This window comes from Erysipelatoclostridium sp. MSK.7.34 (assembly GCF_019041935.1).
GTDB lineage: Bacteria > Bacillota_I > Bacilli_A > Erysipelotrichales > Coprobacillaceae > Thomasclavelia > Thomasclavelia ramosa.
This window is the reverse complement of sequence record NZ_JAHPYJ010000011.1, coordinates 57,672-101,638: the sequence shown is the minus strand read 5'-3', so window position 1 is coordinate 101,638 and position 43,967 is coordinate 57,672. Positions and strand designations below refer to the sequence as shown.

Sequence of the window (43,967 nt, the reverse complement as noted above, 5' to 3'; positions counted from 1 at the left end):
ATATTGTAGTTCTTAGAGTTCTATATTTTTATCCACTATTTTATTTGGCGCTTACGATAAATCCGCAAGATATAATTTTTCTATTCTGGATAGTTCAATATTATCTTTAGCTGGCAATAGTTTACGGACTTTACTCAATATTAATTGGGAGGAAGATATTCCATATGGACAAACAACTAATATATTATTAGCTTTTGAGATATTAACTAATGCTATTTGGAAATGAACAAGTATTAATGAAACTTCCTCATCATTTAAAATAACATTATATCTTGATTCTATTAATGATAATGCATACCAGACAATTGTAAATAATTCTGTATACTGCTCCTTTATATTCTCTAATAAAGGATTTTTTATTTTAATTCCCTTTTTCAGTCTTAGAATCATTGCAGGAACATGATAAATCAGCGACTTATATAAGTGCTTATCTTGTCTTAAGTCAATCTTTTCTATTTTAGACATAACTTCAATAATTTCGTTTACTAAGTCTGCATATTCATTTTGTCCTGTTTTTAAACTATTTGTTATTCGATGTGCAAATAATTGCCTACATAAATACTCAATATCCGCATTTTTAAAATATAGATTTAAATTTTGTTGCAACATTTCAACAATGCTATTCGCCACAACATACGTTTCCATATAGCGTATATTATTAAACAAGAACGTTTCTTCAGTTTTAACATGATAACCATATTTCAACCTAACAATTTGTATAAGAAGTATAACAATAATTGATTTCAGATAATAAATAGATACATCATTTGTTAATTCGTTATAGTCTTCTAATAATAAATGGAAAACGTAATCAATATGCTGTCTATCAAACAGGAGTTCTAATTTACTTTTCAAATCCAATAATGAATCATCTTTATCATCTTCAAAAACATAATCTTTTATAGATTTTTGCAAATCTATTTCTGTACCTATTGATACAATTCCAATATTAGTTACCTTTAGTTTTGTATTCTGTCTTTCAAATACTTCATTAATGACTCCTAAATCCTGATATAAAGATGTCTTACTTACTAAAAAATCATTTGATAGATTTTCTAAAGTAGTATTTTTGTTTTCTAAAAGAATCTTTCTTATAATAGAAAAACGTCGATTCACTGGAGAATACTCATCTCTTTTATTTTCATCACTAATTTCATCTATGAGCTTATTAAGATTGTTTTTTGCGTCCAATAATTTAATGCCATTTCTTGGCGAAGAATCAAGATCTAGACCATTTTCTTGTAAAAAACTGTAGAGAGCATTTATATCACTATATATGGTTTTCGTTGATACTGATAACCATTTAGCAAAGAAAGATGCGGGCTTATACTCACTTTGTTCTTTTAAAAGTTTTAAAAATTTTATTTGTCGACTATTCATTTTCTCACCCCATAAGTTAACTCTGTTTCTCTTTCCGAATATATGATAACATCGTAACAACAGTGAGGGCAATTACATATACTTCCTTATTAATGTGGAAAATCTACATAATAAATCATCGTACAATTTGATGATTATATTTTTATTACCGTTTTAAAACGAAATAAAAGGCATAACTTCCACTTATGTTGGAAATATATGCCTTTATGCATAGTAACGATTTATCATTAGTATAAACAATATCGCCTTTAACAACTGAATCGTCAACAAACATAAATCCAGCTACTTATACTTTATCTGCCGAGAACCCTTTCGTACCTCCATAATATATATGAGGACTTTGAATGCTTGAACCTATCATTATCACCCTAACCTTTATACTATTAAAAAAATCATTATAGTTCTCTAATAACAGTTTTTATTTCTATCATAGTAAGCGATTTAACCATCTTTCTTGTATAATAAAAATGTACCTTGTTGTAACATTTATATCACTTTTTCTTTCCAACCTTTGTACAATGTAGATAGAACCTTAATACTCTTATATTTCTATGTGGTTTATCCACTTATCAGGAGAGTGAATCTATAGGATCTTATTACATCTGTTTATAGCTCGATAGATTTTGATATCTTCATGTCACGCAAGGTTACACTAGTAAGATTGCTATAGAAATGACAAGGTTTCTAGAAAGGCGGTCTTTTTATGACAAAACTATTTTGCGGTATTGACGTAGCCAAATATAAACACGTCGCAAGTATCTACAATCTATCTACAGGTGAAATAATACTTGATTCAATACATTTTGATAATAATGACCAAGGTTTTAATACATTATTATCAAGCTTATCTAAATTGAATAAGAGAAATGAAATATTATGGCTTTGAATCAACTAGCCACTATCACCAAACATTATTCAATTTTCTAACTTCTAAGAAATATAAGTGTTATCTGATCACCCCTTATAAGACAAGTAAGTTTAGATCCATTTCTCGCCTATTGACATATATGTATAAAATTTCAAATTACTTCATTAAAATTATGACATAAAAAAATTACGTCATTTTTTTCAAAGAATAAGTTGTCAACTAATAATTATAGTTTATTTTTCTTTATTCCTGTCAAATCTAATATTAATGAAAGAAGGAATGATATTATGGCAGTTGCACACAAAAGCGCTATAAGCGTTGGACTTATTTATGTACCAGTTTCACTTTATAAAACAACCCGAAATACAGCTATCAGTTTCAATCAACTATGTAAAGACGAGAACGGAAAATACCAGCGTATTAAATATCAAAAGTTATGTCCCTCTTGCAATTCTGAAGTTAAAAGTAGTGATATTATAAAAGGGTACGAATATGAAAAGGGTAAATATGTTACAATATCTAACGATGAACTTGAAAGAATCAAATCAAAAACTGATAAAACTATTCATGTATTACATTTTGCTAAAATGACCGACATTGATCAATTATATTATGATAAAAATTATTACATTGTTCCAGAGCCTGGTGGTGAAAAGGCATTTGAACTACTCAGACAAGCACTATTATCTCAAAAGAAAGTTGCCATTGCTAAAACCGTTATGGGGACAAAAGAGGAACTTATAGTGCTATATCCCACTAAAACAGATATCATTGCTAAAATACTATTTTTTCAGGAAGAAATTCAACCAGCTCCAACTATTAACAAGGTTTCTGTTGATAAAAATGAACTTGAAATGGCTAAAACCTTAATCAACTCTATGACAGATAAATTTACACCAGAAGTGTATCACGATGAATACCAAGCTAAATTGCATGATGCTATACAGACTAAAATAAACGGTCAGGAAGTAGTAGTTGCTGATGACAGTCAGCCTAACAGTGTAATTGATTTGATGTCTGCACTGCAGCAGTCTATTGATCTAGCTAACACACAAGCATCAAATAACATGGCAGCGTAACTATGAATGATATTTTTGATAAACGTTTAGCAAGACCAATGCTAATTGCTAATCAATCTGAGCCGTTCAACTCATCAGAGTATTTATTTGAATTAAAGTTTGATGGAATCAGATGTCTTGCATATATTGATAGAAAAAGTGTTGATTTAAGAAATAAGCGTAACAAAGAACTGATTAATCAGTTTCCTGAACTTTCTAATATTTTTTCCAATGTTAATGGACAATGCATTCTTGATGGAGAGATCATTGTCCTTAAAAACGGTAACCCTGACTTTTACGAAGTTCAAAAGCGTACAGTTATAACTGACTTTTTTAAAATAAAACTCTTATCTGAAAAGTATCCTGCTACCTTTGTTGTCTATGATTTAATATATCTTGACAATGACTTACTTATCGATATACCAATAGAAGAAAGAATAAACAAATTGCCACGATTAATTAATGAAAATAATCGTATATCTATATCAAAAGTTATAGAAAATACTGGTATAGAGTTATTTAATATTGTCAAATCAAAAGAACTGGAAGGAGTAGTTGCTAAACGAAAAGGTAGCAAATATTTCTTTGAAAAGCGTTCAACTGACTGGATTAAATTTAAATATCTGGTTGATGATGATTTCGTTCTCTGCGGATATATTCAAAAAGACAACAATATGACAAGTTTTATATTAGGTAAATATGATTCAAGTAATAATTTAAAATACTATGGGCATGTCACCTTAGGTGCAAGTATAAGAACATTAGATCAATACAATTACACTATCATAAAGCACCATCCATTTAATTGTAATCTACCCAAAGGAAATGATAATGCAGTTTGGATAGAACCTAATTTAGTATGTATAGTACAATACATGCCTTCTAACAAAGAAGGTATGCGTCAACCTGTTTGCAAAGGTATTAGAGAAGACAAAGAAACAAAAGAGTGCAGAGAATAATGGTTCCTACTTGGTTTTAGACAATCATAAAATTAGAGGATTCAAACTATTGAATTTATCAACAGCATTTAAATCCTCCTTTTTATTTATACTCTAAAGTAAGAAATAACCAAAATAATCTATACTTTTTTATTCAAATGTTTTAATAACGTTACCTGATATTCTGGTTTTTTTTATATTTTTTTGTAATACTTCTTCAAAACATTTTTCTAATTCACTTATATTAAAATCTAAAATCATAGTCATTTCATTTTTCTGAAAGAATAATCGGTTTGCACTCTTACATCATTTTATTTATATAATCAAAAATCACTTGATTTATATAGTTATCTCCTATGACATTTTTATTTGAACCACACTACCAAATCATTAGTATATATTCTATGTGAAATCTTTTATAATGTAGGCAACAAGCATTAAAACTATATAGCTAAGTCCAGCTATAAAAAACTGATGACTTAATGTATCACTAAAGTATGATAATATAGCGCCAAAATATGGAGCAATGAAAGAGCCTAAACTTTGGAAAACTAATAATGTTGTTGTGCCTTTATTACCATAAATTCCTACCTTTTCTTGAAGAAATGGTACAAATGCCATATATCCATACCCTAATATAAAAGCTGATAATAATGTTAATAACAGACTTCTAGATGCTGAGGCTATTACAAACGAAATTGCACATATCAAATAAAATAATATAAGTGATTTATTCTTCAGCTTATTATAAATATTGCCATACATTGCTCCTGATACTAAAGATCCTGCAGATATAAACATGACAAGTAAAGAGCCATCTTGTACAGACCCATATTCGTTTAATATTAACAATGTAGAACACTTAATAACAAAAAATGTTGCTAGAGTTACTGAAATAAAAGAAAGTACTGCATATAGAAAAATTTTACTCCAACATATTTTTGACCCACTATGTTCATTAGAACTTTGAACATCTGTAACATTTGGAACATATAAAAAAACTATTAAAAAAACAATAAATGATACTAAATATGTTAAAAAAGAAACATTCCAGCCAAACATTAGAAGTTGACCAGCAATATAAGTACAAATCAGACTACCTAATCCTCCAACACTCCCTTGAAGTCCTATCATTTGACTTCTTGTTTTCCCATCAAAGAAATAAATAATCATTATTAATAACGTTGAGGAGATAAGTCCAACTCCAAATCCAAAAAGTAGTCTTGTAACCATCATAATAATTATATCTTGAAAGATATATGGTGCTACACCGCCTAATCCACACAATAGCAGTCCTATTAGAACTGTTCTTTTATTTCCTATAACACCAGAGATTAAACTACTACACAGGATTGCTATCATCATTGACAATGACGGTATGGTTGTTATTAGTTCAATAATATGTACTGGAACATCGGAAAACGATTCTGCAATAGCAGGTATATTCCCGGCTATTGCATTTATGGATGCTGTAACAACAGCACAGCTTAATAAAGCAATTTTCAATAATATATTTTTATTTTGATTCATCTTTCCCTTTCTCCTTTCATTTCATGTTTATCATAACATATAAAAACTGTATTTATAATGATTTAAAATAATCAATATTATTGATTATTTTTAATTTTATAATATAATTTATATAGGTGATTGTGATGAATATTATAGAGGAATTATATTTTTTTAATAAAGATGAATTGTTTTTTAAAAAATATTATTTTTTGGATAAGACTAAACAAAATATTGAATATTTTTATAAAGAAAATCAAAATGATGCTACAAATCTTAATATTGCACTACATCCCGAATCTCTACCAATCTATCATTATGAAGATGATTTTATAAAAAAAAATCATAATATTTCTATTATAAAACACCCTCGTTATATTCCTTACTTTGAGCATAAACATGCTTATTTCGAAATTTTATATGTTCTAGATGGACAATGTGATAATACTATTTTTGATACTGAACTATTATTAAAAAAGGGTGATTTTTGCCTTATAGCCCCTCATATTTCACACGGTGTTAAAAATTTTGATGATAATTCTATAGTTATCAATATTTTAGTTAGAGAAAGTACTTTCCTAGATACATTTATGAACTACATCAAGGATAAAGATTTATTAAGTATATTTTTTATAAATCATCTTTTTTCTAAAACTAAAACGAAATATCTTATTTTTCATACTCATGGTGACTCTCAAATATTAAATTATGTATTACAAATGTATGAAGAACATAAACAGATGGATATCTATTCTGATCGTATTATTTGCAGTATGTTTTCTATATTAATGTCATTACTTAATAGGAACTATAATAAAGACATTACAATTTCTCAAAATAATATAATCAAAAATCTTCCTGATTTTCAGATTATTGATTACCTACTTAAAAATTATAAACATGCTTCTTTAGAAAATATTAGCAAAGAATTCCATTATACCGTTCCTTATTGTTCTAAACTTATCAAAGAGACGACAGGATATTCATTTTCAGAGTTACTAACAAAAATTCGTATGCAAAATGGTAAAAATCTTTTACTTAACACAAGACTTTCTATTGAAGCTATCAGTCTTAATCTAGGATATAAGAATCCAGAAACTTTTATTCGTGTTTTCAAAAAAAATTATCTTATAACACCACATCAATTTAGAAAACAAGCTAACTTATAAAATACTTTCACTTGATTCATGGTGTATTTTACGGCACGACCAATTGTTATTTTTGTATCATTTATTTTTACTCTTCGATTTATTACAGTTTCAAATAATTTATCAATATAATAATGATATTTTTTCATTTTCAAACCTGGTATATTGTAAATGACTCATCTATATCGTCATTTACAATATACATATCCTCTCTATCAACCTTATATAACCGTGGTTGATTACGGTTTTATTCATTTGTAAAATTGAATTTGTGAATATGGATTTGTATTTCATTCCTGTGACTTTGACTACTTAGAGGAGGTTCTTACCACACCTTATTCCAAAAACAATGATTAGTAAGATGAGTCTTTGAATTCGTATTTTGAACCAGGTTTTGTGGTCTAAGTGTTGTGGATAACCATTTTCACATATTTCAACAAAGAAAATTATATCTTTAATCTAAATCTTCTCCATTTGATGCTATAACTTTTTTATACCAATAAAAAGAATCCTTTTTATATCTTTTAAAAGTTCCTTCTCCTTGGTCATTTGCATCAACATAAATAAAGCCATATCTCTTTTTCATTTGACCTGTTGATGCAGATACTAAATCTATACACCCCCAAGAAGTATATCCCATAACCTCTACACCATCTAAAACTATAGCATCTTTAAGATTGTGCAAATGTTCTTTAATATATCTGATATGATATTCATCATGAATCTCACCATTTTCTAATTCATCTATACCACCAACACCATTTTCAGCGATAAACAACGGCTTTTGATAACGATCATAAAAAGCGTTCAAAGTCGCTCTTAATCCTAACCCATCGGTTTGCCATTTCCACGCACTTTCCTTTTCTTTAAGATAAGGATTCCTTAAGGTTGGAAACATATTTCCCTCACCCTTTTCTGCATATGCATTAGGATCAGCACAAGTTAAATGTGAAGAATAGTATGAAAATGAAATAAAATCTACTGTATTTTCACGTAATATTTTTTTATCATCATTTTTAAATGGAATGATTATCTTCTTATGTTCTAACTCCTTTAATTTATATACTGGATAATATCCACGAGCTAAAACATCAGCAAAAAAATAATTATTTCTATCCACTTCATATGCTTGCCAAATATCTTGAGGCGCACATGTATATGGATAAGTTATTCCTCCCGCAAGCATACAACCTATTTTATTTTTTGGATTAATCTCATGAGCTATTTTAGTTGCCCATGCACTTGCTATCATTTCATGATGTGCAGCTATATAAATTTGTTGTAATTTTTCTTCTTCACTTCTAACAACTACTCCAGCTGCAAAATAAGGTAGAGCTGTTATACAATTAATTTCATTAAAGGTTAACCAATATTTAACAAGATCTTTATATCTCATTAAAATTGTTCTTACATATTTTTTAAAAAATTCAATTGTTTTTCTGCTTTCCCATCCTTGATATTCCTTAACCAAGTGTAATGGGATATCATAATGAGTCATTGTAACTAGTGGTTCGATTCCATACTTATGACATTCTTTAAAAACATCTTCATAGAATTGTAACCCTTCTTCATTAGGTTCTTCTTCATCACCATTTGGAAAAATACGCGACCAAGAAATAGACATTCTTAATACTTTAAAACCCATTTCTCCAAATAATGCTATATCTTCTTTATAATGATGATAAAAATCAATACCTGTTCTTGAAGGATAATATGTATCATTTTTATCATTAAAATTATCTAAATTTCCCATCATTACAGAAAAACGATTACACCCTTGAGGAACAAGGTCAACATGTCCCATTCCTCTTCCGCCAATATTCCAAGCTCCTTCACATTGATTGGCAGCAATTGCTCCCCCCCATAGGAAATCTTTCGGAAAGTTATCTCCATTTGATTTTTTGTTTATCATTTTATTCACCTACCGGTTCCATATTTTGAGCATTTTCTTTTTCTTGAGTTAACAACTGATTATCATATACTTTAAAGAAAGGATACCAAATAAAAATAGTTACTATTAATGCTACGATTTCAAACACAATCATACGCCAGTCTAGACATTTAATAAAACTATTAATAATGATTGGGAATGTTCCAGTAACCAAAATGTAAAATGGAGTTATTAATCCAAAAGCACATGCTAACCAATAAAAAATTGCAATTACAGTTCCACTCAATACAAATGGTATCATTAAAATTGGATTAAACATAATAGGTGCACCAAATATAACTGGTTCAGAGATTCTAAAAATTGCTGGTACGATTGATGCTTTACCAAAAACACTTAATTGTTTGGATTTTGCTTTTTTAAGGCATAGGATAACAAGAGCTAAAGTATTTCCTGTTCCACCTAATAATGCAATTGCTTGTGTCATAAAAATTGGATGGAAGATAGGTGCTTGTCCAGCAGCAAATAATTCTGCATTAGCAGCGAACGCTGCCATTGTAATTGGCGTTGTTAATGGCATAAATACCATCATCCCATGAACACCACAGCACCACATTACAAGGATAAGTACAGATACAAGAATTGCTCCTGGTATAGAGTTTACAGCTGATACTGGTTTTGCTAAAATTGTTTCAATTAAAGATGGTAAAGAACTACCTGGAATAAAATTACTAATTAATAAATTTACTGAAAAGAATAAAGTCACATTAATTACCAAAGGTACAATTGAAGAAAACATGTCTGACAAAAATGGTGGAACACCTTCTGGCATTTTAATTGTTATTTTCTTTTGCATACAAATTCTTGTAATTTCAACAGTAAGTAAACTTACAATAATTGAAGTAAATAACCCTTGTGAACCAAGATAAGTAGTATTAATCATTGAAGCCACATTTCCATCAGCCAAAGCTACATAATTTGCTGGTGCAGCAACAATCATAAAGATAATCATTGATGTAAATCCTGCATTCATTTGAGATAATTTATAACTTCCAGCTAAATAATAAGCAATAGCAAATGCCGAAATTAATGAAAGCATTCCCATTGTCATGTTAAATGGTATTAAAATTGTTGCTTTATATGTTTGTGAAAAATTGTACCAACCTTCAAAAATTGACCAGAAACCACCTTGAGCAATTAAGTCAGCTGTCACAGGTGGATTAGCAATAATCATAAAAATTGCTGATACTAAAATAAAGCTGACTGTTGCCATAAACCCTTTTTGCATCGCTGAAAAGTGCCTTTGAGCACCAAAGAAATTAGCAATAGGTGTAAGCTTTTCTTGAATAAATGTCATAAAACTATTCATGAGTTATTCCTCCTTTCCCAAACAAGCCTTAACCTGTTTCATAATATTTTCCACATTACTCATCCCATAATCCATTGGGGAAATTTTTTCTACAGGCACATCAATTGCATTAGCTTTAATTTCGTTATATTGATAAGAAATTTGTGGACCAATAAGAATACAGTCAAAATTTTTATATACATTTAAATATTCACTCATTGGAACAGCTCTAACTTCTAATTCAATATTTTTTTCTTTGCCCCATTTTTGCATTTTGTTCATTAGAATACTTGTAGATAGACCATTTGCACATATTAATAGTATTTTCATAACTATTCTCCCTCATATTTTTCTTTACGCATTTCAATCATTTCTTTAATTAAATCAATTGCTAACATGCAAGTCATTAAGTGATCTTGTGAATGAATCAATAACACACTAATATCTGTTTTTTCACCATTAGCTTCAGCAACCAATAAATCCATCTGACCTTTATGAGCCAAGTTCACTTCCTTTTGGCTTTGTTCAATTAAATCGTCAGCTTTATTAAAGCAACCTTGTTTAGCTTTACTTAATGCTTCGAAAGCTAATGATTTCGCTTCCCCTGCATGAGCAATAATTGTAAAAGCGATTTGTTCTACATCCATTGTTTCACCTCATTTTTTTAAAATCATTAAACAAACTCTTATAATTGATCGATCTTTATATTTTCCTTGTTCAACGATATCAATATACAATGAATTATAAGCTTCTTCAAATCCTTTAAAATGTGGATATTTCTTTCTTTTTATACACTAATTTTTTAATTTATACACTTTTATTCTTTTTTGATTTATTTATGTAGTATATTGAAAAAATATGAAACAATACGCAATTTTTATCTTCACGTTTTTTACAATAATATGATGAAAAAATATACACTTTATACACTAAAAAAATAAAATCTAACTTTTAAAGCTAGATTTCTTTAATCAGTTTAATAAGAATTGCTATATCTGAGTCAGATAATGTAATTTCATAAACATTCTCAATATTCGAAAATATATCACAAAGATAATTATATATTCTCTTATTTGCTAGTATTATTTTGTTATAATCATCAATTTGTTTAATTTTTTGTTGATGTACTAGTTGATATATAAGATTACTTATATGCATAATTAATCCTATCTTTTGATTCTGATTCAAAGGATATTTTATATCAATTTTGTTAATTGTATTAAGTAATATGTCCTTTAATAAGTCGATATCAAAATCTGGCATTTGTTCTTCAATATTTTTAAAAATCAATGAATATTTTACCCTTTTTTTTGTTTGGAGGTATTTGCCATTCACACTAAATAATTCCGATAACTTCTCAACAGGTACATTAAATAATTTAGAAACTGAAACAAATGAAATTCCGTGTAAATGAGGGTCAAACGTTCCTACAACATACAGTATATTATATTTGTCTTTTAAATGATTGATTTGTATAATAAGCTGATTTTTGCTCCCCATAGATAAAGGAACAATATCAATATTTTGGAATTCAATATTCTTTTCTAAATATTTTTTTATTTGCAAAGCTCCCCCTTCACCACTCATGCATAATGTGATAATAATATTTTTTTTAAGTTCTCTTTTATAATTATTTACAATAGATGGGAAATATTTTTCATAACAATCATTCATATTTGTCATAATTAAATCCAAATCATAAATTGTTTCTATTTTTCTAGCACATTCTAATGCAACTAAGGTCGTTGGAGATATTATAAAGTGAATGTTAATACCGGTTTCATCTGCAATTTCTTCAGCCATGGTCTTTAATGAACCCATATCATACATCATTAGTATACCTTTTCCCATATCAATTTCTTTTATCAGGGATTTTAATTCATTATATGCATCCATTGCTTCTTTATCTAATGGTAAATTATAAGCATAGACTTTATTTGTCCTTACTAAGGATTTTACAACCTCTACAAGAGAAGAAGCCGTTTGATTACCGTGCATAGCAATTAAAAAAACTGGAAATCCATCATCTTGCATAATTGGATTTTTTTGACAAATAAACATAGTTATTAAAGAAGCTTCTTCTAACTCAATATGTATATTTAATTGTTCTTCTATCGTATCTAAGAGTTGTAAACTCAATACATATTCTTTATGATTTTCATTTATCATTTTTTTAATATTATTATCATTATAATTTCTTACTTTTGGATGATCTATAAGAGATTGTATATGCAAACACAAACCATAAAAAATTGAATCAGAAAAAACACGATTCAATTTATAGGAAGCATTATTTAAAAATTTTTTTACAATCTGAATAATTTGATAATTTACTATTTTACTTAGTGACGTTTCATCTATATTTTGATCCTCTATTTGTTTTGTATATTTCTTTAATGTTATATTTATATTTGAATCTTGGAACAAGCTTTCATTATAAGTGTTATCTTTCAAATAACTGTATGTAGCCAAATGTTTTTCTAATAAAGAATCATCTTTTATTTTTTCAACAAATTCTTTTGAAAACCTATATAAACAATTATGAGAAATAAATTTTAATTCCGGTACATGATTTTTATAAAAAATTAATCCTTTTTTCACATATTTAGGCAAATCATCTAAATATATATGAATGTCTAAATTATTGTATTTCATTTCTCTTAAATGGGCACTCGCACATCCGCTTTTTATATCAGTTATTAATTGTTTAATATTTTTTTCACAATGATATAATAATAAACATTGTAATACTTCAAAATCAACAATAAAATTTTTGTCTATTTTTTTTGCTTCATTTTTTAAAGTATCTTTTATAATTTCAAATCTTTCATCTAAACTTCTTTCCTCTAAATCCGGAAAATCAATAATTACAGGCATACTATCAAAATAGTTCTTTTCAAATTCTGCATCTACATTTTTTCCCGAAGAAAAAATTAAAATAAAATTTTCTTTTGATTGTAAAGTTATAAAATCATATATAATTGAACGTTTATCTTGTGATATTAAATGTATATTATCGACAAATAACATCCCATTCTTAAGTTGTTTTAAAAATTCATTATCTTTTAAAATATTTATCAAATCATTTTCGTGATTCATAAAATATTTACAATTAATTTTAGATAATTTGATATCGCTAGAAATTCTTTTAGTTTCTTTAAGATGATGAAATAATGTTTGAACAAAAAAACTTTTTCCAACACCACTATTCCCAATGAGAAGGAACGTATAATTTTTATTAGGGTACATTAATTCTGAATGAACTATTTTAATAGCATTTTTTAAACTACCATTATACCCTATCATTCTTTGAAATATCATATTATATTCTTCTTCTATTTGATTAAGAGTGATAAACCTATATAAAACTGGTCTACCATCTATTTTTTCTAATTTATTATCTTTAACTAATTGATTAAGTATTGATGATAAATTTGTTCTTTGCATATGAAAATGTTCAACCAATTCTTGAGTTGTAAATAGCTTATCTTCATTATCCATACTTACCATTCTTTGTATATATGATAAAACCAAATCCTTTTTTTTCATATGTATTCGCCCTTCATTCATCAAAATTTAAAAACAATATGTTTTTTTTATTAAACTTTGGCATTGTCATATAAAAATTAATCTTATTATAAATTAATTTTTATATACTCCATCATTCCTACGCCTATAATCATTATAATTAATCAATATAAATTATTCAATATAATAGAAAACAAGTAAAAAAAACAGTTGCCTAAACAGACTTCTTATAAATCTATTTAGACAACCACATTTTAAAAGTTATTAAATTTTCTAAATATTAACATATCCTTTTTTATATAACTATTTACCAGAAACACATCCACTATCCACAGGTATAACAACACCATTTATAAATGATGTTGCATCTTCACACAAGAACATAACTTTTATCAAGAACTCTCATACATTCATCAAAACCTTTTTTATATCTATTGTCCATGAATCATTTAAATTTATCCTGGGGATCAATAATAATTTTCCCATTTTCCTTAGCACACTTTTCAAAATCAGCTCTAACAATTATTATTTTTTTCACCATATCCTTCAGAAACAGGCGCTATATTTTTTTTGTTATCTAAATCATCATGAATCTTATCATTATTCTCACTCATGGTTCTCATCTCCTTTTTGTACCATTAACTGATACAGCCGTAATTGTACAAATGACACTTTACAATTGTATCATTATAGACGTTTCTTAACGAAGGAGTATTTATATATTCTTCATAACTTATTGCCTTTATTGTATTGCTCATTTTTACTGTATCCCTTAACTAATTTTAAGACTAATTCTTCCCATACAAGTGCTTCTGTATTGTTTAAGCACGATAGAACTTCTAACCCAGCTACTAAGCCTCTATTAGCTAATTCATTTATAATTTCACTTATAAGCAATTAGCTGTTTCTTGCGCTTCTGTATGCTTTTTTAAGAGTGATGCTAATTCTTTATTTTCTATCTACATCACTCAACTTCATTTTTAATAAACTCAACACCTAAATTATTCAATACTTGTTTTATGCCATTTAAAACATGTAACAAACGCTCTTCTATTGTTAATTTACTCATCTTTCTTTTTTATCCTCTATTAAAATAGATTTCTTATATTGCTGCACTCTTTAATCATAACAATCATTTCATTTGCTTTTTCTTCTATTGTGTTACAAAATCCATCAACTGCTTTTTCTTTATCTATGTCAGCTTGGAATATATATTCTTCGCTACCTGTACAATAAGGCATCAAATAATTAATTGTACATACATTATGAGATACTGTGATATTTGTAATTTCTATTTCTTCATTTTTCAATGGTTTGAATACTTTTTTCCAATACTTCTCTAACTTTTTATCTGGTGAAATAGTATTACTGTTTTGTGGATAATCACTTTTACCAGGTTTAACTCCAATAAACTTCAAATGTGATTCTAAATCATTTTCAGACCATTCAATAATCTTAAAAATATATACATCATCATTTTTTCCAAAAACAACTTTATTTTTTAAATTACTAAGATGCTTTTCTGCACCTTTTAGAGTTTTAAAAACTTTTGGTTTTTGCATATTAAAATAGCTACTTGGATAAAGATATGTGCCGTCCATATCACTATATGTTCCTGCATAAATTCCATCGTTATATTTGATTACATACATTTTTCATTACCTCCTTTTAATCCAAGCTATCTTCTAAAATACTTTTTAAGATTGAACGTACATAATCATATGAACGCTCTCGTTCTTTCTGCTCTTCTTTTGTATATCTATCATAAGAATATCCACGGGTATTAGTTTTTCCATACCCTCGGAAAAACAATTTCTCATTATTTTTGCATTTAAAATACACATATCTAAATTCAAAATTGAAATTCTTATATATAACATAAATACTATTTACATCATTGCTGCGTATACTTATTTCAATTTCTGGATTAATTTTATTAATTTCTTCTTGAATACATTCTTTTATTAACAAAGCATATTTCTTTTCATAATTTTCCAGTTCTTCTTTAAATTTCTTAATTTTATTCATTTCAATTTCTCTTTTTATTCAGCCTCATCATAGAGTTCACTAACATGATAAACAACTATAGCATCATTAAATGCTTTATTTATTTTATCGCTGTTTTTTTCCAGCCAGTCTTGTCGTTTTTCTTCATTCTATTTAATCCACGATTTTGGTACTTCATACAGTATTGAAAGTTGTATTCATCTTTCAATTTAGCAAACTTTAAATATTCATACTCAAATCGGGTAAGTTTAATTGTTTCTATTTTTAACATTTTTTACCACTCCTTATAAATGCCAGGATTCCTGCAAATGCTTCATTTCTCCATTTTTCTATTCTTTCATTTACAGTTTTTTCAAAATAATTAATATTCCCCTCATAATCATCATAATTTTTATTTAACGGTGATAATTTTAATCTGAATTTATTTTTAAAATTGATATCACCATTATCAAGAATATTCGAAATACTATATATCAGTGAATTTAGTTTTTTATTGTATAAATCATAATCATCACTCCAGAAAACTGCATCCTGCAGTAAGATAATTCTTAAATTTATTCGGTTGATCACTGCGTTATATAGATTTATTTGCTGTAACCGTTCATCGCTATATCCAAATTTGCGCCTACAGTATTTAAATTTTTTATATGTCTTGCCTAGTGAGATAATAATTTTAGATAATGCAACGATGTAAAATTTTTCAAGTTTTGCAATAAAGTTATTAAAATTTCTTTTCTTAATACTTTTGTCTCTATGATCCTTGTACCAAAGATGCCTAATTTTTGTTGGAGTCACATCGTACTTTTCTACTATGACATTCCCGTCTTTATCTTTCATAATTTCATTTTTTTTGCATATCATTACCATATTAGGATCATCTTTTTTGCATGTCCTTCCTGTAAATTTATTTATGTACATATTTCTTTTGTATTTTTTTGGATTAGATATAGGTTTTGTAAATACTTTTCTTTCAAACACAAGAAAATCTATGTATGTCCCGTTTCCAACATTTGTAAATTTATAAACAAAGGGAATAGATTTATAATCTAGACTTATATTAAACATAAACTGTTTCGCAAGTTCATGTTTTTGCTGTTTAGATAATGATCTGGAAATCATCACTCTTAACTTAATACAGTAATTCTTTTTAGTTGCATTTCTTTTTTTCTCATATGCAATCAGCTTGTCAATTTTAGATTCTATATTTGCTTGATTTGAATAAGCCTTAGTTTTGATAAAAGATTTAATAATGGCTGTATCTTTTATTGTTTTATACTCAATGTAGTTTCCAGAACTGAGCATGCGTCTCATATCTCCTCTCTAAATCAACATCAAAGGGACTTTGATGTTTTTATTTTTTTGTCAAATCTAAAAAATTATCATTTATTCAGTTAAATTTTAATTTTTTCATAATACTCAATTTAATGTTATTTTTTTATTTTTCTTATTACTTTTGTGATCTGCTCTTTATGATTAATGCCTAATTTTTTCGCCTTGCCTTTCAATGCACTTATGTACAAAAACACCAGCCAACACAATATTATAAAAATTAATATTCCAATCAGTATGATTAAGATAACAGTGAGTTTATCGTCTTTTGATAAACTCTCAAACTTATACACTTCAAACATATTAATCATTTGTAATCACACCCATCATTTGCAACACTCTGTTTAAATCTTTTATATCCACGCAATTAATAGTAATCTTATTATTTTTTGTTACCGTACACTTCGCATCAAAATAATTTGTTAATTTCATACGGACTTCTTCGTAATGAATACTTAGATCATCTTTCACAAAATCATCGATAGATGTCTGTCCTGTCAGTACTTCATCATCATTTTTCACCTTAGGATCTTCCTCGATTTTTTTCTTTATTTTTGTCAACACTAACTGCAGCGTCTCAATAGGTAATCCTGATTTGTGGATAAGATAATCATTTCTCTCTTCTATATTTACAAGATTTCTGTTCACATCATCCTTAAATTCGTTTAAATACATTAGTACAGTATTTTCAAGTTCATCAATAAAATCTCCTACCTTTTTTAATCCTAATCCACTCTGTTTTGAAATGAATTCTCTAATTCTTCCTTTAAATTCTCCGTTTTTATTGAGTACTGCAACATACTGGTAATATGCCTTAAACAAAGTATATTTCTTTTCTTCAGTATCAAATCTACGATAATCATTGTAAGTAAGAATAGTATCCATCTCTTCAATTTCATTATCTGGTTTCTTAACAATCGTTGCGACTATTGTCTTTTGAACTTTTCCAGTACCATCTAATTCACTCTCATGTTCAATATTATATTTGCAGGCTTTAATTCTTTTATGACCGCTTACCAACATATACTTACCATCACTATCACGATAAACTGTAATAACTTCTAAGACTCCATTTGGATTGTGATAAATTTTATCAGCAAACTCTACTATATCCTCCAGTGTATCGAAATCTGGATTTAATGGATTATATTTAATATCCTCTATTGCAATCGGTTCTACCTTTTTTCTTTTATCAAATTCCCTCATCAAATCCTCACTGTTAGATTTATCATATTGTTTTAAATTAAATTCTAATCCGCTCATAATATCTCCTCGCCCTCTTTTAATTTTATATACAACGGTTTCATTAAATGAATACATCAGTTTTCTTATAATGTTCTGTAAAATATAATAACCATTGGCAATAACAATACACTCATCGCAGAACACTACTCCGTTTCTAAGATTTTTAATACACATTCCATTTAGAAAATAATAATAGAAAAATCTTTTTTCACTTTGTGTTAAGATTCTTGATGCACTTAATAATAATTTCATTATTATTTCATTTGCCCTATTTGCTACTCTTGTTTCAACAAGAGTAGTCAAATCACAAATTTTTTCTACTTCAGCAATATTTAATTTCTTTACCTCATAAAAGCCAGATTTAATAACTGATCTTAAATCTTCAATAAGAGTTTTTGTATTCTGCTGTGTTTTTTCTTTATCGATGTACGGACAAATCATTAAAATACACCTCTACTTCATCAACCAATTTCTTTAAATCATTACCAATATTAAGATCACTGTCGATTAAAAATTCATTTTGGATCGTAGCACTGTTCGCAGGTTTTGCACGATACCGAATAGTTGTGTCTAATGTTTTTCCTCTAAAATATTTGTGGAACAGATTGACAATTCCTTTTTCATTGTTATTATCATTAATCATCGTCAACAATACTTTTAAGTCAAAATCAACATCCTTCATTTTTAAAAGCTTGCTTACAGAAACAATTAATCCTTTTAAAGAACCTCTATCTGGTTTAACAGGGATAATCACTAAGTCAGCAACTCTTAGTGCATTGCTCAAAATAACACTATCATCTGGTGCCTCATCTACTATTACAAAGTCATAATCATCTTCAATATATTTAAACGCAGACTTTAGATATCCAGTTATGTCCTGATTAAAATTATGAAGTAAGCTTATTTTCGCATCACCAAGTGATAATGCAGAAGGTATTAAATCTAAGTTTTTTACTCTTGTTTTCATAATTACTTCTTTAATGTAACTAGGTTCTTCAAAAATATCTTTTAGATTAAAATTAATGGTGTAATCACTGTATAAACAGTCATTCAATTTATTTAAGAAATCTTCCTCATTCTTAATATCATCATTAAATTCATTGATAAATTTCTCATCAAGTTCGTTTCCAATATTGCCTGCAACATCTGTTGCATTTGCTTGTGGATCGCTGTCAATAAGCAGTGTTTTATATCCTTTATCAGCCATGCCTTTTGCTAAAGATAGTGCGGTAGTAGTTTTACTAACTCCACCTTTCATATTTGTAATTACAATTGTTCTCATATTTTTTTCCTCTTTTCCTTTTTTTTAAATTTCTTTGATCATAATTGCATCTGGGATCAGTAAAGCTAAACGATACTTAGCCTCCCTCAACCGTTTATAATAACTATTTGTCGATATGTTCATCTCATTCTTCACTTCCTCTCTTGTGTAATTTAATATTTCTCTTTTTATCAAAATACATCTGTCTTCCTTATCCAATTTATTTATACAGTCAAACATTTCTATAAGAAACATTGTTTCTTCATTAGATTTGTCCAACAGATCTATCATTCTGCTTTCATATTTCTTAGAATCAACACTTGATTTCGAATCATCCATTTTTAATATCGAAGTTGTTGTAATAAAATTTGCATCAAAATCTCTTTCGAGATTGTCTATTAAATAAATTCTTATATCATTTTCCTTATCTTCCTCACATGCTATTTCAATGTTGTATCTTGCCCCGTTGACGATTCCTGAAAGATATTCCAATAATTCCTGAATATTCTCCATTGTTTTTTTGTTATCCAAAATTATACTCATCAGTCTCCCTCCCAAGCCTACATAGAATTTTTTTGCATATTTAAATTTATATTGATAAAAACGACAAAAAAAGCACTTTGCAAATTAGTTGCTAAGTGCTTCTATAAGTTAATTGCTAAGTGCTTCTGTAAGTTAATATTTTCGAATAAAAACAGGTATTTCGCCCCATTTTTATTAAATAATCTAAAAAAATAAAATAAGAAGATAAATCATACAAAATAAAGTTATATACTTTATACTTGATTTCACAGTCATTTAAGCATATAACTACTAGATTTTATCTTTCCAATATGGTAAATTTCTATATAAACAAACCATATTTATATATTATATGATTTATTATCATATGTGTCATGGTTAAGTGCTAAATGACTATGCTCAATCCTGTTTCATTGGTAGTGAAACAGGATTTTTTATTTAGTTGTTTCGACTGTTTAAGTATATCACCTGAAAACATAAAAATAAATAAAAAATTGAAAAAATAACGATATTAATTATACCACTGCTTGATAATTTAAACATTTTTTAAATACTCATATATCAGTTTATAGAGTACAACTCTATTTTTAATCAAAATATTTCTCAATAATAAATTGTTAGACAAAATTTTATTTGATATAATACGTTTGTTATCGTCCCTCCTGTTTGGAGAGGAGGTGGTATAATAATGTCCGATTTGATTATTTCTGTCATGGCAGGTGTAATAGTTTATTACATATGCAAATAGTTAGACAAATATTTATAACGATAACTAGCCTAGTGTTAAGTTCACTGTAAAAACCAGAAAAGGTAAGGAGTGCATTCCTTACCTTTTTGTTTGCATTGTGATATAACAATGCCCGATTTACAGATAGATTATAACATTTAATCTATTCAATATCAAGTATATCTATTTTTTTACTGTTTATACCATTTTTTATCATATATTTTATTACCGCCAATTCTTTCCATAATATCCTTGCAAAGTAATTGAGATATGTAATTTTATTCTATTTCATTTTGATCCCATTTCCTTCATTTCTCCCATAGCAATCAGTTCCCTGTTTAATTTAAATATTGCGAAATCAATATTCAAAACAATTCTACTGCAACAATTGAAAAAATATAATTATCACAATCAAGAATTCTACAGTACTTACCATTTCACTAGATCTATTATCTGTAATCATCAATCTGTTTAAAGAATTATCTAATACCTATACCATCTTTGGGATTTAATCTATTATTTGTATTTATTTCCATTCCCCAATTTTTATTTCTATATGAATCTTTGGATATCATTCTTTTAGTCGTACTTTCTGCAATATACTTCACATTATCCCACTTTCTAAATTGCTTTCTAGCTTCTCCTTCCAAAATTTAACTTTTAATATTACATCTCTTTGAATTTTAAATAGTTTCCCACATAATATTAGAAATTATACATAATTTACAGTTCTGCAATATAATCATATATTTTTTTCAATTTTCTAATATCTTTTTTACTGTAACTGCCTTTAGTCATCTGCATTTTTAAACTCACCTTTAGATCATATAAATAGTCCTCAATTTTATTTTTTTCTTCACTTTTAATAACATCTTCAATTTTTTGAGCCATTTCTCTCTGAATTTTATTATTCACATGTAAATACGTATCCGTAATTTCTATATTTTCATGCCCAAGACGTTTTGAAACGTTGTAGACATCATTGGTTATTTCCAACATCATGGTAGCATGAGAGTGTCTAAAACCGTGCAGATTCATATTAGAAACATTGGATAACTCTTTATATTTAATAAAAAAAACGATCAAGAGTAGAATACGACAGCATTTTTGTATCACCAAAGACAAAATGATGATTAATGTTACAACTATATTCAGTCTTCTTATTAAGGTAATAATTAAGCAGCATTTCATTCAGGCTGTCATTAATATAAATAATACGATGTGAACTGAAAGATTTTGGTTCTTTAACAACCTGACCTCTACCTCTTACGCGACAGGCAGTAGAATTAATTGTTATTGTCTATTCTATCAGTTCTACATCTTTCCACATCAGAGACAGTGCTTCGCCTTTGCGCAGTCCAGTATAGAAAAAAACATTAAACAGTACATAGAATTTTTCTTCATCAACATGACTTATAAACCTGTTGAAATCTCCGATACTCCATATAATTTAACATTTTTTATGTTTTTCCTTGTCAACAAGAGTATGGATACGTTTTATCCTCGTGACTGCTCAACTGTCGGTGTAAAGCAATTCATTAAAACACTATATTTAATCAATCGTTTAAGCAGTTCTACAATTAAATTAATATATGACACCGAAATACATCACCACTTCTACTTCCATAGACACCTTCAACCATATCCTTTTGAAACTTCTTAATGGACTTTGGATCAATTGCTTCTAATTCTATGTTTCCAAATACAGGTTTCAAATGAGATTTATAACGATATTTAATAGAATCTGTAGTCGTAACCTGATTGATCATATCGACATCTTCGATATATATGTCAAATAATTCATTTAAAGTCATAATACATTCCTCCCATAAAAAAATCAGCTTTAATAATACATTAAACTGATTTATTATACTACCAGAATATTATTCAAGCTGGCGTTTTTTCTTTATCTTCTTTTTTTCTGAAGTCATTTTATGGGAGTATTTATTAAGCTTGTAAAATGAAGTTTTCCAGTATTATCAAGCAAGTTATCAAATATATTCATAGGAACCCCTTCTACCTTTTTATCTGGATTTATCTTACAATCAACAGCATTATACCTAGCCCACAAAGATTTTTTCTTATTGTTAATGTTTATACATCTTTTTTCAAATTTATCTGATTCTTCTAATTTGCATACCACAAATGAATTGGGCCTGAATGTCAATATTTCTTTATCCGTCCATGTCATGATCTCATCAACACGGCCTACCCTGAAATCATGCTCAATATTTTTATTATGAGTCTTCCTTTTTACTTCAACAACAACCCAATCACCTATACTGATTTTCTCGTATTCCGGACAAATAAAATGATAAGGCTTGCTGTTGATATTGATTTTTCTAGAAACACCTCTAGCGAGCCTTACAACAGCTATCTGAAGCTCAGTTGTTTCAATATTTAAACTCTCTAATTCTAATACCATTTCTTTCACCTCGTTATAAGTATATCATCTTATAAAATCAGAAAACACGACAAAAAAAATACTATATCCATTTCATTAAGTGCAATTACCTCAAAAATAACATCACCTAAAACTACTAGCTCAAATAGAACTATTCAATTACCTAGTAAAATAGTTGAGAAATTAAAGCAAAGATATATCATTGTATCATAACTAGATAGTTTTAATGAAGATTACTATTTATATAAAGACGAAAACTACATCTCTATTGCGACATTTAGAAGATGATTTAATGAAGATGTTAAAAAATCTTGTGTTAAAAGAATTACTGTACATGGTTTAAGACATTCACATGCGTCCTATTTATTATCAAATCCAACGATTTCTGAATTATTAATTGCTGATAGATTAGGACATAGTGTTGAAATGTTACGAAGTACTTATGCACATATTTATGAAAAAGCAGAAAAAATCTCATAGATTTTATTGATGAATTATAATGGTCTTGATTACATATTCAAGACCTTTTACTTTGCATAGCAAAAGAGCCTCATAATGAAGCTCTCTCATATATAATCGACAATTTATACCTTATTCCTTTAAATTAGTTCCAAAAGAGTTAAACCACGCCCTTTGATGAAAGGGTATTTTCTTTACAGGTTTCATATCCTCTAATGCTATTCCTACAGGTAAAAAAGCAACAAGATCATATTCATCTGGTACATTTAATATTTTTGCCATTTTATGACCTATTTGATCTAGATCTGTAATATGTCCTTCAATCCAACAACTTTGATAACCTAACTCTACAATAGCAAGTAACATGTTTTCAATAGCTGCTGAATAATCCTGGACAGAAAAACATTTATCTCTATAAGCATATATTCTTCTTGTCAAAACACATATCATTGCAGGAGCTGTCTCTCCAATAGGAGGTTTAATAACACTATGTAGTTTTTTTAATACATCCTGATCATCTACAACAATTAAACTTGTCGTTTGTTTATTACATCCTGATGGAGCAGATAATCCAGCTTCTACTATTTTCATAAGATCTTTTCTTGGCATTTTTTCTTGCTTATAACCCCCTCTATAACTATGTCTATTTATGATTGTATCAATTGTATTCACTTAAAAACTCCTTTCATTTATTTATTATTAATGAAAGAATCATCCATATGGAGCCAAAGGTCCATCATTCATCAATTTGAAGTTTATCATCATATTATATTTTTCCTTTTCAACATTTATATTTTCTTTAAAAAACTATAGCCTTTTTTATAAAATTCCTGCTTTTCATAAAAAGCATGTGCACCTAAACGTGTTATACCACTATTTAAAGTTATTACAGACACATTATGATTTTTTGCATATTTTTCATTATACTTGATCAAATTCTTGCCCACACCCATTTTTTGATATTTATAAGAAACTGCTAAGGCAATTATTCTCATAAGTTTCCCAGATATTTCAAAAGCCAATCCAAAATGTAAACCAATAAATACAACAACTTGTTTATCTTCAACAGCTACATAAATACAATAATTCTCATCTTTACACATATTTTCAATCCTATTTGCAAGTTCTTCACAGGAAACATCATATCCTAATTCGCACTTTAATAAGCTGTGTATATCATTTAAATCATCTGTATCATATAATCTATATTACATTTTTATCACCTCGTTTTTATAATTATCTAAGAACTTAACCTATATATTTACATACATCTAATAAGCTATTACATTTCCTTACATCATTTTCCTTTCCTGAATAATTAATTCCATAGAATGTTAATCCAAAATGTTTAGCTAATAAATAATCGGCTTGACTATCTCCACAATATATAGATGATTGCATATCTATATCATATTCTTTTAATGCCTTCTCTATCATCCCAGGTTTTGGCTTTTTACAACAGTGATCTAAATCATTATGAGGACAATAATAAATATTCAATACATTGATTCCATTATTTTGTAAAATTGTTAATAATTTTCCCGCAAATGAATAATAATCGTTTATCGAAATAATACCATCAGCTATTATATATATATTGATTTGTAACTATGATAATTTGAAATCCTTTTTCAATTAATTTTTTATTCCTTCAATAGAGGATTGCAGTCCTCTCTTTTCTTTTTTAGCACCACTATCAGAGACTATGTAACTAGTCTTTTTTCTTTAACTCTACAACGATAAGGTCAACAATTCGATTATTGACTCTAGATTCATGTACAGAAAAGCGGTAGTGGCACTTTAGGAAAGTATTTATGATCATAAAATACCTCCGTTTTTCATTATAACATTTCGAAGAAAAATTAACCATTAAATAAAAAAAGTAGATTTTAGCGAACTCAAAACACTATTAGACAAAATAGAACAAAACAGTTTTATAAAATTAAAATTAAATATTTAACATTGTTTGCATCAAAGAAAATCAAGAAGAAAAATCCCTCTTTATATCGACGTTTTTTCTTCTGAAGAACTTAATAAACGAATATTTATATGATATAATTAATATGAATAATAAGTGGAAATATTTATAACATATAAAATTTATTTTAGAGAGGGGATTTTATGAAAAAAAAAAAAATAACAATTATCATTTTCACGATTTATTTAGCATTTATCTTCCTATATCCGTTGTTGAGAGGTTCAATCGCACATATTAACGGTTACCCATCGTATTTTGAAAAAATACTTAAGTGTATAAACATAATTCCATTCTATTTTGATTACACTGTAATGCCGTCTGTTATTATAAAAAATATTATTTTTAAGATTTGTCTATTTATTCCAGTTGGTTATATGCTTTTCACAAAAAAACAAAATCAAATTCAAATTGTGAAAATATTATTATTAATAGGATTTTTAAAAGAGACATTCCACTTATTAATTTTATACGGTTATTTTGATATAACGGATATTTTATATTATCTAGTTGGAGGATTAATAGGATATTATATACATAAAATAATATTCAATTGGAAGGTTTATAATGTTTAACCGCATGAAAGATATGTATAAATAAGAGAGGGGATAATAATGAAAAAATTAAACATTTTAAAAACGTTTGCAATAAGCATTGTTGTTATATCGTTGCTTTGTGCTTTTTGTTTTCCTATAAATGCTGTAAACGCACTTACAAACTATACTGAAAACAAAGAGAACAGATCCATTGAAACGTTAACCATAACTGCAGACCAAGGATTAGGTGGCGATATGGGATATGTAACATGTAAAGTTATTGTAAATTATAATATTCAAGCTCGTACATATAAGGTTGCTGGGGTAACAGTGACACCTCACTTTTCAAGCAGTCAGCCATTATTAACCATGATAGGAAATCCAACAACCACGCCAGACAGTGGCGGATTAATTACAAATGGCTATGTTACAGTTCATTATAAATTTGGTATTATGTTCACTGATTATAAATGGTCAAAAAGCTGTAAAGTTTATTTATAATATCTTATAACTGAATAATAACTATACATATCTTTCACATTTCAACATCAACGATAAAAAAGTTCAGAATAGGGTGATAACAATCATGAAAAATAAAGTCTCTAAACAGGTCAATGAATATGTAAACTATTTTCCCACCAAAAGAGTAATTATTAAGCCTTTTTTTAAATGCCGAATTGACACAACAAATTATATGTTATTCAAGCAAAATGAAATTGAAATCCACTATGATGATAATTTATACACTATAAATCATGAACAAATTAATGCAGTGATTTTATCAATGTGTAGTCGATTATATAATCCTGGAATAATTGAAAACAATCCTGCTAAATGGGTTGTTAAAAGATTTACCACCGGATCAATCGGAACAGTTATGCAACCTGTGATTTATAATGTTGACATAGACATACTTTGTAAAGATAAATTCCTACAATTCGAGTGTACAAATCTAGATGAAATGTCAGAAATAATAACACATTTAAAAAACATAGGCATAATAGTTCAAGATTCTTTAGGAATAGAAAAACTATTAAAGGTCTATAAAGATAAATATGAGTTGTTCAAATATTTAGACAGAACTTTTCCTAAATTAGCTAAAAAGGAAAATTTAGATAATCCTCGTGGTGTATTAACAAATAAATAACATTTATATCAAAAGACAGAATTCATAACAAAAAAAGTTCGTGATGTATTTTACGAACTTTTTTTGTACCAAATGTTCTTCAGTCGAACCGCTGAACCGTTAGAAATTATGAAAATGATAAATTAACTTTGAAAAAGTATAGTAGTCGAGAGATTTCTTTAGATTTTAAAAAACATAAAAAGCTATATATACCAAGGGTTTCAAACAAAAAAAGTATGGTTTTACTATAGTATATCTCCCATAGTAAAACCATAGCAAAAACAATATCATTAAAAATACTAAAACAATAGCAGTGAAATACACATTCAAGCTAATACCAATTATAGTCAATAGACTAAAATTTGCTAAGTATATTCCTACAAGTTTTCATTTACCAACACATGAACAATTGGATCAAGTTATCGATATTCTTAATGATAGAGATAATGATAGCAATAAATATTGCTATGCTGTTAAAAGAAACGGAAAAATAAGGATAATAAACAGATGCATCGTACCATATTTAATGATAACAAAACAAGATTATTACGACCATCTTTATATGATCATTTCAAAAACGATACAACTGTAAGCTTTTGTTATAAACCACTACCATCTGATCATAAAGACGATTCAACTATTCTTCTGAATTTTTCAAAAAATCAAAAGCAGGGTAAGAGCCGGAGGTGCGGACAATTTCTTGGACCAGAGATGATGTAAAGGAGGAAAAAATATGTCATATACGGAACAGGAAAAACAGCAGGCACTTGCACTTTACGATGAAACTGGTTCAATAGCCAAAGTCATTAATACACTTAGCTATCCAACTAGACAAAATATGTATACATGGATCAAAAACAGAAATATTGAAAAAAGAAAAAAGTAGCCGTTGACTATTCAGATACACCTGAGCATAGAAGACATCCATCACTGGAATTAAAATTATCAATCATTCGTCGTTGCTTTGAAGAAGGAGAAGATATAAAATCAGTATCAGAGGAAACTGGTTATTCAAGAGCAAGTATCTATCTCTGGAGAAGAAAATATGTTGTTGGGGGTGCAGCTGCATTGACAAGTGAAAAAAAGCATTTACCTCGAGGTAAAATCATTACAGATACGTCCAATCATGATGCTGGTCAAGAAGAACTTGTATCAAAAATCAAGGAACTGGAAATGGAAAATGATATTCTTAAGGAAACAATCAAAATATTAAAAAAAGATCAGGGTATCGATCGGTTTAATTTAAAAAATAAGGAAAAGACAATGATTATCGATGCCCTAAGAGATAAGTATTCATTGTCTTCGCTCCTGAAAAGGATGAGCATTTCAAAAAGCAGTTATTGCTATCAGCATAAGATTATCCATTCAAAAGGAAAATACGAAGCTATAACTAAAGCAATTTTGCAATTATTTCATAAAAATGATAGCAGATATGGTTATCGAAGGATCCATGCCTTGCTGAAAAAACAAGATATCATTATATCAGAAAAAATTGTTAGAAGAATTATGAAAGAAAATCATTTGGTAGTTAAAATAAAAAAGACTAAGAAATACAGCTCCTATATGGGAGAAATTACAAAGGCAGCTGAAAATCTTATTAACAGGAATTTTCATTCTGACAGGGCGAATCATAGAATACTAACGGATATTACTGAATTTTCGATACCTGCTGGAAAGGTATATCTTTCACCAATCATAGATTGTTTTGATGGGATGGTATCTGCATGGAAAGTTGGTACAAATCCAAATGCGGAACTTGTCAACAGTATGCTGGATGAATACTACGAAACACTAATGAATGGAGAAAAGCCTATCATACACAGTGATCGAGGAGCACATTATCGATGGCCAGAATGGATCAGTAGAATGGACAGGTATGGATTTCAAAGAAGTATGTCCAAGAAAGGTTGTTCACCAGATAATTCAGCATGTGAAGGATTTTTTGGAAGAATGAAAAATGAAATGTATTACGGAAGAAAATGGAATAATATCGGTATAGAAAAATTTATGGTTCTTATAAATGAATATATTGTGTGGTACAATACAAAAAGAATAAAACAATCGTTAAATTATCTAAGTCCAAAAGAGTACAGACAATTACTGGATCTTAATTGAAATAGCAGGTCCAAGAAATTGTCCGCACCTCCCTCTCACTGCTTGTTTCAGATTGTTGACAAAGTGGTACTCCAAACAGGATACCACTTTTCATTTGCTTCATAAGTTCTAAAAAATGTTGATATCATTCGTTTTATAATGCTTTTAGTAGAGATTTCCAACTCCACCTTGCCATTCTTTTCAGATTATGGCATGCAAAAATCATCAGCGCCTGATGCTGATTTTTTTGTAGTCCTCTTACTCTTGTATATCTTAGATTATGATGTTCCTTACAGTCTCCAAATACCCGCTCTATGCTTTCTTTTCGTTTTGGATAAATTTTCTTCCATTTCACTGTATGTCTTATCTCATCCACCACTTCTTCTCGGTACTTCTCCCACATATGACGGGTGATTACCTTTTGATGATTCTTTGACTGCGTACATTTCTCTCTCAATGGACATCCTTCACAGTCTTTTGGATTTGACTTATACTCCTTATAACCTTGTTTATTTGTGGTGCTGTATTCTAATATCTTTATATTAGGGCATATATAACAATCGTATTTTTCATCGTATACATAATCATATTTCTTCATATAGCCTTTTTTTGTCACTGGTCTTTTATATGGGGCATACATTTTTTGTCCATTTTCTAATATCATCTTACAAATAGCTGGTGTGATATACCCTGCATCTAAACATATATTTTTGATCTTATCCTTATATTCTTCACTTAATAGCTGATATGCAGGAAAAAACGACACACTATCATGCACATTTCCTGCTGCACAATGACTTAATACCACAAATCCATTTTTATCACAGAATGTTTGATGTGAATATGCAAAACATTTTTCTTTTTATTCTTTGTGGAAACAGCCGCTTTCCCTGTCTGTTTTGCTTACTTTTATATGTTTGCTCACCAGGTCTTTTTTGAGGCTTCCTGTTTCTTCATCATAATTTAATTCTTCTGCTTTTGTTTCTTTTAATGGTTTTTTTCCATGAGCGATACGATCCTCATTGATTTCTTTCAATAACTCATCATCATACACTCTTTTCACTATTTCTACTTCCTCATCTGTATACTTGTTTTTGTTTGCATTTGCTTTTTGGTGCGTAGAATCCCCATATACTGTTTCCAAGTCTACAAAACCATATTCGATAGCCTGTTTTAGTATTCTGGTAAATATATGGTGAAACACCTCACTGTCTCCATATCTTCTTATATAATTTTGACTCCATGTTGAATAGTTTGGGACTTTATCTTCCATAGCTATCCCTAAAAACCAGCGATACGCTAAATTGACTTGGATTTCTTTACATGTTCTTCTCATAGAATGTATTCCAAACAATATATTGATGAATACCATTTTAAAAAGCACCACAGGATCTATGCTTGGTCTACCAAAATCACTATATAGATCTTTGACTAAAGGATATATAAAATCCCAATCCATACATGAATCCAGCTTTCTGACATCATGTTCCTGTGGTACCAGTTCTTCTATTGTTCTCATTATGATACTGTCTTTTTTAATACTTTGTCTCGTCATTGCCATGTGTTATCACTCCTAATTCGCACCTTAATTATACCATTTTTTCATCTTCCTTTATATAATAAAAAGCAAGAAGAGCCTCAAGTTTTGCGAACTAGGACGAAGTCATCTTCTTGCCTTTTCATTCTATCATAGTTTTCTTTCTATTCAAATAAAAAAACTGTTGACTTTGTTTATTTACTTTGTCAACAGTCTGAAACAAGCAGTTATATCAACTGCTTGTTTTTCCAAAAATGTTTATACATCTTTTTTTTCAAATTTATCTGATTCTTCTAATTTGTATACCACAAATGAATTGGGCCTAAATGTCAATATTTTTATTATGAGTCTTCCTTTTTACTTCAACAACAACCCAATCGACTATACTGATTTTCTCTTATTCCGGACAAATAAAATGGTAGGGCTTGCTGGTGATATTGATTTTTCTAGAAATACCTCTGGGAGCCTTACAACAGCTATCTGAAGCTCAGTTGTTTTAATATTTAAACTCTCTAACTCTAATACCATTTCTTTCACCTCATTATTAGTATATCAGCTTATAACATTAAAAAACACGACAAAAAATACTGTCTTTATTTCAATAAATAATCATATTTCACAAGTGTTTGATTATTGCCAATATTTAAAAATCTATTTTTCTTTATTAATTTTATCAATTAGCCATTTTCCATCTTTTTCTACCATCTCAAATTTAAATGTAAATTCGGTATACTTAGCGTTGTCTAATTCTTTATATAACGGATTATATAACTCTTTTGACAAATCATCAAAAATCTTTTTCATCATTGCTTCTTGTCCCTGTTCTAAATATATTTTAGATAACTCTTCCATATTTTCTTCTTGATACTTCTGAGCCAGTTCATTAATATTTTCTTGTGCTGATGTCATATCGATTGATTTTTCATCTAGTCTTTTTCCTTTAACCAGTACGGTATTTTCTTCTTCGTCATCAAAAGTTATTTTATACTCTTTTATTAATTTATCAAAGACTTTTTTAACAAAGTTTTCGGTTTCTTTCACAAAGGATTCACCATAAACATTTTCATCTTCAAAATTCTTAAATCCATCAGTTATAGAACTAATATCAAGTACATCAGTATAATCATCAGTTCCCAGCTTTTCTAATTCATCTAGCTTGTATTCCTTTATATTATCAAAAAAAGATGTAACTACCTTTTCCTGTTCTTTCTGGGTGTTATCGTTTCCAGCACATCCAGTCATAGAAATAATCATTAATGCTGCCAAAGCAAATGTTAAAATTTTTTTCATATTTATTTCCTCCAAAAATGCAATCAACTTATCCTACTAGCAATAAATCAAAACTATAATACATTTATCCCTCCTGCTATCAAATTAGCCAACCGGCTTATACTAAATTTTAACATAAAATTACATACTTATGTCTATAAATGATAAAAATTGTTTTTTTAATCTATTTAAATATAAAGGTACATCATTGTTAGTGTAGAATAAAGATTTCATAAAAAACATCTCTGTTACACTTGAAAATCAGTAAAATAAAATCCGTTGTATGCAACACCTATAGATATAAAAAATCTGTTATTTGATATTTCTGATAGGACATTTACTCGAGCATATGCTGCTAATACATAAAATGAATAAGATATTCACTGATTCTAGCCATGTGGATAATCAAAGTAGAGTATAAAGTCTTAAATAGGAAATTTTTATTTGTTTTGCAAATTAAATATATCTAATACCTCTTTTAAGATGCATTCTAAAATTAGAGTTATTAAATACTGGTCTCAAAAATCGAAATGCATATGAGACAGATTGTAATAACCCGATCATAAGAAAATCTAACTGTTGTTATAATCGATTTGAACAATTTAAAATTAGCGAATGACCAACATGACCATGATACTGCTGATTAATATATTATTATAGCAGCAAATATATACATGTCCGGTTTATATCTTTGACTACAAAAATATCTTTCAGTTATAGAGTAGTCTTGGCTATAAAAGTATAATTTTACTGAAAAAATATTGTAATGAAGAAAGATTTGATTCCAATTTATGGATTGTAGGCGAAGTCTGTAAGTGATTTTGTGTAAAGCCAAACTTCATTAGATGAGGGGAAATTACATTGAATAATCATGTAACGCAACACATCAGTTATACATTTTACCTAAAATTTAATAAATATTTTATTAGACAATCTAATTTTTTATTGATTCATAATTAACATCACCATATTGAATATTAATTATAAGCATTTATCATTTTATTATTAAATAAAACAACCACCGATTGTTAGCCGGAGGTTGTCTGTTGTGGCATAATTGTACTATTTAGTTTTTCTTCTTTAGTAGAGTAATTCCTGCTAAAGAGATTGTTCCTAACATTGCGAAAGTAGCAACAAGCGCATTATCACCCGTTTTAACAGAAGTATTATCTTTAGATGGTTTTTCTGTTGGTGCAATAGTATCAACATCTGCTTTTTCAGTTGCTCTAACTGTTACTTTTACTGGATTAGAAAAGTCTACTTTAGTATAAATAATTTCATATTCTCCAGTATGAGTATCAATTACCATATTTGGGTTTACCCATCCCCATCCTTCAGGTAATGCAATTGATTCTAATTTATTACCAATAACACCTTCTAAATCCATATCACTAGGTAATAGTGGTTTTTCAACTACTGTTAGCTTTGCTGTTTTACGTACTGATGGTTTACTATCATGCATTGCGGAATAATGAATATTGTATTCACCTGGTGCCAGTTTAGCAATTTTTTCTTTACTAGCTACGCCATCTATTAAGCATTCTACCTTAGTTTGATTTTGATCATTGCTTTGAGAGTTATCGTTTAAGTCAGGGTTTGTAGTAAACATATGTTCATTATCTATTGAGTAATCAATTGTATACTCTGATAAGTCTACTAATTCACTGCCTGCTGTTAATGTTGCTTCATTTAATAAATCTGGTACAACACCTTCTACCATTGATAAATCTTTTACATTGAGAGCTGCAGTATTAGCATAGTATTTTTCTGCCGCTGCTTTTTGCTCTTGATTTTGTGCATAGTATGCATATTCAACTTTAAATGTTTGTCCTGCTAAGTTTGAACCTGCATCTCCTGGCCAGTTTCCACCAGTAGCAAAGTTTAATTGAATATATTGAGGGCGGTCTAATGCTGCTTTGGCAGCAGGATCATCACTATAATCAACACTTCTTACAATTTGATCATCAATATACCATTCCATTTTACCTTCAGACCAGTTAATACCAAATACATGGTACGTTTCACCATCGATCACAACACCTGGTGTAGTAATTTTTGACCCTTTGCCGTTCCCTGCATATTTACCATTATCTGCTCCCGGTGTATATCCTGGTTTATTGGTATCGCTGTAATGTAACGTTTCATAAACAAAATTAGGATCACCGATCGATTCCATGATATCAATTTCTCCTGATAAAGGCCAACCATCTCCTTGGTCACCGTTAATAGATCCATCTAACGTAAAATCGGACCCTAATGTCCAGAATGCTGGGAAAGTTGCTTGTCCTTCTGGTAATTTTGCTAATACTTCAATACGCCCAAATAAAAAATCTTGTTTGCCATGTGTTCTAACGCTTCCAGAATTATAAATAACTTGACGATCTCCACGTGGATTTTTATATTGTGACTCCTTAGCACGATCTGTCACCTCTAAGACAAGTTTTCCGTCATCAACATGTACGTTTTCTTTATCTTTAGTATAGTGTTGTTGTTCAACACCACGAATACACCCTAATTCATAACCCCATTTAGAGTTATCTAATCCATTGTTATCAATAGCACCTGTTCCATCGAACTCATCTTTCCAAATTACTTCATATTTTTCATCATTTGGAGTAGTCTCAGTACCTATTTGACTCAATGTTACATCGTCAATATAGATTTGTGATTTATATGTAGCATTCTCAGTTGATTCTGTCCATTTAATAAAAGCTAATGCTACTTCACTATTTTCTCCACTATTAAATGTAAATGTTAAATCTTGATATTGCCAAGCTTCATTAAATGTAATTGCTTGTTCTATAGCAGGATTTAAATTCTCTACATTTGGTGTTTTAATAGCAACAATTGCTTGTGCAGCAGCATCAGCACTTAAAACTTTGGCTGTTACTTTATATTCTTTGTTCTTCTCTAATGATAATGTTTGATATACTGATGCATTTTTACTGAATGATGGTAATAACCCGCAAACTTTACTGTTATGAGCCGCACCTGGGTAATCAGTAATTTGACCATCACCTGTTGTACTCCAGTATTGACCTTTATTAGTTTCAAATCCACCATTCTTAATTAAATTTGTTCCGGGTTTAGTTCTTTCAAGTTCTAACATTTCATACTCTGTTTCTAAACCTGTAGTATCAAGATTTTTAGCTACGGCTGAAAACATATTTATTCCTGAAAGACTTAGAGCCGAGGTTAGTGCTAATGCACTTTTAAAAAACTTTGACTTCATATATAATCTCCCTTTTATAGAATGTTGTAATAGTTATTCACCTATTATGCCACTGAAATCGTTTTCAAATAACTAGTACCAATATAATATATAAAATTTAGTAAAATATTTCAATATATTTCTCAATATTTAGTAAATAATTATATAGTTTTATATATAATTTTTTACTATCTGGATAAACACTATACTTTCAAATAAAGTAGGAAAATTATGATTATGGTTCGTAGTTCATCTCTCACTACTGTTATGAAACTAACAATACTAAAATAAAAGAATCCTAGTAAATATATACACTTATATAACACCGTTATAGCTTTGATTGAGAACCTTAATTATAATTGTACTGATTATAAAATCTTTATAATTAAAGCCTTGATCATCATACTAATTACCCTAATATCAAATAACTTGTTTATAAAAAAAGGGAAAGAAAATCGAGAATGTCCGCATAAATACTATATCTATCAGAAAAACGGATAGAAGAACAGAAAGTAACTTGAGATCGTAATGTATCCAATATAATCTGCATCATTCAAAACGTTATTTGCTCCATTCTCTTGATTGCTGGAACTATCTTCATTATAATACTCAGTATTTCTTTGAGACGGTTAATTCTCTGATTCTGTATCTTTTGAATAAGCCCTAATAAAATAATTACAATAACTAAGCATTTTAAGAGCAATCTATTTTTTCAATTAATCTTCCTCTAACTTTTTTAATCCAATACTTAAGGCTGGCTGTGATATGTGAAGCTGTTGTGCATAATAGCAATAAATTGTTCAAGTTGTGATAACTCCATAATTTTCTCCTCCAATTTATAAATAAAACTTATAGCCCTATAAAAATGTTATATTATATAATTATTATTTTATCTTGTGAAATAATACATGTAAAGATTTGAGTATCCTTTCTTAAACTTAAATCAATAAAAATATATTATAGTTAAGGAGAAAATTATGCAAAAAAGAGAAATTGGTCATTTATTAGTATCACAAATTGGTATGGAATGCATGGGGGTTTCCCATGGATATGGTCAAGTGCCAAGTGAAAAATATGCAATTGAAGCAATAAGAAATGCATATCAAGAAGGTTGTACTTTTTTTGATACCGCTGAAACTTATGGTAAAGAAATGTTTGAAGCAGGGCATAACGAACGTCTTGTAGGAAAAGCAGTTGAGCCTTTTAGAAAAGATATAACTCTTGCAACAAAATTATATCTAAATACCCAAGAAGTTGAAAATAATGGATTAGAGAAAGTTATTCGAGAGCACTTAAAAAAATCAATGAAAAATTTAAAAACAGATTATATCGATCTTTATTATTTACATAGAATAAATCGCGATATTCCTATTGAAGATGTTGCATTAGTGATGGGAAAGTTAATTCAAGAAAAGCAAATTAGAGGATGGGGCCTTTCACAAGTTACAAAAGAAACGATACAAAAAGCCCATGAACTCACACCAGTTACAGCAGTACAAAATTTATATTCATTATTAGAAAGAGACTGTGAAGACGATGTTTTTCCATATTGTCTAGATAATCAGATTGGTGTTGTCGCCTTCTCTCCAATTGCAAGTGGACTACTATCAGGAAAAGTAACTTCAGAAACAAAATTTGAGGGTGATGATGTAAGAAAGTTTCTTCCACAGCTTACACAAGAAAACATTGTTAAAAATCAACCTATTATAGATATACTTCATCAGTTTGCAAAAGAGAAAGAAGCAACACCAGCACAAATTTCATTAGCATGGATGTTGCATAAATATCCTAATGTTGTACCTATTCATGGTTCAAAAAACAAAGATAGAATCATAGAAAATCTACAGGCCTCTTCTATAACTTTGAGCAACGAAGAATTTAAAAAACTAGAAAAAGCATTAGCTCAACATCAAGTCTTTGGACATAGAGGACATAATGAATCTGAAAATTCGGATTTTTCAAAAAAATGGAAAAATAAATAAAAGATATTAATAGTGAGAGTTTACAAAAAAGTCTTTGCGTTTTAATTAATAATCGCAGCTTGCTTAATTTAAAAACGCAATATTTTACCACAATAAAACTTTCACTGTTTTTTATTTCACTGTGACATGATCAGCTGTCTTTAATAGTTACATAAGTTTTATAGTTAAGATAAAACTCAGCTTTTATCAATTTATAACTGCTGAACAAAGCGCATTGCTGCAATCACAATATCTATCACATGCCTAATTGCATATTTATTATATTTTGCTTTACACGAAGGAACTATAAGCTTATTTTTAGAAAACTCAATATCACAGTTGCAAGTAATTAGCCAAGTATTAACTTCTGCATGAACTAAACGTGAAATGATTCTTTTGTTCAGCTGAAAAATAGTCCCATTAGTACTTAAAATAATCAAAAGATGCTCTTCTTTAAACTGATATGATTTTATGAAATCTGCATCACAAATTACAACTGGAATATATAGAGTACTTAATTCTACTTGAATAACATTACAGAGAGAACGATTATCTCCTTGAGCATATAGATAAACCTTTTTACTTCTTAAAATATCGTTAATCAGACGATTAAGATGTGAATAATTAATCTTCTCCCCTACATATGTAATTGTTTTTGACATAGACTGAGCAAACATTTTTGTATTTTGAGGAAGATCACATTCTTTTGAAAAGAATGACGGTTTATCTTGAAAAGAATGTATATAATCAATACAAGCGTCTTTAAACTCTAAATAAGAAGTAAAGCCAAGATTTTTAGCACATTTTGAAATCTGTCCTTTAGAGGTATGGCAAGCTTTTGCGACCTCTTCGATAGTCATATCCGCGATATCATGAATATGGGATTTGGTATAAGAACAAAACACATACATCGTAGTATATGTTTCAACATGATTAAGAACATCATTTAATTTATCAACCATCATAATAGCCATCCCCTTTTTTTTATTATACACGAAAAACTCTTACTCATACATAGTAAGAGTTTTCAGTTTAAACTACTAACCAAGATCTTCTCCATTAGTTTTGATAACTTTTTGATACCAATAGAAAGAATCTTTTTTATATCTTTTCACGCTCCCATGACCGTAATCGTCACTATCAACATAAATATATCCATATCGTTTACTGCGCTCAGAAGTCCCTGCACTGACAATATCAATACATCCCCATGACGTATACCCAATAACTTTAACTCCTTCATCTATACAAATCTTCATTTGCTGAATATGTTCTTTTAGATATTTAATACGATAATCATCATGGATTTTCTTATCTATTGTCAGAGTATCATATGTGCCTAAGCCATTTTCTGAAACAATAATAGCTTTATGATAGCGATCCCATACCTCATTAATAGCCACCCTTAGTCCAATTGGATCAATTTGGAAGCCCCAATCTGTAACTTCTAAATTTTCATTACGAACTTTTCTTGGATGAAATTCATCAATAACTTCATTTTCAGGAACAAAAGCAATCAGCCCTTCTTCATTTTCAGGATGCGCAGACGTACATAAAGAATAATAATAGCTAAAAGAATTAAAATCGACTGTGTTCTCTCTAAGCAGCGATAAGTCTTCTTCCATCATCTTCAATTCAATATTTTTTTTCTTCATATAAGAAAGTGCATATTCAGGATATTCACCTTTTGATAATAAATCTAAGAAAAAATAATTTACACGATTTGCCCATTGAGCAGCCAAAATATCCTCTGGATTATTTGTCTTTGGATAATATAAAGACATACCTAACATTGATCCTATTTGAAAATTAGGATTAATTTCCCGTGCTTTTTTTGTTACTAACGCACTAGCAATAAATTGATGATGCAAAGCTTGAAAAATAGTTTCTAATTCATTTTGTGATTTTTCAATGAAAATAGCACCGCCTGTATAAGGTAAATGCAAAGACATATTGATTTCATTAAAAGGTATCCAATATTTTACTTTATTTCGATAGCGTTTGAAAACTGTTACCGCATAATGAACAAAGAATTCAATCATTTTCCTATTTTCCCATCCATTATACTTTAAAGCAAGCTGGAGAGGGGTTTCATAATGCGACAATGTAACTAGCGGCTCAATCCCATATTTTAAACATTCATCAAACACATTATCATAAAACCTTAATCCCTCTTCATTTGGCTCTTGTTCTTCCCCGTTTGGAAATATTCTTGTCCAATTGATTGACATACGGAAGCATCTAAATCCCATTTCTGCCATTAAAGCAATATCTTCTTTATAATGATGATAAAAATCAATCCCCCATCTTTTGGGATAATATTCATTATCGTGCTTTCCATTCATTATTTCTATTGCTTCTTCATAAGTAACAGTTTCTGTATTTTTGCCACAGCTTATTTCTCTAGGAACAAACTTTACCATATCGGCTGTACTCAATCCCTTACCACCTTCATTATACGCTCCCTCTAATTGATTAGCAGCTGTTGCACCACCCCATAAAAAATCATTAGGAAATAGTCTCATAACATAACTCCTTTCTATTGATTAGTCTGTTGTTTATTCGCCAAGGCAACAAATGGTAAATAAATCAAAACACAAATTATAAATACAAAACAAACTGAAATAGCAGTCTCCCACGAACCTGAAGCTGATAAAAACGCTTTAATAGGCTGTGGTGTTGTCCATCCAACATCTAATGTTCCAGGCAAAACAAGTCCTGTAGAAATCATCAATGCGCCTAGACCCATTGAAACAATTGGACTTAAGATAAACGGAATTACAAGGATTGGATTTAATACGATTGGCAAACCAAAGATAATAGGTTCATTGATACAAAATAATCCTGGAATAAGACCAATCTTTGCAGTTTTTGTATAATCAGCTCTTTTCCATCCCTTCTTTCGCGAAAGAATCAAAATAGCAACAATCAACGCTAATGTATTACCCGTCCCACCAATACATCCATAGTTTTCAAACAAGGCAAACCATGTATATGGATACGGAGAGCCCGCAGTTGTTCCTGCCTGTGCTGCATAAGAAATATTAGCAATATTCATAGAAGCATATAAAGTAATATAAATCGGAGAAACAGTAAAGGTTCCATGAATTCCTACTGACCATAAGATCATTGCCATAAAAATAAGAATCATAGGTGTAAACGGTGTAGCTCCTAAAGACTGAATAGGGGCTTGTAAAATCGCATAAACTAAAGCATTTAATCCTTGAGGCTCTATCAGCGAAATACAATAAGCAATAACAGAGGTTAAAATAATGATGATTGCGGTAGGAATAGCAATCATAAATGATTTTGATACTTCAGGTGGAACCTGATCCGGCATCTTAATTTGAAGTTTATCGATCTTTGTTAACTTACTAAAACCATATCCAACTAGTAACCCTGTAATTATAGCAACAAAAATTCCATTTGCCCCTAGATAAGATTCCGTTAACATTCCATCAACCTTAGGTGGATATAATACAAAGAATGAAGCTAAAGCAGTTAATCCAGCTTTTAATCCATCTACTTCATACTGTTTTGCCATATTTCTTGCAATTAAGAAAACAATAAAAACAGCCATGAGATTAATTGTTCCGTTACTTACAGGAGATAAAACTGCTTGAAAATCATCTAAATCAGGAATTATTTTAACAAGAAATTGACCAATAAATCCTGATGAACTTAATAAAACAACATTAATACAAACAACAATTGATCCTACAAATGTAAGAGGGAATATTTGAACAAAAGCATCCCGAATAGCAATAAGCCCTTTAATACTATTAAGCTTTGTTGCAAAGGGCATAAAATATCTTTCAAAAAAACTATTTAAAGCTTGCATACTTACTTCCTCCTTTTCACCAAGTCATTCATTTAAAAAGAGTCATACAAATATTGTATAAAATGGAGTGCACTATTTGATTTAAAATTACCTGATCAGTTCTATTATAAATCGCCTTATATCCTCCCCTCTCTTTACTTAAATTATAGATAATACAATTTTTTTAATCAAAATAGTTTCCTTAAATGGAAACTATTTTTTGCCAGTACTATCTAGATAGGTATTAAAAAATCTTGATGATTCAAAATAAAGAACATTTCAATCTTTAAATCATTAAATATAATTTTCACCAGTTTAAGCCGATTCATGCATATATTCAGAAATCAAAAAATAGTTTTCATTAATTATTTTTATCTCAATTAAAATATATAAAAAAGAAGAGATTTTCTCTCTTCTAATAATAGTTCAACATTTTAAAATATGTTTTATTCATCATTTCTTCTACTAGTGATTCTTTTTGAAACCCTTTATTCACATAAGTCTCCATTTCTAAAAACATAGATTTATTTTTTAGATTCTCAACTTTCATAGAATGTATATCAATACCATATTTATCAAAAACTTCACGAATATCTTTCAATGCATAATCTTCATAATAGATTTCCATTTGTATGTTTTGATTATTTTGTGTGACCTTTAAAAAGAACCCCCTATGAAACAATATCTGTAATCCTATCAAAATAATTGTTGTTATAATTCCGATATCATATAATCCTGCACCAATACACATTCCTACTCCAGATGTTGCCCACATTCCAGCAGCAGTTGTTAAACCTGAAACATTACCATTCTTTACAAAAATAACGCCTGCGCCCAAAAAACCAACGCCGCTTACGATTTGGGCAGCTATACGAGAACCATCTATTTCATTTATGTCTATAAAACCATATTTTGATACTAACATTATTAAAGCAGACCCCAAAGCAAGGATAGCATGTGTACGCACCCCCGCCCCCTTATTTCGACTACTTCGTTCATAGCCAATCAAACAGCCGCAAAATGCAGCAATCATAATTCTTATAACCCATATTCCATGATTTACTATATAGAATTTAATATCAAATGGCAAAATTCCCACCACCTATTCACAATATATTTCTTTCAATCTTCTTCTTTTTTCGTTATCAAAATTATATTCTTGTAATAAAAATTCATCATAACTTCTATATTTAACCCGAATTGATTGAATCATTATTTCAATCAATTCTCTTTGAACATATAATAAGGGTCTACATTCCTCCCTTAATTTCTCAGGAATTTGTAGCTGCTGACATAATTCATCATTACTTTCTTTTAAATAAATATTGGATAACAAGTATTCTTGGATTGCATCTTCTTCACTCATTCCTAGAGCAATCATAATCAAAAAGCCGGCAACTCCAGTCCTATCTTTTCCAGCAGTACAGTGAAAATAAACATAGCCATCATTTCTTAATAACAATTCGAACAAGCGATGATACGCAGGATTATTAAAAGCCATCTCTTTATATCCTGCTTTGATATAAGACATTAGATAGTTGTATTTTTCTTTAGTCATCTCTCCTTGCAGCATAGTACCAAAATCAAAACCATATTGATCATGCGATTGCATTTTAAGAGCACTGATACGTTCATATAAAATATTTTCATGCTGCTTATCCGGTGCTAAGCTTGCTTCAGCTTCATCTCTAAAATCAAGAATATATTTTATTTTTAAATGATCAACAAAATGATTTTGTTCTTTTATAGTTAATTTATCTAAAGCACCACCCCTAAAAATCATGTAGGGTTTTATTACAAAACCATCTTGAGAGCTATATCCCTTAATATCTCTAAAATTTTTAATATTAACTATTCGCATCTTATCTACCCATTTCCTCTTTCAATTCATCAAATTGCTCTTTAGTTAATCCAAAATCACCAATTGCAGTTAAATGGATATTATGGAAATCACTGCCACCACTTCTTATAAGATGAAATCTATTTGCAAGTTCCTGTGTTAAAGAATAATCTTCAGATTCCATACTAGGATGTGATATTTCAATTCCCTGTAAGCCATAGCTGACATATTTTTCAATTTCATCATAATTTTTATATTCACAAGGATGGGCAATAATAGCAATTCCTCCATCCTCACGAATTGCCTTTATCCCCTCTTTAATATCGATATATCCCATTTTAGAGTCTACATCTAGCGAAGTCTCGCTCATAAACAATTCTCGATACTTATTAATATCATTATACTCAGGATACTTATGAACAATCGCCAAGAATAAATGCATTTTGAAGACAATATTATACGGAGCGTATTCTTTAGCGTCTTCGTAAGTAATATTTAAGCCCTTTTGATTTAATATTTTAATAAGTTCATGATGATACTCATCCCTACATTGTAAAGTCTTTTGACATAGTTTTTCAACATGATACGGATGGTTATTTAACGCCAAACCAACAACATGCACCTTTTTGTGTACATCGTAATCATAACAGCTCATTTCAACCCCACGAATTGTTTCTAAACCATTTTGCCGGCATACCTTTTGCACTTCTTTGAAATGAAAAACAGTATCATGATCAGTAATTGCAATCACTTTAATTCCTTTTTCCTTAGCTAATTTGATCGTTTCTTCAATAGAATGAATACCATCACTATAAGCAGTGTGAACATGTAAATCTGCATACACCATATTATCACATCCTTAAATAATAGTTAAAACTGGATCAGTTTTTGTTACTTTTTTCAATTTTGTTGGAATAACTTCTAAATAATCATTAGAGTTTGTTACAACAACCATAGTTGTATAGTCTAAGCCCGCTTC

General features: G+C 29.0%; 42 protein-coding genes and 1 pseudogene (1 of these 43 only partly in view). 11 read left to right on the top strand and 32 right to left on the bottom strand.

Features of this window, described 5'->3' with window-relative positions:
* Positions 1-51: 51 nt before the first annotated feature.
* Entirely contained in the window at positions 52-1,380 is a 1,329-nt protein-coding gene (locus KTF99_RS09330) for a BglG family transcription antiterminator (protein ID WP_254210124.1), read from the bottom strand.
* A gap of 703 nt (positions 1,381-2,083) precedes the next feature.
* Here KTF99_RS09330 and KTF99_RS17635 point away from each other — a divergent pair.
* From KTF99_RS17635 to KTF99_RS09315, 3 genes are all read left to right on the top strand, one after another.
* A complete protein-coding gene (locus tag KTF99_RS17635) occupies positions 2,084-2,266 on the top strand; it encodes an IS110 family transposase (protein ID WP_008792890.1) in 183 nt (60 codons plus the stop codon).
* A gap of 269 nt (positions 2,267-2,535) precedes the next feature.
* Positions 2,536-3,327, top strand: a complete 792-nt coding sequence (gene ku, locus KTF99_RS09320; protein WP_008792891.1) for a non-homologous end joining protein Ku — start codon at positions 2,536-2,538, stop codon at positions 3,325-3,327.
* Between the two features lie 2 nt (positions 3,328-3,329).
* Positions 3,330-4,265: an ATP-dependent DNA ligase gene (locus KTF99_RS09315; protein WP_008792892.1), complete on the top strand. Its 936-nt coding sequence runs from the start codon at positions 3,330-3,332 to the stop codon at positions 4,263-4,265.
* 381 nt (positions 4,266-4,646) lie between these two features.
* Here the strand turns inward: KTF99_RS09315 and KTF99_RS09310 are convergent, their stop codons facing one another.
* Positions 4,647-5,774, bottom strand: a complete 1,128-nt coding sequence (locus KTF99_RS09310; protein ID WP_008792893.1) for an MFS transporter — start codon at positions 5,772-5,774, stop codon at positions 4,647-4,649.
* A 125-nt stretch (positions 5,775-5,899) separates the two neighbouring features.
* Here KTF99_RS09310 and KTF99_RS09305 point away from each other — a divergent pair, with 125 nt between their 5' ends.
* A complete protein-coding gene (locus tag KTF99_RS09305) occupies positions 5,900-6,922 on the top strand; it encodes an AraC family transcriptional regulator (protein ID WP_008792894.1) in 1,023 nt (340 codons plus the stop codon).
* Positions 6,923-7,355: 433 nt separating this feature from the next.
* Here KTF99_RS09305 and KTF99_RS09300 read toward each other — a convergent pair whose 3' ends face one another.
* The 19 genes from KTF99_RS09300 to KTF99_RS09210 form a co-directional block, all read right to left on the bottom strand.
* Entirely contained in the window at positions 7,356-8,813 is a 1,458-nt protein-coding gene (locus KTF99_RS09300; RefSeq protein WP_008792896.1) for a 6-phospho-beta-glucosidase, read from the bottom strand.
* 1 nt (position 8,814) lies between these two features.
* On the bottom strand, positions 8,815-10,158 hold the full coding sequence (locus tag KTF99_RS09295; protein WP_008792897.1) for a PTS sugar transporter subunit IIC: 1,344 nt from the start codon (positions 10,156-10,158) through the stop codon (positions 8,815-8,817).
* 3 nt (positions 10,159-10,161) lie between these two features.
* Positions 10,162-10,467 carry a PTS sugar transporter subunit IIB gene (locus KTF99_RS09290; protein WP_008792898.1) on the bottom strand — a complete coding sequence of 102 codons (306 nt, stop codon included), beginning with the start codon at positions 10,465-10,467 and terminating at the stop codon, positions 10,162-10,164.
* 2 nt (positions 10,468-10,469) lie between these two features.
* Positions 10,470-10,784, bottom strand: coding sequence for a PTS lactose/cellobiose transporter subunit IIA (locus KTF99_RS09285; RefSeq protein ID WP_008792899.1), 315 nt, complete (start codon positions 10,782-10,784; stop codon positions 10,470-10,472).
* A gap of 310 nt (positions 10,785-11,094) precedes the next feature.
* A complete protein-coding gene (locus KTF99_RS09280) occupies positions 11,095-13,686 on the bottom strand; it encodes a PRD domain-containing protein (RefSeq protein ID WP_008792900.1) in 2,592 nt (863 codons plus the stop codon).
* A 1,067-nt stretch (positions 13,687-14,753) separates the two neighbouring features.
* Positions 14,754-15,317 (bottom strand): hypothetical protein, encoded by a 564-nt coding sequence (locus KTF99_RS09275; protein WP_117561615.1) that lies wholly within the window; start codon positions 15,315-15,317, stop codon positions 14,754-14,756.
* 16 nt (positions 15,318-15,333) lie between these two features.
* On the bottom strand, positions 15,334-15,693 hold the full coding sequence (locus KTF99_RS09270) for a hypothetical protein (protein ID WP_008792904.1): 360 nt from the start codon (positions 15,691-15,693) through the stop codon (positions 15,334-15,336).
* A 79-nt stretch (positions 15,694-15,772) separates the two neighbouring features.
* The gene (locus KTF99_RS09265) at positions 15,773-15,943 is read right to left on the bottom strand and encodes a hypothetical protein (RefSeq protein WP_008792905.1); all 171 of its coding nucleotides are present in this window, start codon (positions 15,941-15,943) and stop codon (positions 15,773-15,775) included.
* Positions 15,937-16,974, bottom strand: coding sequence for a hypothetical protein (locus KTF99_RS09260; protein WP_117561616.1), 1,038 nt, complete (start codon positions 16,972-16,974; stop codon positions 15,937-15,939). The genes KTF99_RS09265 and KTF99_RS09260 overlap by 7 nt, the downstream gene beginning before the upstream one ends.
* 330 nt (positions 16,975-17,304) lie before the next feature.
* Positions 17,305-18,687 carry a ParB N-terminal domain-containing protein gene (locus KTF99_RS09255; protein WP_117561620.1) on the bottom strand — a complete coding sequence of 461 codons (1,383 nt, stop codon included), beginning with the start codon at positions 18,685-18,687 and terminating at the stop codon, positions 17,305-17,307.
* Positions 18,665-19,528: a ParA family protein gene (locus KTF99_RS09250; protein ID WP_117561621.1), complete on the bottom strand. Its 864-nt coding sequence runs from the start codon at positions 19,526-19,528 to the stop codon at positions 18,665-18,667. The genes KTF99_RS09255 and KTF99_RS09250 overlap by 23 nt, the downstream gene beginning before the upstream one ends.
* Positions 19,529-19,552: 24 nt before the next feature.
* Positions 19,553-20,050, bottom strand: a complete 498-nt coding sequence (locus tag KTF99_RS09245; RefSeq protein WP_008793122.1) for a sigma-70 family RNA polymerase sigma factor — start codon at positions 20,048-20,050, stop codon at positions 19,553-19,555.
* Between the two features lie 1,185 nt (positions 20,051-21,235).
* Positions 21,236-21,406 carry a hypothetical protein gene (locus KTF99_RS09240; protein WP_003534590.1) on the bottom strand — a complete coding sequence of 57 codons (171 nt, stop codon included), beginning with the start codon at positions 21,404-21,406 and terminating at the stop codon, positions 21,236-21,238.
* A gap of 73 nt (positions 21,407-21,479) precedes the next feature.
* The gene (locus KTF99_RS09235; protein ID WP_256443929.1) at positions 21,480-21,947 is read right to left on the bottom strand and encodes a tyrosine-type recombinase/integrase; all 468 of its coding nucleotides are present in this window, start codon (positions 21,945-21,947) and stop codon (positions 21,480-21,482) included.
* A 389-nt stretch (positions 21,948-22,336) separates the two neighbouring features.
* Positions 22,337-22,570 carry an N-terminal phage integrase SAM-like domain-containing protein gene (locus KTF99_RS09230; RefSeq protein ID WP_009009520.1) on the bottom strand — a complete coding sequence of 78 codons (234 nt, stop codon included), beginning with the start codon at positions 22,568-22,570 and terminating at the stop codon, positions 22,337-22,339.
* 113 nt (positions 22,571-22,683) lie between these two features.
* On the bottom strand, positions 22,684-23,181 hold the full coding sequence (locus KTF99_RS17145) for a hypothetical protein (protein ID WP_254210123.1): 498 nt from the start codon (positions 23,179-23,181) through the stop codon (positions 22,684-22,686).
* Between the two features lie 570 nt (positions 23,182-23,751).
* On the bottom strand, positions 23,752-24,291 hold the full coding sequence (locus KTF99_RS09220; protein WP_217215541.1) for a nitroreductase family protein: 540 nt from the start codon (positions 24,289-24,291) through the stop codon (positions 23,752-23,754).
* Between the two features lie 116 nt (positions 24,292-24,407).
* Positions 24,408-24,794: a GNAT family N-acetyltransferase gene (locus tag KTF99_RS09215; RefSeq protein WP_272222680.1), complete on the bottom strand. Its 387-nt coding sequence runs from the start codon at positions 24,792-24,794 to the stop codon at positions 24,408-24,410.
* Positions 24,795-24,867: 73 nt separating this feature from the next.
* On the bottom strand, positions 24,868-25,185 hold the full coding sequence (locus tag KTF99_RS09210) for an HAD-IIIA family hydrolase (protein ID WP_272222681.1): 318 nt from the start codon (positions 25,183-25,185) through the stop codon (positions 24,868-24,870).
* Positions 25,186-25,740: 555 nt separating this feature from the next.
* On the opposite strand from KTF99_RS09210, the gene KTF99_RS09205 reads away from it, so the two are divergent.
* The 6 genes and pseudogenes from KTF99_RS09205 to KTF99_RS09180 all read left to right on the top strand — a co-directional run bounded on the left by KTF99_RS09205 (position 25,741) and on the right by KTF99_RS09180 (position 29,371).
* A complete protein-coding gene (locus KTF99_RS09205) occupies positions 25,741-26,169 on the top strand; it encodes a VanZ family protein (protein WP_217215539.1) in 429 nt (142 codons plus the stop codon).
* A 39-nt stretch (positions 26,170-26,208) separates the two neighbouring features.
* The gene (locus tag KTF99_RS09200; RefSeq protein ID WP_029481500.1) at positions 26,209-26,631 is read left to right on the top strand and encodes a hypothetical protein; all 423 of its coding nucleotides are present in this window, start codon (positions 26,209-26,211) and stop codon (positions 26,629-26,631) included.
* An 85-nt stretch (positions 26,632-26,716) separates the two neighbouring features.
* On the top strand, positions 26,717-27,277 hold the full coding sequence (locus KTF99_RS09195; protein ID WP_029481502.1) for a hypothetical protein: 561 nt from the start codon (positions 26,717-26,719) through the stop codon (positions 27,275-27,277).
* 474 nt (positions 27,278-27,751) lie between these two features.
* A pseudogene (locus KTF99_RS09190) lies at positions 27,752-27,976 on the top strand (DUF6037 family protein); the annotation flags it as partial.
* A 13-nt stretch (positions 27,977-27,989) separates the two neighbouring features.
* Positions 27,990-28,142, top strand: coding sequence for a transposase (locus tag KTF99_RS09185; RefSeq protein WP_217215537.1), 153 nt, complete (start codon positions 27,990-27,992; stop codon positions 28,140-28,142).
* A gap of 44 nt (positions 28,143-28,186) precedes the next feature.
* Positions 28,187-29,371, top strand: a complete 1,185-nt coding sequence (locus KTF99_RS09180; protein WP_217215543.1) for an IS3 family transposase — start codon at positions 28,187-28,189, stop codon at positions 29,369-29,371.
* Positions 29,372-29,504: 133 nt separating this feature from the next.
* Here the strand turns inward: KTF99_RS09180 and KTF99_RS17140 are convergent, their stop codons facing one another.
* From KTF99_RS17140 to KTF99_RS09165, 4 genes are all read right to left on the bottom strand, one after another.
* The gene (locus tag KTF99_RS17140) at positions 29,505-30,158 is read right to left on the bottom strand and encodes a transposase (protein ID WP_272222678.1); all 654 of its coding nucleotides are present in this window, start codon (positions 30,156-30,158) and stop codon (positions 29,505-29,507) included.
* 54 nt (positions 30,159-30,212) lie between these two features.
* Positions 30,213-30,911, bottom strand: coding sequence for a transposase (locus tag KTF99_RS17135; protein WP_254210122.1), 699 nt, complete (start codon positions 30,909-30,911; stop codon positions 30,213-30,215).
* A gap of 627 nt (positions 30,912-31,538) precedes the next feature.
* Positions 31,539-32,177 carry a hypothetical protein gene (locus KTF99_RS09170; protein ID WP_029481508.1) on the bottom strand — a complete coding sequence of 213 codons (639 nt, stop codon included), beginning with the start codon at positions 32,175-32,177 and terminating at the stop codon, positions 31,539-31,541.
* Between the two features lie 1,045 nt (positions 32,178-33,222).
* On the bottom strand, positions 33,223-35,388 hold the full coding sequence (locus KTF99_RS09165; RefSeq protein ID WP_029481510.1) for a glycoside hydrolase family 16 protein: 2,166 nt from the start codon (positions 35,386-35,388) through the stop codon (positions 33,223-33,225).
* 956 nt (positions 35,389-36,344) lie between these two features.
* On the opposite strand from KTF99_RS09165, the gene KTF99_RS09160 reads away from it, so the two are divergent.
* Positions 36,345-37,349, top strand: a complete 1,005-nt coding sequence (locus KTF99_RS09160; protein WP_029481512.1) for an aldo/keto reductase — start codon at positions 36,345-36,347, stop codon at positions 37,347-37,349.
* A gap of 191 nt (positions 37,350-37,540) precedes the next feature.
* Here the strand turns inward: KTF99_RS09160 and KTF99_RS09155 are convergent, their stop codons facing one another.
* The 7 genes from KTF99_RS09155 to KTF99_RS09125 form a co-directional block, all read right to left on the bottom strand.
* Entirely contained in the window at positions 37,541-38,293 is a 753-nt protein-coding gene (locus KTF99_RS09155; RefSeq protein ID WP_020994413.1) for a MurR/RpiR family transcriptional regulator, read from the bottom strand.
* 75 nt (positions 38,294-38,368) lie between these two features.
* Positions 38,369-39,853, bottom strand: coding sequence for a glycoside hydrolase family 1 protein (locus KTF99_RS09150; RefSeq protein WP_217215535.1), 1,485 nt, complete (start codon positions 39,851-39,853; stop codon positions 38,369-38,371).
* A 14-nt stretch (positions 39,854-39,867) separates the two neighbouring features.
* Entirely contained in the window at positions 39,868-41,169 is a 1,302-nt protein-coding gene (locus KTF99_RS09145; protein WP_003534613.1) for a PTS sugar transporter subunit IIC, read from the bottom strand.
* 394 nt (positions 41,170-41,563) lie between these two features.
* Positions 41,564-42,247 carry an MgtC/SapB family protein gene (locus tag KTF99_RS09140; protein WP_226816579.1) on the bottom strand — a complete coding sequence of 228 codons (684 nt, stop codon included), beginning with the start codon at positions 42,245-42,247 and terminating at the stop codon, positions 41,564-41,566.
* 3 nt (positions 42,248-42,250) lie between these two features.
* Positions 42,251-43,009: a tyrosine-protein phosphatase gene (locus KTF99_RS09135; protein WP_003534615.1), complete on the bottom strand. Its 759-nt coding sequence runs from the start codon at positions 43,007-43,009 to the stop codon at positions 42,251-42,253.
* Position 43,010: 1 nt separating this feature from the next.
* A complete protein-coding gene (locus KTF99_RS09130) occupies positions 43,011-43,835 on the bottom strand; it encodes a PHP domain-containing protein (protein WP_029481528.1) in 825 nt (274 codons plus the stop codon).
* Between the two features lie 12 nt (positions 43,836-43,847).
* Positions 43,848-43,967 carry the end of a beta-glucoside-specific PTS transporter subunit IIABC gene (locus tag KTF99_RS09125; protein WP_029481530.1) on the bottom strand. The gene runs 1,731 nt beyond the window's last position, so 120 of the gene's 1,851 nt are visible here — the last part of the coding sequence; its start codon lies off the right edge, out of view; the stop codon is at positions 43,848-43,850.

Coding starts and splice junctions, on each gene's coding strand:
- KTF99_RS09330 (WP_254210124.1), bottom strand. CDS start 1,380: ATGAATAGTCGACAAATAAAATTTTTAAAACTTTTAAAAGAACAAAGT.
- KTF99_RS17635 (WP_008792890.1), top strand. CDS start 2,084: ATGACAAAACTATTTTGCGGTATTGACGTAGCCAAATATAAACACGTC.
- ku (WP_008792891.1), top strand. CDS start 2,536: ATGGCAGTTGCACACAAAAGCGCTATAAGCGTTGGACTTATTTATGTA.
- KTF99_RS09315 (WP_008792892.1), top strand. CDS start 3,330: ATGAATGATATTTTTGATAAACGTTTAGCAAGACCAATGCTAATTGCT.
- KTF99_RS09310 (WP_008792893.1), bottom strand. CDS start 5,774: ATGAATCAAAATAAAAATATATTATTGAAAATTGCTTTATTAAGCTGT.
- KTF99_RS09305 (WP_008792894.1), top strand. CDS start 5,900: ATGAATATTATAGAGGAATTATATTTTTTTAATAAAGATGAATTGTTT.
- KTF99_RS09300 (WP_008792896.1), bottom strand. CDS start 8,813: ATGATAAACAAAAAATCAAATGGAGATAACTTTCCGAAAGATTTCCTA.
- KTF99_RS09295 (WP_008792897.1), bottom strand. CDS start 10,158: ATGAATAGTTTTATGACATTTATTCAAGAAAAGCTTACACCTATTGCT.
- KTF99_RS09290 (WP_008792898.1), bottom strand. CDS start 10,467: ATGAAAATACTATTAATATGTGCAAATGGTCTATCTACAAGTATTCTA.
- KTF99_RS09285 (WP_008792899.1), bottom strand. CDS start 10,784: ATGGATGTAGAACAAATCGCTTTTACAATTATTGCTCATGCAGGGGAA.
- KTF99_RS09280 (WP_008792900.1), bottom strand. CDS start 13,686: ATGAAAAAAAAGGATTTGGTTTTATCATATATACAAAGAATGGTAAGT.
- KTF99_RS09275 (WP_117561615.1), bottom strand. CDS start 15,317: ATGTATGTAATCAAATATAACGATGGAATTTATGCAGGAACATATAGT.
- KTF99_RS09270 (WP_008792904.1), bottom strand. CDS start 15,693: ATGAATAAAATTAAGAAATTTAAAGAAGAACTGGAAAATTATGAAAAG.
- KTF99_RS09265 (WP_008792905.1), bottom strand. CDS start 15,943: ATGTTAAAAATAGAAACAATTAAACTTACCCGATTTGAGTATGAATAT.
- KTF99_RS09260 (WP_117561616.1), bottom strand. CDS start 16,974: ATGCTCAGTTCTGGAAACTACATTGAGTATAAAACAATAAAAGATACA.
- KTF99_RS09255 (WP_117561620.1), bottom strand. CDS start 18,687: ATGATTTGTCCGTACATCGATAAAGAAAAAACACAGCAGAATACAAAA.
- KTF99_RS09250 (WP_117561621.1), bottom strand. CDS start 19,528: ATGAGAACAATTGTAATTACAAATATGAAAGGTGGAGTTAGTAAAACT.
- KTF99_RS09245 (WP_008793122.1), bottom strand. CDS start 20,050: ATGAGTATAATTTTGGATAACAAAAAAACAATGGAGAATATTCAGGAA.
- KTF99_RS09235 (WP_256443929.1), bottom strand. CDS start 21,947: ATGAAATGCTGCTTAATTATTACCTTAATAAGAAGACTGAATATAGTT.
- KTF99_RS09230 (WP_009009520.1), bottom strand. CDS start 22,570: ATGACTTTAAATGAATTATTTGACATATATATCGAAGATGTCGATATG.
- KTF99_RS17145 (WP_254210123.1), bottom strand. CDS start 23,181: ATGGTATTAGAATTAGAGAGTTTAAATATTGAAACAACTGAGCTTCAG.
- KTF99_RS09205 (WP_217215539.1), top strand. CDS start 25,741: ATGAAAAAAAAAAAAATAACAATTATCATTTTCACGATTTATTTAGCA.
- KTF99_RS09200 (WP_029481500.1), top strand. CDS start 26,209: ATGAAAAAATTAAACATTTTAAAAACGTTTGCAATAAGCATTGTTGTT.
- KTF99_RS09195 (WP_029481502.1), top strand. CDS start 26,717: ATGAAAAATAAAGTCTCTAAACAGGTCAATGAATATGTAAACTATTTT.
- KTF99_RS09185 (WP_217215537.1), top strand. CDS start 27,990: ATGTCATATACGGAACAGGAAAAACAGCAGGCACTTGCACTTTACGAT.
- KTF99_RS17135 (WP_254210122.1), bottom strand. CDS start 30,911: ATGGCAATGACGAGACAAAGTATTAAAAAAGACAGTATCATAATGAGA.
- KTF99_RS09170 (WP_029481508.1), bottom strand. CDS start 32,177: ATGAAAAAAATTTTAACATTTGCTTTGGCAGCATTAATGATTATTTCT.
- KTF99_RS09165 (WP_029481510.1), bottom strand. CDS start 35,388: ATGAAGTCAAAGTTTTTTAAAAGTGCATTAGCACTAACCTCGGCTCTA.
- KTF99_RS09160 (WP_029481512.1), top strand. CDS start 36,345: ATGCAAAAAAGAGAAATTGGTCATTTATTAGTATCACAAATTGGTATG.
- KTF99_RS09155 (WP_020994413.1), bottom strand. CDS start 38,293: ATGATGGTTGATAAATTAAATGATGTTCTTAATCATGTTGAAACATAT.
- KTF99_RS09150 (WP_217215535.1), bottom strand. CDS start 39,853: ATGAGACTATTTCCTAATGATTTTTTATGGGGTGGTGCAACAGCTGCT.
- KTF99_RS09145 (WP_003534613.1), bottom strand. CDS start 41,169: ATGCAAGCTTTAAATAGTTTTTTTGAAAGATATTTTATGCCCTTTGCA.
- KTF99_RS09135 (WP_003534615.1), bottom strand. CDS start 43,009: ATGCGAATAGTTAATATTAAAAATTTTAGAGATATTAAGGGATATAGC.
- KTF99_RS09130 (WP_029481528.1), bottom strand. CDS start 43,835: ATGGTGTATGCAGATTTACATGTTCACACTGCTTATAGTGATGGTATT.